The following is a 57,671-nucleotide window of genomic DNA, read 5'->3' as shown; positions in this document are numbered from 1 at the left end:
GAGGCTGGCGATAGAGATCGCCGATGCTGCTAGAACGTCTTTTCGCGCTCTTTTTGAAAATGGCGAACGTTACTATTACTGTACCCTTTACACTACTGGCGAGGGACATGCGCCAAGTATCTCCGCCTGGTCGTGGGAAGCTTTGGAGGTAGAAGCAGCCAGGCAAGGCGTCGAAAGTGACACACCGGCATCGACGATTGCGGAACTTATCAAATGGTCTTATGCGGATTCGCCCTATTGTTGTTTCGGCGATGAGAACTTTGATAATGTTAAACAACGATTTACCGAGCGTTCTTTCATTGCTGATCTTGAGAATGACGAAGTGAATCGCGAGTTTGATTTGAGGCTGAAGGCCATGGAGCTGGCGATGAAAATACTCGATGATGAAGGTGTGTTTGCCTTGAATCAACTGCGAGAGTCAGTATGCGTCCTTGTCGAAGCCATGCCGCCGGATGAGATCAATACTGAAATCGCCCTCCGTTTGAATCGGGCAGAATCTCCAGCTATGCAAGTATGGTTGGCGGAAGCGGCGGAGTAGAAGCCTCCGCTTTCGGAAATCGTCTACTATATTCGGATTTAAAATGAGAGGAAAATAATTTATGAGCAATCTTTTCAGATTCATTCCTATTAGCCAACTAGCAGATAAATTTCCCGAAGGATCTTGGTGGGCGAAGTTTTACCAAGATTTTAGTGACGAGCAACTTGCCGCTTACTATGAAGGGGATTTGACGCTGCCTTCTCTTAATCTAGATTGGGAGCAACCTTTCCCGCAACAAAAAGAGGTAATCATCATTTTTATAGAAGGAAATTTTACTGTAGACAATCTTTATAATAAAGAAACGGATGGTGCCATAGGGCTTTTGGTGACCGGTAATATGAGTGCGAAAAATATAGCTGTAGGCGGTCAGGAAATTTATGTTTCGGGCAACCTGATGATTGAGGAAATATTATGCGGCTCCTACAATCATGGGGAAACGATTGTTAAAGGTGATCTCAGCGCTGCGGTTTTGGTTCAGGATGACGAGTACAGTTTCAAAGTGGACGGACATAAATCGATCGCCTGCTTAGTAAATGTGTGGGAGGGGGACGGCGTATTTCAGGAGCTTCCGGTAGACATTCATGAAGTGTTGATTGATGAAGTTTTTTTGGATATGGAAGAGGATGAGGAGGACTTTTCCTTTGGCACACTGGTGAACGTAATCAAAGAAGGCCGTTCTGCTCTAAAAAAAATAAAGGAATCCCCCGCTAGCAAGAAAGCTGTTCATTTATATTTCACCCATAACACAATCGATGAAGAAAATATATTGAAGTTGACGCAGTGTATTTTAATGCCAAGTGACAAGCCTTCTTTTAATTTTCGCGAGCAAGACGTTTTTTTCAAAGTTCAACTGGAGCATATTGATGCTGACGGGGATGAGCGGGATCTTAGCGTTTATATGAATGATAACCGGCATCACTATTATATTTGGCTGGAGCAAGATCATTCTGTCGGTTTGTTGAAGAGAACCATAGAAGAAGGGTCTGAGTGGGAGGACATTACAGAAGAGTCTCAGGAACAACTAGCAGAGATTAGCGATTGCTGGACGATGTTGCTGACCTGCGTTAATATGGCTGAGCTTTATTTACGAAACATTGAGGTACAGTATGTGCAAGACATTTTGCAACACACTGCAATTCAGGGATTATATTCGGAAGTGGAGGAGAATGGCGGGTTCTGGGACGGCTCCAAATGTTACAGCTTCCGTCAAACGCATACGGACGAGGACGGAGACCTCCTACATGGTCGGGTTGAAATCAGGACTCCAGATGAAGCGTATTATTTTTATACACTGGACAATGGAACTTATGTTTCCCGGCATTATCAGCCGCCCGATCAATATGGCAAGCAGGACATGTCCTATTTGGATCTTAGGCGCTGGGAAGCATCAGAGCGGTATTTTACAAGATTCAAACAATTTATTACAGAGAAGATAGAGTCAGGTGTGAATAGTTAGATCTTGATATGCATTAGAGGAAAGGATGATAGAAATGCCAAATGATAGCCAAGCTGGTCCTTCAGCTGGTTCTGTTAGAGAAGTTGGTAGTTATCCTATCAACCTGACAGGTCCACGTAGTCATACTCTTGTCCTTAAGCCCGGTGTGGGCAGTCTATCCATGGGTCCGTCGCAATTGGGGAAAAAGGTTGACCTTCATGTCGCGTCTGATGCGCCTATCGATTGGACCGTATTCGATGTCTTTGCCACACCGGCTGGCTCTCCCTGGCCGCGATTTCTGCATTATACAGGCAGTGATTCAGGCTTCTTTGACTGGGCACAGAAACGTCCCATTGAAGAGATGACATGGACTCCGATCCTGTCTGCAGACACGGTGGCGGACGCCAGTCAGTCCAATTTGCATGGCTTACATGTCGAGTTGGAACCATCCGGGAGGTCCCTTAGCCTAATACTTCCGAAGCAGCCTTTCCGCCTGAGTGTGTCCGGCGATCTATCACGCTTCTCGGCCACAGGCGAAATGCCATCTTCTCTTACACTAGCACCGCGCACCGGCCGACGTAAGAATGATCCCCCTTTTTTGCTGCCCGATATGGGGGAGCTGCACCAGGTAACGAGCTTGACGCTACATAACGCACCGCTGGGACAGCCCATCTCGCTAGAGTGTCTAAACCGGTACCCAAACCTTAAATCACTGAGTTTGTGGGGAAACTTCTGCCACCTGAATTTATTAGCTCATCATACCCAGTTAACGAATCTGGAGCTGCGCTTCATGCCTGATCTGGGGGACTTGCCGACCTTGAACGCGTGGCCGTTGCTTGACAGATTCATCGCCTACAATGTCGAAGAAAGCGCTGGCAAGCGTCTAAAAAAGCAAATGAAAACTCGCGCTGAAACCCGTTCTTGGACCGACCATGCTTCAGTGAGCCAATTACGAAAGCCAGAGTGGTGGACGACCGAGTTTGGCCGCCCATTCTCCTCCTGGGCTAAACGTCTAGCCAAGCTGGCTAAAGAAGCTTACAACGTTGCACAGGTAACCTTGTCCGAAGCCCGTAGCTTTGCTGAAGCCGAGGCCGCCATTACCGCTTTCACCGTACGCTTCAACAATCTTAAGGGCATCGAAACCACCGAACGAGAAGACCTTGGTGAAGCGGTATGGCAACTTAGCCAGTCTGAGCACCTAATTGGCCAGCCTATCACAGAGGAGATGGCTCAACACTGGTTCGATGCAGCACGTGATTACTAAATGAATTGAAATTCACACCCCTAGAATAGAAATCGGAATGACCCAGAGGTTTGTCCAATTTCTATTCTAAGGGGTGCACTTCACTATACTGGTGGGGTTTTGTTATACGATCATCCCCATTTCTCGGAGTCTATCTTTAATTTTCTTTAAACGAGCTTCTTTTTCGGTGTCTTCAGTTAATACCTCTACAGATATTTCGTTATACTTCTTAATGATCCTCTTTAAAGTTAATTCTTTCATTTCCTTTTTACTGTGGATGGTAACATGAGGGACAGCTGTATAGGTTTCTATAGTCTTGGGATCTGCAGAAATTCGTTCTAGTAAACTAAGTAGAAGCACCAGTCTTTGCTGGCCCAACCTCGGAACTTGGTATAGCTTTTTCCATGTGGAATTTAATAGATGTTCAAGATCTGTATATCCCTTCGAGTATAGAGCATTTATGAGGCCTGTTAAATTTGGACCCCGTTCTTCTGCATGCGCCACAGCAACAATACAAGCAATATTCTTAGAATAAAGATGCAACGGAAGTGGAAAAAAATGTATTAATGCCGCATTTCCGTCAATGATGTCAATCATGATGATATACCTCCATTAAAATATGTGTTCACTATACATGTTTAGTATTCTGGCAAGGTTTGAGTCAGCAGGGTGAATTTTCCTGACTTGTACAATCGATTGATACACTCTGCATTATTAAACCCCAAGCTACTGATCATTTTCTGAACACCAGCAAAACCCGTTACATAAGATCGTAGAATATGTAGCAGATATGATTCGCTTTGCTTCATAATCATTGCTAAGTAATGATATGATATAGGTATCAATTTTGTGGGGTGCACTGATATGGATTTCCGAATCAAAGAACTAGTTAATGCTACACAGCAAACCTATGGACTGGACAACTACTACTTACATACAAAAGAAATTTATCGCGAAGTTACGATGCTGGGAGAAACCGGCTATTTGCTTAGTATGGAATGGTTTCCTTTTCACATTAAGGAATGGAAGGAAGATTATAATCCGGAAGGAACTGCAGTCATTACACTTGACTTGCTATCCTGTAACTATAAAAGTGTTATTTTTGTTGGAGGGAAATCTTATGCAAATCGAACACCATTCCATAACATTGAATTAAATGGCGTTATTCAGTGGATGGAAGCTGAAGTAGGGCTTGAATATGGTAAACAATTCTACCTATTGAAGGAAGAAAGAGGAGAATATTATTTTGCCGAATGTATAGACGGTATACCTATCTCTCCCGGCGGGCGAATGGAGTTACGCTTCGATGTGGAAGGTAGGATTATTTTTTATAGTGTCTATCGCCAGTTTCCTTCCAGTTCCCTTGTGCAAAAAGAGGATTATTCTCTCACGCTTCAAGCGGTAGAGGCACTGGCGAAAAACCAACTACAGCTTATAGAATATCCAGTGTACGAGATGAAGCATCTCCTGCCGATCTATGGGATAGAAGAAATCTACATTACAAATGATGGAACAACCACAATTCCATTTGAGATGATATCAGGAACGAGAGCACGACTGAATATTGATCAAGTAATGCAGTGGGAGCAAGCGGACACGAAACAGTTCGCAAGGATGGAGATCCGTCTGCAAGAAGTGGTTACAATCGAACAGGCAATAGCACGTGAGCCGCATCCAGATTCATTTTCAATCACAGACATAGAACAAGCCCAATGTATAACCGCAGTCGAAATTGGTTTAAGCCAGCTCTATCCGGAAGAATCCGGACAATGGATATTGAAGACTTTACATCGGGAAAGAGGACATATTCAAGCGACATTGAGGAAGAATGTATCAAGTAATCGTATTTTTCAGCGTAAGCTCCTTCTGTTCATCGATACGAACAATTATAAGGTTATAAATTATATGGATAACAAGCTAATGCTCGATACGTTTGATGAATTCAAGAGTGAAGGGAAAATTGCTGTGAGCCATGACGAAGCTTATGACAAGCTCAAGGGATGGTTCGAATTAACACCCGTCTATGTATATGATCCTGGGCAGAAGAGGTATGTGCTGTGCGGAAAGCTGGATTGTGATTATGCCGTGAAGGCCACCAGCGGAGATGTGGTAGAGTTGGGTAGTTTGGAATGATAGTGAAACCAGATTGATTTAGTCTAAAGATAACATCCGAAACTCATGTCCAAGAGACATGGGTTTTTCTTTATATAGTTGGATTTTCTTGCAGATTGTGACTAATTTAAGACTTACTAAATTTTGTCCTTTTTTTAGGTCAGGTAGTTTTTTTAACTAGATGCCAAAAATTTAGATTTAATGAAAATAATTGTATAAAAAATCTGATTTACACGCAGAGAAATTCGGGTGAATAGCGTCAAATAGAAGTAGACGTTAGGAAAAAAGAAAGTTTCGTTAGGTACAATGGATGAAATGAGAGACAATAACCGTTTTAAGGATGGTGAAAAAGTTGGGTTTCAAAATACGTAAAAACACGGTGCAGTCTGTCTGGATGATGTGGGAAAAAGCTTTTGCGTTGCTTTCACATTTTCGAGGATCGCATAAGTCACGCTTTGGTATATGTACCGTGATGCTAAAAAAGCACCGGGGACAGCCTATTGTATGCCAAGACGCCACGGTCATCAATCAGGGAGAGTGGGTGGGAGAACTCCACCTCGACAATGAAAGAATCCTGAAGTTGATCCGGTCCGAAGGATCGGATCGTGCCGCACTGCAAACGGCTCGCATGCTGCGCAAATCAATGCAGCAAATCAACGAAGCCTTCGAATCGCAGTCCGAGTTCAGGCAGGTCAAGGCTTTATTGGGGATTACACTGCTCCATCGGGGATTAACGCACGGACTTGGCTTTGAACAACAAAATATAAAGTCCGGCGTTTTCGAACGCATCACCACCATCTATCTTCGATTGCTGCTGTCTGCCATGCATCCTGAAGGGAGACAAAGAATCAATCGGCGAACAGAGCAACTGGTCCCGATGTTACTGATCCATTCACGCGCCTCACTGAAAAATCGATTTTCACCCGGACAGAACTACTCTGGATAGGTCTTATGCTTGTTATAAGGAGGTGTAATCATACTTACATATCTGATAGGAGGAATACTATGTGCCGCTACTCTTTACATGTTTATTCCAAGTTTGATTACGCGAGTGAGCGGCTTTGGTGTTTTTCGCAAAGGAACGGTAGAAAAACAGGTGGCATTCACTTTTGATGATGGGCCACATCCGAAATATACGCCGGAATTGCTGGATTTATTGAAGTTACATCAAGTGAAGGCTACTTTTTTCGTGCTTGGATCGCGAGCGGAGCAGTATCCAGATCTGATCAGAAGGATGGATCGGGAAGGCCATCAGATTGGCATCCATAATTACTGCCATACCTCTAATTGGCTGATGCTGCCCAGTACAATTAGGCGAGAACATCTGGAACGCTCCGCTGATATTATAGAGTCTATTGTCGGAATCAGACCCAATCATTACCGTCCACCCTGGGGATTAATCAATCTATTTGATTTCTTTCGGCACAAGCAGTATCGAATTGTTCTATGGTCGCTGAAGGCGAGTGACTGGAACATCCGGGCCTGTCAAACCCGGATGCAGGCCATTTTATTAGGTGGAATCACCGATGGCTCCGTTGTTTTACTTCACGACAGCGGAGAGACTGCGGGCGCGGACCGGCATGCTCCTTATTTTATGCTGCAAGCTTTAGAAGAAGTGCTAAACCAACTACAGGCAAGAAACTTGCAATTTGTTAGGCTTGATGAAATGTCTTGACGTATTCCAGTGATTTGTTATTAAGACTTAAATTGTTTGCGGAAGCAGAGCGGCGAGATGCCCATTATTAATTTGAAGGTTCGTCCAAAGTGGGAGGTGTTATCGAACCCAACCATTCCCGCAATTTCAGTAACATTAAAAGAAGAGCCAACCAGCAAATCACGCGCTTTTTTAATGCGGATGTTATTGATATATTCAATGAAGCTGAACCCGGTGGATTCTTTAAAAGTACGGCAAAGGTAGGAAGAGCTTATTTCGAATTGCCGTGAAATCTCACAGAGCTTAAGCGGTTCCATATAATGTTGATTTACATAATTAACGATGTCCAGGACTTTCTTATGTGTACGATTGGATTCTACAAATGAAGCTACGCGGCTGTCAAATAGTTTACGATTAAGATAGAGAAGCAGCTCCACCAATAATATTTGTTGGTACTGTTCATATCCGCGGGCTTGCTTCTTCCCCTCCTGGATCATTTTCTGAAAAAGCTGTTCGATGAAATATTGATCCATCCCGGTCATCTTCAAAGCGCGGTAATCACTTTTGAACAATTCGAGCAGTTCCTCACATTGACTGCCGGTGCAGAAATGCTGCAGGAATTCTTTTTTAAACAGGAGTGTAACCCGTTCATACATATTGCAGCCGGAATTGACCAGTTTGTGCATTTCGTGAATATCCATAAATAGCAGTGTTCCGCCCGCAACCTGGTAAGTTCTGTCCCCTATAAAATAATAAAAATCCCCGGATATTAAATACAGAATCTCATATGCATCATGATAGTGTCTTGAAGGCATGCTGGTGTATACCTGTTTCTTGCGGCTGATGTCAAAAAGAGTAGACTCATAAAATACCGGTTTCATTCAGCACCTCCTAAGAGGATTGTAGACTTAATCTATGGTTTGTAGCAACATATGTATAAAAATTAATATTTACAAGAAAATACGTGCTGTTTGGACAAAGTATTTGAGATAAGCTTAAATTGAATTACCAAGTGTTGGAAAAAGGAGGGCTGTCATGCTCAGATAGGTTAGGGATAAGGTTCACTGCCACTAAAAGTTAAAGCGCTTAAACTATTCAATTAAAGGAGAGATTGCTGTGCTAAATTCAACGAAGAGTAAGGTTTCCAAGAAGATGAAATTTTCATTGATGATTCTGCTCAGTTTTTCAATGATTTTTTCTTATGGCTGTCTGTCCAAAACATCTCAACAGAAAAGTTATGCGGCAGGGAACCCTGATTCTAATTTCTCACCGGCAACACTTCAATTCTTGCGTGACAACACAGGTCTGGATGGTGAGCAGTGGAACAATATTATGATGCTTGTCAACAAACCGGAGCAGGACGATCTGAACTGGATCAATTTTTACGGATATTGTGAAGATATTGATGATGACCGCGGGTATACGATTGGAATATTCGGTGCGACTACAGGCGGCTCAAATGATACCGGTCCCGACGGTCCGGATCTGTTCAAGGCATATGACGCTGCCAAAGGCGCGAGTAATCCTTCGGTTAAAGGCGCATTGGTCCGGATCGGTGTTAAGGGTTCGATGAAAGGGAAGATCCTCGAGATCAATGAAAGCGAAGAGAGCTTCTGCAGAAAAATCGGCAATTTGCAAAATGATCCCGAGTGGAGAGAGGCTATGTGGAAAACGTTCTACAATATCTATATTAAATACAGTGTGGAGCAGGCCCGCAAACGCGGCTTTAACTCGGCATTAACTATTGGTTCCTTCGTGGATGCAGCGCTGAACCATGGAGCTACCGGCGGCTCCGAGACCCTTCAAGGGCTTTTGGGTAAATCCGGAAGCAGCACGGATGAGAAGACTTTTATGACCAAATTTTATAAAGAACGGACCAAGATTGTGGATACTAATGAGTATAACTCTCCGCCTAACGGCAAGAACCGTGTGAAGCAGTGGAGCAATTTGCTGAACATGGGAGAGACAGACCTGAAGGGTGCAGATTCAGCAATCCTTCAAGTCACCGACTGGGAACTCCAATAACAGGAAGGTAAGGGTAGCAGAACCGCCGTTCTTCTCGGAGACGGCGGTTCGATGATAAGTGAGATTAAGGAAGAGGGAGATGGGCTGAATGGATAACAACCAATCTTATCTCAAAAATAGATTTTACAAGGTAATCAGTCTAATGGTTATAGGTTTGCTGTTTGCCATGGAGTTGACTGGTTTTGTCTCAGCAGGAAGGGAAGAAATTGAGGAAGACCTTGTAAATGAAGCAACTGCAGTTCAGGAAACGATTGCCCAGTGGATTTTTAAAGACAAAGGCGAAAACGGTGTATTTCCGGCTACAGGCGGGGTATATCAGACGTCTTCATCCATTCGTGATGTAGGAACTAATACGGATGCGTACACCTATGAGTCAAGTGAGAACAGCGTACGCAACCAGGGCTGGCATGAAGGAACGGGCCTAAAATACTGGCTTGCCACGCTTTCTACCCAAGGCTTCGAAGGGATCTTCCTCTCTTCACAGCAAACCTCTTCAAGTACAGGACCTAGGGATTTCAAGGTGCAATACAGTAAAGATCAACAGGAATGGATAGATGTTACGGGCGGCAACCTTGTTCTAGCCCAGAACAATTTTAATTGTTCCAATAATTCCTGCAAATTAACTAACCTCGCTTTACCTGCCGGAACAAACAATCAAGATGTACTCTATATCCGCTGGGTGGTAAACTCTGCGAAAAGCGTAAGCGGGGGAACGGTGTCCAGCTCAGGCTCAAGCAGAATCAAAGATGTGATAATTAAAGGAACACGCAGCAGCGGCGAACCTGGGAACACTCCCACACTTGAGGTAAGCAAAACTCCCGCTTCAGGGGCTGCAGATGTTCCCCTTAACGCAGAGATCACCGTGAAGTTTAACAAAGCCATCAGTCTCGACAGTAGTTATCAAGTTGTAATCACAGAAAACAATCTTCCTCTTACCAACATTTCTGCTTCACTCCTCGGTCAAGACACAGTCAAAGTCAGCCACCCTACTTTCACTGCCGGCAAAACTTACAACGTGACCGTCCCTAAAGAGCTTGTTAAGGGGACTACGGATGGCCGGACACCTGAGAACGATATTACCTGGAGCTTTAAGACGAAGTCTCCGGATACCGGCATCAAAACACCAACGCTTCTGAACATGACTTTTAATGGAGACCCGAAGACAAGTATTGCCTTTGACTGGTATACAGCCGAAACCGTCAGAGGTACAGTAGTGCAAGTAGTGGAGGCCGCCAATGCGGGAGGAAGCGAGTTCCCGGAACAACTGGCAGCTTCTTATGAGGGCAGCGTAACAGTTATTGAAACCTTAATGACATCAGGAGACAGAAGCTCCAAAAAGTATAAAAAGTTCGCTAGCCACAAGGTTATTGCAAGCGTTCTTAAGCCTGGAACTAAGTATATCTACCGGGCCGGTAACGGTGATGCGGACGGCTGGAGCGAGGCGGGTTCTTTTACCACGGACAAGGCGGATAATCAGGATTTCCATTTCCTCTATGTAACCGACACCCAAGGCTCAAGTAAATCGAATTTCGATCTGTGGCAGGATACTTTTAAGAGAGCTATTGAGAAAACGGTAGATCCCAAGTTTGTTCTTCTTACAGGGGATCTAACGGATGACGGTGATCTGGAGCAGTTGTGGCAGTGGTTCTTAGGTGTGCCGAAAAAAGAATTTGCCAATGTGCCATTTGCACCGATTATCGGCAACCATGAGATAGAGGATTATCCGAATAACAACTTCTATAACCATTTTAATCTTCCAAAAGATGTCGGGACGGGCGCTCATGACGGGTCGGTATATGCTTTCGAATACGGCGATGCCCTGTTTATGCAGATCAATTCCCAGTACGAAGGGGAGGTTAAGCCGTATAAAGCGGATATTCAGTTCACGAAGCAATTGGAATGGATGCGGAATCAAGTGGCAAAGACCGACAAGAAGTGGAAATTCGTCTCGATGCATAAGGGAGCGTATTCTTCAGGGGATAATGCTTCGGCAGAAAGCGACCGGGTAGAATTTTACCGGAAATATCTAATTCCTGTATTTGATGAGCTGGGTGTGGATATGGTGTTTGAGGGACATGACCATATGTATATGAGGTCTTTTCAAATGCTGAACAACGTTCCGATTAAGAATGTTATTACCGATGAGCAAGGAAATGTGCTGAATCCCAAAGGGACCGTGTATCTGATGGGCAACTCGGCCGCTTCGAAATTTTATGCCATTAATCCAGATGCAGACACTTTTTTTGCAGCAAAAAACGACCAGCCCAATAAGAAAATGTTCGTGGATGTTTCCATTACAAGCGACGTGCTGAAATTCACATCCTACACAGCTGTTAAAGATAAACCTCTTGCCGTCTATGATGCTTACAGTATTAAACGGACTGACGTCAAACCCGGCATTGTAGAAAATCCAAGTGCAGTAAGACAGTCAGGGAACCGTGCAGTTCTTTCGTGGAAAGCGCCAGCAAATAGCTCTGAGCCTGTGCGAGGTTACCGGATTTACGAGAAAAATGATAAAGTCAGCACAAATTGGAGCGTGTATGTGCCGACGGTAAGCGGTCAGACGAGTTACAGTTATACATTAAACGGCATAGATTCTGCTAAAGCCTACAATTTCGTGATTAAAGCAGTGGGGACAAGAAATAATTCGCTTCCAGCAGAGGCAGGAATGCAATGAATGGATAGAGGAGGCGTTGACGGGGCTTAGGCATCCGTTAACGCCTTTTTTTCATAGTTGTTGAAGCTGTCCATTCCTCCTAGGGTAACTCCTCGGAAAGATAGCTTCACTTTTTACCAGATCATGAGCAGAATCGGCAAGAGGGTTTGGGGTGGGTCCTACGAAACCTAGAATTGGGATGATAAATTTAAGTGCCATCCATATATAGACCCCAGGTAAGCCGTGAATCAAAAATACGCAGATCCATGACAGTAAAGCTGCAGCCAACATTGTACTACCTAAATACCCGAATGTTTGAGTTATTTTTTTCATATTCGCTCCTAACGTATAAGAAAGTGTCTAATAGTTAGATGAATATAACTGGAAAATCACTTCGGCTGCTAACCTATCCGAGGCTCGACCCGGTGATTTGGATAATACCACCGTAGGGAAATCTGAAAAACAATCATTTGTACAACTGTATTTGTCTTGTACCGTTCTTTGAAGTTAGTAATAGACTATATCAATCTCAGAGAAGGAGTTGATTTAGTTGGCTAACAGTGATATACGTCTTACTCTTTGGTCGGGTACTAATTTTACCAATCGCCGGATTCGATTCAGACGTGGAGGAGTTGCGGTTCGTGATCTTGGAGCGTTTCGGTTTAACAACGTTCTCTCGAGTTTCCGTCTCAGAAATGTTGTGCAGAGCTCTCAAGTAACGCTTGTACTATTTTCGCGAATTAACTTTCAGGGATCGTTCCGTGTATTCCGTGGCAGCCAAAACGTAGCGAACTTGAATAATTTTAACTTTAACAATGTCACATCTTCGTTGATATTGGTAGACCGTATCCTTACAAGCTCCGAAATTTCCCAAATTCAAAGCACGGGTAGAGCGCCTCGAGATGTCCTCGTAATAAGACAATAATAATGCAAAGGGTGCCCCTAGGGCGCCCTTTTTTTACAAATATCAGTAGCACAGGTCAAGACAAAATATGCATAGAATTTAATATAAAATAAGAGAATAGGTGCTGCTCCCGCATACAATCCTCCTTTAAACTAGTAACGTACTTAACAAAATCTGCTAGAGGAGGATTCAAATGCGCAAAAAGGTTATCGGGACAATTTGCAGTACAGTTATGGTTTGCAGTCTGCTTGCAGCAGGCAACGGAACATCCTACGCCGATGGCGCCAATAACTCTGATGCTCCTACCAACAAATCTGTCAAAAACGTAATCCTGTTTATTACGGATGGGATGAGCTTATCCGATGTGAACTTGGCCAGATGGTATCAGGGAAGTCAGGCGCTTGCGATGGATAAGTATTTCAGCGGGCTGGTGAGAACCTATTCTACGGATTCACTGACCACAGATTCCGCTGCGGGAGCTACGGCTTATGCCACAGGCCATAAGGTTAAGAGTGAGACGGTATCCATACTTCCAGACCGAATAACGATGCCTTTCGTAAGCGCAGTTAAACCAGAGGACATGAACAAACCTCTGCCTACCCTTATGGATGCAGCGAGAATGGCAGGGAAAAGTACAGGAACGGTATTCACTTGTGAATTAACGGATGCGACACCGGCTACATTTTTAAGTCATGCATACACGCGTGACAATGCGCAGTCTATTGCAGAACAGATGGTCTATAGTGGTGTAGATGTTCTACTTGGGGGCGGTTCCGGGTATTTGGTACCCGGCAAAGAAGACATTAACCGCAAGGACGGAGAAGATTTAACCAAAATCCTGAAATCAAATGGGTATGAATACGTAACGGATAAAGCAGGTTTAATGAATTCTAAAACGAATAAAATCTGGGGACTATTCAACCCCGAAGCACTGGATGCTGATTTTGACCTGAACCCGCAAAAGCAACCGAGCCTTGCCGAAATGACCAATGTAGCGATAGAGAAGTTGTCACAGAACGAGAATGGTTTTATTCTGATGGTCGAAGCAAGCCAGATTGACTGGTATGGTCATGATAACGATCCAGTGGGGATTATGAGTGAGACCTTAGCGTTTGATAAAGCCTTCAAAGCCGCTGTTGATTTTGCAGAAAAGGACGGGAATACAGCAGTCTTATCGGTTTCGGATCATGCTACCGGCGGGCTCAATATGACGAACTATGATTCTACCAAAGACCTAATCTCCGTGCTGAAGAAAGCGAAGCACACCAGTTATTACATTGAAGGCAGTATTAATGAGAGCAATTTTAAAAAGGTCCTTGCGGATAATTATGGACTTAGTGATCTAACCAAAGAAGAAGCGGATCAAGTCAGATTGGGAATGCAGGACAACCTTTCGCCAGTCATCGGTAAAATTTTGGGGGATAAAATAGGTGTAACCTTCTCTACGGATGATCACACATCGGAAGAAGTTGGATTGTTCGCCTACCATCCGGCTAATTTTAAACCGACCGATTTCATGAACAGCGGTGTAATCCAGAATACGGATGTGAATAAGTATATTCAAGAAGTGACCGGACTCAATCTGGCGCAGCTTCAGGATACACTGTACGTATCCAGTGATAAATTCAAGGCCAAAGGAGCTACGATTACCCTAGATAAGACCGATAAGACTAATCCGGTGGTTGTAGTGAAAAAAGCAGGCCAAGTTCTCAAGCTGCCTATAGATAAAAATATCGCCATTCAGGATGGCAAAACAACGAAACTAAATGTGCTGACAGTAATGATTAAAGATAAAGTGTGGATTTCGCAGGATGCTTTGGACTTAATTCTCTAATTCTTAAAGTTCATGTTGTGATCTGTCGCCTAAAAGTTAAAGCGCTTAAACCCAAAAACCCCTTTTTAAAAGGGGTTTTTGGGTTTAGATAAGAAATTCCGACTTGAATTGAGGCGAGGAAAGCGAAGCTTTTATCGTTTTATTGCAGGCCTTGTTCCATAGGTCATCAAGCGCCAAACCTTTTCTAAAGGGCCCATGGAAAAAAACTTGAACCAAATGGTGCTAAAAATGATTTGAATCATATAAATCAGAACTGCGATGTAGAGAATATCTTTTGGTGAAACGACTTCGAGACCTATCATTGAAATGATTGCCGTCCCTATAATGCTTTGTGCTACATAATTTGTAAACGCCATTTGACCCACCCGTGATATGGGTTTCAGGAATTTCACCATTTGTTTATTTTCTAATAGTAGAAATAATGTTGTTAAGTAGAACAAAGTGGTTGGGAGAGATCCTAAGCCCGTAACTGAATCTACATTGCTGTTCCCATTTTGAGAAGCGTTCCAAATCCATAGTGAAAAACCAATGAACAACAGAAATGATACCATTTGAATCCATCTAATGGGTCTTGTTAATCCTTGTATGTGTGTCAGCCAACCTGACTTTGCGGTTAAAAAACCAGCTAAAAACATAATAAAGATTTGTATAGCGTCATTAGAAAAAATATCAAGAATAGATGAGATTGCCCCTTGAGAAGGTAGGAATATTTTTACCACTAAGGAAATGATGTAAATGGATGTCATACCCATAAGCCACTTTTTAAGTGTAGAAACCGTTGTGTGATAAAAAGGGATCAGAAACAATCCGATAATGGCATATGCGGGCAGAATGGTTCCCCAAAAGATAAATACATGAATGATTCCCAGCAGCAAAAGGATTAGTAAACGTCTAGCCATACGCCATCTGGGTTTATCTCCCCGGCTTTCGGCTCTTGAGGCGAAAATGTATAGACCTACACCAAATAGGAATGAAAAAATAGAAAAGAACTTTTTTTGTACGAAGATGATTATCAAGCTATGGATGATTCCATTAATGCCACTATAGTCTGGTAAGGGATCTCCTTCCATAATAACTTTAAAGGCTCCAACATTTATAAGCAGAATGCCAAAAAGAGCAAGTCCGCGAATGATGTCGAGTGAAATGATTCTTTCTTTTTGCGAAATGGAGGGATTCATTAATAGTGCTCCTTTGAAAATATTTTTATTTGCCTAGGAGTCAGTATAAGTTGCGAACCTTACATTAAATTGATGCCAACATTACAGGATCCTTAAATTTGATAAAATGTTCCAACTCCAGTTGAATTAGAATCAGTTTTATGGTTAATATGAATACTAAATCATTTTGGGGTGTGAACTAGAAATGTCAGCATATACTCAACCGATCTTTGTGGCAGCGATCTTTTTTGTGGTTTTAGCATTTGCCTTATTTATCCCATGGCTCATTTATACCTATAGAAAATATAATTACCTTCCCTTTTCTACCACGTTAATTTCGTTTTCGTTTATCTTTTACTTTCTAGCAGCGTTATTTTTAGTATTGTTGCCGTTGCCGGAAATGCGTAACACTTGTTCTCTTCAAAAACCGGGTACACAACATTATTCACTTATGCCATTTCAATTTATAGTGGGCACCTTTGGGAATAGTGGCATCGTGTTATCACAGCCTGCAACTTATAGGCTATTATTTAGCCAACCCTCATTCTATCAAGCGTTTTTTAATTTCTTGCTATTATTACCTTTTGGTGTTTATCTGCGATACTTTTTTCAAGATAAGAAATATTGGAAGAAAGCTCTAGGCTTCACGTTCTTATTAACTTTATTTTATGAGATAACACAGGTAACCGGCATTTACGGGATTTATAATTGCCCTTATCGTATTTTTGATGTGGATGATTTATTGTTAAATACTACTGGCGGTGTACTGGGGTTCTTTATTGCTCCAGCTGTGTTGGCGTTATTCCCGTCAAAAAAGAAAATTAAGGAGAAAGCGGAAAGATTATTAGCACTTGATGAAGTAAGAGGGATGTCTGTGTTACTGGCTGTTATTATTGATCTATTTATCAGCAACCTAGTAGTTAAAGTTGTGTTGAGTATGACCAACGTTAATATTGTTAGTGAATTTATTGCGAGCACCATTACACTTTCTGTAACCTTTTTTATTATTCCGATGATTTGGAATGGATCGACAATCGGTACGAAAATAATGCGTTATCGCTATGACAGTAAAATAAGTCGAGTGGAAACGAACAAGCGATTATTTAAACGCTTTGGTGCCATTTACGCGATGTACTTCATAACAGTCATTGCGAAAACGTTGAATAATGTGGAAATATCAATGGATTCTCCATTTTATAAGGCATCTATATTCTTAACGCTAGGTGCTGGATTGACCTCTCTCATTTTAACGATCGTATTGTTCGTTCATGTTATATTAGTCGTGTTTGGCAAACAAAAACGCCGCTTTTACTTTGATGAAGCTTCTGATTTATATACAACCAGAAAAAAATGAATGCTATTCAATAGCAAAGGGATACTCCGTAGTCTTAAATGGCTACAGGGTATCTTTTTTTTGTAGATTTAAGCTTGTTGTAAGGTTGGCATGAATTTGCTGTAAGGTTCGGTGCCTATAGTATAAGTATCAGCAAATTATGAGGTGAAATGAATGGAACCATTATTAAAAGTAGAAAACGTAAAAAAAGTGTACGGGAAGTTAAGTGCTGCTTACACAGCGTTGGAAAACGTGTCTTTTGACATTCATGAAGGTGAGTTTGTAGGGATTATGGGACCTTCCGGAGCGGGAAAATCAACCTTGCTAAATTTGTTAGCAACCATAGATTCTCCAACAGAAGGAAAGATATATATGAAGAACAAGAGTATTCATGATCTGAAGGAAGCAGCTTTGTCAGACTTCCGGCGTGAACATCTCGGGTTCATCTTTCAAGATTACAATTTACTCGATTCCTTGACGGTAAAGGAGAACATATTGCTTCCCCTGGCGATTGCTAAAATTCCAGCGAAGAAAATTAATCACCTTGTGACTCAGATCTCTAAAGTATTTGGGATTGAAGATTTACTGGGGAAATATCCTTACCAAATCTCTGGGGGTCAAAAGCAAAGAACCGCTGCGGCTAGAGCGCTCGTGACAGAGCCAGCACTGATTTTGGCTGATGAACCAACAGGTGCACTTGACTCTAAATCAGCAACAGATTTATTGGAAAGCTTAAGTACTTTAAATGAAAATAACAATTCGACCATTATGATGGTGACCCATGATGCCTTTGCCGCAAGCTTCTGCCGCCGGATCATTTTCATCAAGGATGGTTCATTTTCAACAGAAATCTATCGTCGTGATCAGACACGCAAAGCCTTCTTCCAAGAGATCTTAGATGTTCATGCGGCCATTGGGGGTGAGGTAGATGACGTTATTTAGTCTAGCAAGAAAAAATATAGCCAGAAACTTCTCGCAATATTTTTTATACATCGCATCGATGGTGTTTAGTATCATCATTTACTTTACATTTGTGACCTTAAAATATAGTGATACGATAGCAGAACAGACGGCTTCATCCCAAAAACTGGGTTCCCTAATGAGTGGAGCGGCAGTCATTCTTATCTTTTTCGTGTTCATATTTATAGCTTATTCCAATTCATTTTTTATGAAAAAACGTAAAAAAGAAGTCGCACTGTATGCGTTGCTGGGGGTACGTAATCGTCAAATCGGTTTTATGCTCTTTTTTGAAAATTTATTATTAGGATTATTCTCTTTAATAGTAGGGATTGTATTTGGCTTCCTTTGTTCAAAAGGATTTATGACGATTTTGATTCATTTAATGGGTTATGACGTTGTAGCACCCTTTACTTTTTCAATGGCGGCAGCGATGAACACGGCTATCGTATTTCTGGTTATTTTCTTAGTGACATCGTTTCAAGGCTACCGTTTGATCTATCAATTTAAGCTGATTGATTTATTTCATGCTTCCAAAAAGGGAGAAGTGGCGCCTAAACCATCTATGATAGTAGCTGTTCTTGGAGTGTTACTTATTGTCTTGGGCTATTGGCTTGCAATGCAGGACCTTTTCACTTCTAAGGTATGGGAAAAAATTGGATTCCCCTTGACTGTATTAATTATTTTAACAACGGTTATTTTGGGTACATTTTTATTGTTCCACAGTGTGACTGGCTTTGTGTTAGCAATGATTAAGAAAAATGAAAGGTGGCTTTGGAAAGGCCTTCATGTCATTACTATTTCGCAGCTGCTCTATCGTATTCGTGGGAACGCACGTACATTAACTGTGATTGCCGTGTTGAGTGCTACGACAGTAACTGCCGGTGGAGCGGTCTATGGCCTTTATTACAATACGAATGACTCGGCGAAAACGATTAATCCGAATACCTTTATGTATCAATCCACAGATGCAGAAATGGACAAGCAAGTGAGTGCTGTAGTATCAGATACAAAATACGATAAAAATATTGAAGCACTATCCATTACGTTTCATACGAAAGAGTTAAACTCGCCATCAACATTCGATAGCTCTGATAAAAGAGGATATACAGTTATCGATGAAAAAACATACAACCAATTAGCAAGTTTACAACATAAAGAAAAATTAGATGTAAAGGACGGCTACGCGGTTATTTTAGATATCGGATATGACAAAAGGTTCTCACCTATATATACAGGAAAAACTATAACAACAGGAAACGGCCATCCTCTCACATTCCAAAGCTTTAAAACGCAAAGCGTATTGAATGTAGGTACAGCAGGTATAACCGTGGTAGTCTCGGATGAACAGTATAAAGTATTACGGAATGATGGAGAAGTGCTACGCTATCGTGTTCTTGGTGTAGAGGATGCCTCTGTGGATTTATCTGCAAAAATTGCAAACCAATTACCTGAAGAAGCGCTATTTTCAAGCAGGCCTCAAGATTACCAAACAAGCTTGGAAAGTGTGGGTTCTCTACTTTTTATAGGAAGTTTCCTTGGACTCGTATTTCTGGCTGCAACAGGCAGTATCATTTACTTTAAAGTTTTAACTGAGGCAGAAGAAGATAAAGCACAGTACAATATGCTGCATAAAATGGGTGTCAGTGCAAAAGAAATGCGGAAATCCATTGCGTCACAGGTATTCGTTATCTTTGTTGTACCGCTTATAGTAGGGTTATTGCATAGTGTAGTGGCTTTAAAAGCATTCTCTAGTCTACTGATGATAGATTTAGCAAAGCCAGTGTTGCTCTGGATGATTGCTTATACCATAATTTATGGGTTGTATTATTTCTTAACCGTAGCTTCATACAATCGTATTATCACACTAAATAATAGAACAGAAGGATGATTGAGATGAAAAAATTTCTAATTACTATGGGGATTTTGTTTGTTATTGGGGTTGTAGGTGTCTTTGCTCTAGCAAAGATTGATTTCAATCGCATGAATGCCCAAAATTACTATTTACAAATTACAGAGGATGGGAAACCCCATGAATATAAACTGAGTGATGGTACAGTGATGACTTCCTATTCCTATACACTAGAAGCTACAAATGCCAAAGGTAATACGATTCCACTGGAATTTAATGCACAAAAAAATCTTCGTAAAGGCGCCTACTTAAAAATGTATGTAAAAAAAGGTGATCAAGTCTCCTCATATGATGAAGTGAAGGTAGAGGATATTCCGCTAAAAGCAATAAAAAACTAATAAATTGAAGAAGGGCTGTCTCCAATATGGAGCACAGCCCTTTTCTCTGCCTAATGAGTAAGTAAGGCATTTGTATTATAAAAGTATAGTAATGGTTGTTCCGGTATTCTCAATGCTCGTCATATCGAGTTTCCCCTCATGAGCCCAAATAATGTCTCTTGCGATGGCCATTCCTAAACCAGTACCATGCTTACTCGTTGTGTTTGTACCCCGATAGTAGCGTTCGAAAATCTGTTCCAGATCTTTAGCTGGAATTCCATGACCATTATCAGAAATCGAAATTCGGGTATGAGATTCTGGACCTGTATCCACTCGAATCTTCACCACGACATTTTCATCGTTATGCACCAGCGCGTTGTAGATCAAGTTAAGGATCGCTCGTTTTAGTAATTTTTTATCTACTTTATGCACTGCTTTAACTACATTTGCCTCAAACTCTATCTGCCGTTCACCAAAGGTCGGGTCATTTAAAAGTTCAATCGTCATTTCTCGTAGAAACTGAACGAGATTCACCTCTTCAAATTGCAGGGATAGCTGGTGATTACGCAAACGTGTCGTTAAATTGAGGTCATCTAACAGATCTTTCATATACATCGATTTACTCTTGATAATTGACGTGTATTCCTGTAATTCTTGGGCTGTTAAATCTGTGGCACTGTCGTTAATAAATTCTGCATAACCTTGAATAGAAGCAAGTGGTGTCTTCATGTCATGTGAAACATTGCTAATCCATTCCTCACGCATTTGATCGAGACGTTTACGTTCCTCTTCATGTCGATCGAGCTTTTCAGATAGTTCATTCATATTACGAAAAACATCTTCATAAACACCTTTGGGAGTAGGCATTTTCTTAAAACGTCGTTCCCTGAGCTGTTGAATACCCTCTATTAATGTATGAAGGGGTGCAGTTAACTTTTTCCCAAATAGAAATCCAATGAGGATTACAATAAGCACATCAACGATTAAAAAAATGAAAAGAAAAACATTAACATCTTTGAAAATTTTAGCGTAGTCATAGGTCATTACGTAGCGGCCTATTTTAGGATTATTAATCCCTAAAAAGTAACTGAAATGTTGGGCTTCGCTGACAAAAACCGTCGTGCGTGCATCTAATTCTTTATATTTATACATTTGTACAATTTCAATAGGAGAATACTCTGTTTTCAATTCTTCAGGGGTATAAAATGCTGCTGCTTGCTCCCCTTGGTCATTCAAGAATTGTACCCAGGCGCTCATTTCTTGTAGTTTTTTGAGACCTTCTTCATTCACAACAGGTTTGCCAGCCTGTAATTCTACGTATTGTGAAAAGGTTCGGCTAAAGGTTTCTGCAGATGCTTCTTCAGTGCCAAAGTTATTATTATTTACCTTTATAACGAATAAGGAAAGGAACAAAATCGCGTTTACAATACCAACGATCACAACAATAGTCATAACCGATCTTAAAAAGCGGAGTGTCAATTTCCATTTCAACTAGTCTCACTCCTTGGTATTTAATTTATAACCTAACCCTTTAACCGTCAAAATAAAGGAAGGATTTGAAGGGTCTGCCTCAATTTTTTCGCGTAAGCGCCGAATATGTACCATCACTGTATTATCGGAACCAAAAAAGTCCTCACCCCACGCCTGTCCAAACAAGGTTTCTTTGCTTAGAATCTGATTGGGATGATGCATAAAACAGCTCATTAAACCGACTTCTTTGGCGGTTAGCACGAGGACCTCGCCATTCTTTTTTAATTCTGTCTCATTGGCACTAAGCTCAAAGGGGCCAGCTTGTAAGCTTTTCGGAGCTTTTTTTTCTTCTGTAAAGCCAGCTCTTCTCAGTTGTGCCTTTACCCGATAAGCGACTTCTTTCGGACTGAACGGTTTAGTAATATAATCATCGCCACCTATCGCCAGTCCTAACAGCTTATTAATTTCCTCGTCTTTTGCAGACATAAATAAGATGGGTGCATTTGATGTTTCCCGAATTTTTCTGCATAAGTCATATCCTTCTCCATCTGGGAGCATAATATCTAGCAATATAAGCTCAGGATTATACTCCTGGAACTTGTCCCAACCCTCTGCAACGGTCCCGGCAGTTACAACGTCTGGAACACCTTCTTTATGTAAAACAGCCTTCATCAGACGCGCTAAATCATCTTCATCGTCTATGATTAATACCCATTTACGACTTGCCATTTATTTCCCTCCAAATCCGTCTTTATGTACATTATTACATTATAAAGAACTCTTTATTTCTTGCGCAAAAAAATCGCAAAAGAAAGGCTTGCATGAAGATGGATATTAGTTAGACGAACATAGCAAAGCAATATTCGGTCATTTATTAAAATTCATTCTAGATATAGTCAAATCAGGTAAGGAGGAGAAATTGTTACGCCCCCTGCCTTCCATGGCATTGATCTGCACTGTATATGGCCCTTTGAAGATGTTCGCTAAAATGATGGAAGAAGGTGAGTTACTGTACTCGCTTGAGCTCGAAGAAGAACTTGCAGACAGCTTTTGGAATGCCATTAGATTGCAGCGACTTGCAAAGAGTGCAAGCAGCCTTAACAGGAACAACTGCAACCAATGCTGATTTGCAGAATATTTCACAGGATGACTTTGTACGTACAGCCGTGATTATGCTGGTCGGAATCATAATTGTGCTAATAGTCATTACGCGCTCTGTGTCCAGTTCTCTGCTCATTATTGCTTCTTTGGTGCTAGTTGTACTTACTTCTCTTGGAATCAGTGAAATCTTGAGCTGGATCGTTCCATTTTTCAGCTTCATTATGATTGCAGCCCTGGGCGTTGATTACAGCATATTCCTGATGATGCGGTATAACGAGCTTGAAGGGGATGTTGGATCACCTGCGCCGCGTTGATTCCTTCGGGCGTAACGACACTTATACAGGTAGCATTCGTATTAATCATTGCACTATTATTACTAAGTGTAGCGGCCATGCCGGTGTTCTTGACTGCATTAATGCAGCTTGCTAGCAAATTAAATGGTTCAAGTACGGTGCTACATCAAAGAATGTCGTTGACAAATCGAGTCGTATTTAGACGGCAGTAAAATTTAAAAATACATGTGTATTACGTATGCTGAGAACAACAGAAAGAATCTTCGGGGACCTTTGTGATCCCTTGTTTCACCATATCAGAAAGTATATAATTATCGACTATACCTTACAACTTTATTACGCTATAATCAACGTAAAGTCACCAGATGACCTAAGAGTAGGATGATTTTAATAGATTAATTAATATGCCGAAACGTATTTTGTTATTGAAATAGGTTGTTTATATTGTTTATGATATTATTAGAGGTGTTAATTAAATCTAGAGTAGGTAGATTATGAGTCTAAATGACAACGTATTAATTAAAATTCGTGATATGCGAGAGAGTTTTACACCAGTTGAACGATTGGTCGGAGATTACATTTTAGAAAATACGGAAGAGATCCCTCATTTGTCGATTAAGGAATTGGCTCAATCGAGTAAGACAAGCGATGCATCTGTCCTTCGTTTCTGTAAGACGATGGGTTACAGCGGATACCGCAATTTTATTGTGAGTATATCGGCATCTTTGGGTTCTCGTGATGAGGATTCAAAGGCTCAATATACAGATATTCAGCCAGGTGATGATCTCTCGACAATTATATCAAATATTTCATTGAATAATTGCAAGTCCATTGAGGATACGCTTAGTGTTATTGATCGAAAAGAAATTACAAGAGCTGTAGAATTACTATGTCATAGTAAGCGAATTGTTTTCTTTGGAATAGGTGCTTCGGGACTCGTTTGTATGGACGGGGAACAGAAGTTCTCGCGAATTAATAAGATGTGTCATGCCTATACAGATGGTCATAGTCAGCTCACGGCAGCAACTTTACTTGAGAAAGATGATGTTGCCATTTTCATTTCTAACTCTGGAGCAACTAGTGATATTATTGATGCACTGGAAATTGCCCAAAAGAATAGAGCGAAATGTATTGCGATTACGAAGTACAATAAAAGTGAGCTTGCGGAGCGGGCGGATATTGTACTGAGCATATCCACACCTGAAATAACAATCCGCAGTGGGGCTATGGGCTCACGTATTGCGATGCTTACGATCATCGACATATTATTTGCTGGTGTCGCAAGTGCAGAATATGAAGAAGTAAAAACCTACTTAACAAAAACGCATAATATATTAAAGAAAAAACTTAGAAATTAGGTTCTGATAGAATGAATGTGAAGGAAAGCATTGATCATGGATCAATGCTTTCCTTTTTTTGTATTTCATTCGCTTATTCGTGTACTAAAATGTACTACATATCAATCCATGTCAGATTATCTACATGATGAATACGTTGATCTAATGAATATAATAAGTAGTTTAATTCAATAATTAATAGCGTAGCACACAATAATGAGGAAGAAAATGAATGGAATCGAAGACGAAACATCATCCGGTTGAACGCGGATGATGTAACTTTATGTTTCGTTTGGAGCGATAATCAGCAAATAATACATTTTTTTTAAATCGCTTTAACCTTAGAGCCATAGCGATCAAAGCAATTGGTAAAAATTTAAATTGTATCTTGTAAGCGCTTTATAAATGTGGTATAACATAGTATGTAAGGAATGAAATAAAACATCAGAATATAATTTCTTTATGAAATTATATTTCAAAATCTATTGACGAAGCGATGGTGTTGTATTAGTATAAGAGCATAATAATTGTAAGTTAATATAACACGTTTTGTTAACTAGGTGACAGATTGAGACTGGGAAGAAGGAGGATGGCTATGAATGACTACCTTGCGGGATTGACAACAGAGGCTGTGAATCCAGACACATTAATGATTGATGAATGTACTACGGAAGAAATGATCCAGTTAATGAATCAACAAGATGCACTGGTCCCCAGAGCTATAACTGAGGAGATTCCGCAGATTGCAAAGGCGGTAGATATTCTACATCATAGGTTGTCTAATGGTGGAAGAATGTTTTACATAGGAGCTGGCTCATCAGGAAGATTAGGTGTTCTGGATGCTTCCGAATGTCCTCCTACCTTTGGTACAGATCCTTCCTTGGTGCAGGGCTATATCGCTGGTGGTGATATTGCTTTGCGTACTGCGGTTGAAGGCTGTGAAGACGATATGGATGAAGGGATCGCATTAATCGAAAGCATTGGTGTAACAAACAAAGATGTACTAATTGGGATTTCGGCAAGCGGTAGTGCAAACTACGTTATTGCAGCTTTAGCGAAAGCAAAGGAACTTGGAGCAGCCACTATCGGTGTTTGTAACAACAGAGGCTCAAAGTTCGAACCCATTGTAGATGTTTGTATAACACCTGTTGTAGGACCTGAGGTCATTAGCGGTTCGACTCGATTAAAGGCAGGAACTGCTCAGAAGTTGGTGCTTAATATGCTGACAACATGCACAATGGTCAAGTTAGGAAAAACGTACAACAACTTGATGGTTGATCTGAAGGCTAGTAATTTTAAGCTCGTAGATCGCTCGATTCGTATCATCATGAACACGACTGGTGTAGATACATCAACCGCCGCAGAAACACTTGAAAAAGCATCTATGAACTGTAAGTTGGCAATTATGATGATTAAATCGGGGTTAGATGCAAAAGAAGCAGAACAAGTACTTAACGCAAACGGAGGACGCTTGAAACAGGCAATCGCATCATTGGTTTAGGTGTGAAAAGTGGAATAACAGGATGGATGCTATTAATAATTGAGGGGGCTGTTTTCGATGAAAAAAAGATCACGTGGATTAACTCTGTTTTTGTCAGGAATCATGATGGTATCACTCTTATCGGCTTGCGGAGGAAACGGAAATAACGCTACAACTTCTACAGATTCCGGTAATACAGGAACTAGTAACGGTGGTTCTGAGCCTAAAAAGGATACGATTACAGCACTTTTACCTCCGATATCAGCGAACTATCAAACACGTTTTGCTGATATGGAAAAAGAATTTAATACACTACATCCTAACTTGACTTTGAAAATCGAACCAGCGAGCTGGGAAGATATGACGCAAAAACTTGATACTCAAGTAAATGCAGGTTCTCCTCCAGATATTGCTTTTATCGGTGCTTCAGGAATTTCGAAATATGCAGCACTTAATGTACTAATCGACCTTAACGGTGCCCTTTCTGATGAAGCCAAGGCCGATTATGACGAAGTTCCATTGAAATATTTCCAACTAGGTGACGCTCAATACGGCCTACCAGCATATATGGAAATCCACACTATCGGTGGTAACAAACAATTCCTTGAAGAAGCCGGAATTGATTGGAAAAGCATTCAACAAAACGGTTGGACTTATGAAGAGTTCCGTAATGCAATTTCTAAAGGCGTAGTGAAAAATGATAAAGGTGAAACTACTCGTTATGGTTTCGTGTTCGCAACATCTGGTGTAGCATCTAAAGACTATCTAGCTATTCTTGCTAAAACTGCAGGTTTACCAGATTACTTCGATAAAGATCTTAAATATACGTATACAAGCAAAAACTTCTTGGGGCTACTTACATCTATTCGCGAAATGATCAACGATGGTTCTATGCCTAAAGAGCTAAGCTCTATCGATGCTGGCAAACGGTGGAACATGTTCCTAACGGGCCAAACGATGATCACAGGTAAAGGTTTATCTGCATTTGAAAACTCTGCTCGTCTAAACAATGAGAAGATTAAAGCGAACGATGGTTCAGCTGTTGCAGATTCTATTGAAGTTGATTATATTTCACTTCCAGTCCCAACATTCAACGGTGCCGATTATGTCCCTACTTCAATCGTTGATGGTTATATCGCACTTCGTGGTAAAAAAGCTCCATCTGAAGAGCACATCAAAAATATTGCCCTAGCAACGAATTTCTTGTCTTCTGGTTCAATTGCTGCTAACTACAGTAATGAACTGTTCTTATCACCAATTACTGAATCTGCACGTAATGCAGAAGTACTTGAAAAATTCCCTCGTAACGAAGATAACGTTGCTGCAGGTAAAGCTATGATGGCAAAAGCGCTTCCGGCTCGTACAGATATTCCTACTGATCTGGCTGCTGAAGCATTAAAAATTGAAACAGAAGTTATTATTCCTAAACTACAAGCCTTACTTGCAAATGAGATTGCTCCACAAGAAATGTATGATGCAGTTAAAGCAGCTGCAATTAAATCTTTCGGTAAAGATGGTATTGTAGTTGACTAGTCTGTCGTAGGCTGACATGTGAAAGCTGTGCGTAGCTAGAACGTACAGCTTTCCTTCTAAATTAGCTAGAGCTTGTACTGTTTTTAGAAGAGAGGTGCGACCCAATGAATCAAACGTTGACTAAAAGAAAAAAATTGAAGCTCGAAAGTGACTCAGGTTGGGGATACGCGTTTATCGCAGTAGCACTTATTGCGTTTTCTTTATTTACCGCATATCCAGTCATCAATGCTTTTATTATCAGCTTACAAAAATATGGTCCATTAGGATCCACTTTTGTCGGCATGGATAACTTCGTTAACTCGTTTTCAGATGAACTTTTCTGGAAAGCGCTGAAAAACACGTTAGTATATACGCTATTAACTGTTCCGTTTAATATTCTTCTGTCATTTTTAATTTCAATTTTGATTATTCCTTTCAAGAAAAAAACACAAACGATCTTTAAAGCACTATATTACTTGCCAGCCGTAGCATCTGGTGTAGCGCTTTCTGTTGTGTGGCTGTGGATCTTCGATCCTTTAAAATCAGGTATTGCCAATAAGCTCGTGAGTTTTTTAGGTATTGAAAATCAAAACTGGCTTGGTTCCAGTGCAACTGCAATGTTCTCACTTGTGTTAATGTCATGGTTATCAAGTCATGGTACAGCAATTATTATTTATATAGCCGCATTACTCGCTATTGATAACAGCTATTATGAAGCAGCTGAAATTGATGGCGCGTCTTTCCTGCAAAAGCTTTGGTTTATCGTTGTCCCTTTCCTTAAGCCAACAACGCTATTCCTACTTGTTACGGGTGTTATCGGTTCCTTCCAAGTATTCCAAAACGCTTATCTTATGACAGGCGGTGGACCAGACCATGCAACAACAATGGTAGGTTTGTTAATCTTTAACAATGCGTTCACATATTTTGAGTTTGGTGAGGCAGCGGCACAATCATTAGTTCTAGCAGCGATTATCGGATTTATCTCATTCCTTCAATTCAAGTTTATAGGTAAAGATGTAGAATACTAGGGAAAGGAGCAGAATACTATGGGTTTGTACAACAATAGCTTAAGAAGCAAAGGGTATCTGTTTATACGTAATGGTGCAAACATTACGTTCCTTATCCTATTCGCCGCAGCTACCATATTCCCGATATACTTTATGGTCATTTCCTCGTTCGGTGATCCGGTAGAAGCTGGTGCAATGAGCTATTCTATCCTACCAAAGAAGATTTCATTTGAATCTTATAAATTCTTTTTTAACTTTAGCCCACATACATGGGACTGGTTATTGAACTCTTTTATAGTGGCAGCGTGTATCACGGTATCTAACGTATTTTTTGCTACTCTTGCTGGATATGCTTTTGCAAAAATGAAATTTAAAGGGAAAAACATTTTGTTCGCTATTTTGCTGGGATCTATGATGATTCCTGTTCAAGTTACTCAGGTTCCACTATATATTTTGATCGTAAATATTTTTGAATTACAAAATACGTACACTGCGTTGATTATGCCGAGCATAGTAACGGTATACAATATCTTCTTGGTTAAGCAGTTCATGTCCTCCATTCCAGGTGAAATTATTGAATCTGCTAAAATCGAAGGTTGTTCCCAGCCTAAAATCTTCTGGTATATCATTATGCCTCTATCTAAAACAATTATGGCAGTACTAGCAATCCTAACGTTCATGGCGGCATGGAATGACTTTTTCTGGCCGTTCCTAGTAACGAATACGATGGATATGCAAACCATTCAGGTCGGCTTGAAAAACTTTCGCTTTGCGAATACAACTTACTTTGCACCGATGATGGCGGGGGCAACCATTTCAGCAGTTCCAATGTTTATTTTGTTCTTCAGTTTACAAAAATACTTCCTTGAAGGGGTAACAGTTGGAGCGGTGAAAGGTTAATGGACAAACAATCAAAAGTGGATGCAACATACTTTGTTGGCTTGATGTCAGGTACATCAGTAGATGGTATTGATGCAGCAGTAGTTAAGCTTTTCCCATCAGCCGAAAAAGAGCATGGAGTAGAGATTGAATTACTGGCTTTTGAAAACACTCCTTTTGAGGTGCAAGTTAGAAACTCCATATTTGAGCTTTTTGATCCCGCTAGCGCTACGATTGATAAGGTTGGCGCAATGAATATGTGGCTTGGCGAATTATACGCCCAAGCCACATTATCCGTTATAGGGAAATGCGGCCTTTCGCCTTCGCAAATATTCGCAGTAGGATCGCATGGTCAAACAATCTATCATGCTCCGGAAGAGAATGTTATGGGCGGCTATAATCTGCATTGTACCGTTCAGATTGGGGATGGTGCAGTTATCGCCAATCGCACAGGAATTCCTTGCGTATCAGACTTTCGAGTTGCTGACATGGCAATGGGTGGACAAGGAGCTCCGTTAGTACCATTTACCGAATACTTATTGTTTAACAATCCAAAGAAAACACTTCTGATGCAAAATATTGGCGGAATAGGCAATGTGACTGTTTTGCCTGTAAATGCCTCACCGGATGAGGTATTTGCTTTTGATACGGGTCCTGGAAATATGATTATCGATGGCCTTGTATCGCAATTATTTATACCAATGACAATGGATGTTAATGGCGAAATTGGTGCGGGCGGTCAAGTGATTGATGAGCTATTGAAATGGATGCAGCAGGATAAATATTATACGATGCCGTTACCAAAATCGACAGGCAGAGAACGGTTTGGCCAACAATACGTGGCACAAATTATTGAAATGATGAAGGTTAATCACTGGAAAGCAGAAGATGTTGTTACAACAGCTACGTACTTAACTGCCTGGAGCATCGTCGATAGCTATGAACGGTATATTGCACCGCAGCACCAGGCTGAGCAATTGTTAATTGGCGGCGGTGGAAGCTATAACAAGACGCTTTTGCGTGATTTGCAGCACTTATTTGCACCGCATAACGTGCAGGTGCTGACGCAGGAGGATATCGGTGGTAATAGTGATGCTAAGGAAGCAATTGCTTTTGCTCTGCTAGCGTATTACACGATGGAGCGCTTACCAAACAATATCCCGCTAGTAACTGGAGCTTCACAGCCAGTAGTAATGGGCAAAATTTCCTGGCCCTATATTGGACGTTCACAGGAGGCTTAAATGATGCAAATCAGATCCTTTTCAATTGAAGATCACTCTGCAGTTGTAGAGCTTTGGAATCGTGAGGCTACAAAATATGATTATAAGCCATTTACAGAGCGAGAGTTTCAAGATACATTCATCGACCATCCTTATTTTGACGCTGACTGTATATGGGTAGGCTGTGACGAAAAAGGGATTGTTGGTTTTGCAGCTGGCTGCTGCGGTGACGATCTCCCTCTTGGAGATGTGGCCGGTTATATTACGAGTGTTATTATAGATACCCATGTGGCTTCTCTGGAGCTTTACGATGCTTTTCTATTGCGTTTAGAAAAAAGATTCCAAGAACTTGGGAAAAGACAAGCGGATGTATTGTTTTTCAACCCTGTTAAGCTGAAGTGGAGTATACCAAGTGCACCTCAGCATGAGCATAATAATGCCCCGGGCATCAGTAAGGACCAGCCATTATATGAAGCTTTAATGGCTAGAGGCTACGAAGATCGAGCGACGCAATGCGGCATGTATTTAAAACTCGGAAGCTTTATAGTTCCCGAAGATATTTTAGATAAGGAAACCAATGCAAATAGCAAGGACTATTACATTACGTCCTATGTCCCTGATTTACATACAGGGCTTGAAGCAACGCTTGCTGCCCTGCAAAATCCGCAGTGGAAGAAGGATATTGTTACTTACGTGAAGGTTGGCGCACCACTTGTAGTAGCTGTGTACGGCAACGAGGTTGTGGGCTTTGCAGGTCCAATTATTTCGCAGCCTGATGGAAGAGCATTTTTTTGCGGTATCGGAGTGCACCCAGAGCATGAGGGGCATGGCCTTGGCAGTGTATTATTTTTCCGAATGGTTGAAGCTTTTCAAAATGTGGGCTGTCAATATATCTCTCTATTCACTGGAAATAATAATCCGGCTCTTCGAATCTATCAAAAAGCGGGCTTTACTATTGAAAAACAATTTTCTATATTGCGGAGGGAACTTTAAAGATGAGCGAAAAATTCACAGTATTAGCAATTGGAGCGCATGTTGGTGATGTGGAGCTAGCTTCTGGTGGTGTACTCGCTAGTCATAGTTTAAAGGGAGATCGCATTGTGACATTAGCGTTAACTGCGGGTGAACGAGGGGTCCCGGCAGGACAGGATATGAAGGAATATCGTCAGCAAAAAGTGAAAGAGGCACAGGTTTTTGCGGATATGCTAGGTGGTGAAGCCATTGTATTCGATGATTATTGTGACGGAGAGTTGCCTGACAATCAAGAAATTCGTATGGAGGTTTGTGATGTAATTCGTCGCGTGAAGCCTAACATTATTATTACACACTGGAAAAACAGTATGCATAAGGACCATGCGCTAACGCATCATATCGTAAATGATGCCCGTTTCTTCGCAAGTCTATCATCCTTTGAACGAGCGCTCCCCGCGCATTTTGCAGCAAGATTATATTACTCCGAAAACTGGGAGGATGCGGTTGATTATGTCCCTTACGTATATGTGGATTTTGATCAAGCGGCATTTGATCTATGGATAGATGCTTTAAGCAAGCATTGGTTTGTGACGAATAGCAAATCTTTCAAATACATGGATTACTATAAAGCACTAGCAGTTGTTCGCGGCTGTGAAGCAAGAAAGACATATGCAGAAGCATTTATGGTGCCTGCTGAAACGGTGAAGGTTAGGCAGTCTAGTCTTTGGTAACTATTCAACTAGCTAAGAGGGAGTGTTTCTATGTATAGCAGGAAACATTCCCTTGTTCTATCCATTTATGCGAAAAAGCAGCTAGGAGGCAGCTTCATATGGTGTTAAATGGGATTGATTCTATAACGAATTATCGTTATTTGTTCGAAGGTAAGCGCGTAGGATTGATTACAGCGCCGACAGGTCTTACGAAGGATTTTGCATCAACGATTACTATATTACATGAAAATTTTAATCTTGCTGCGATGTTTTCACCTGAGCATGGCGTTCGCGGAGATTTGGATGCAGGGGCAGTAGTAGACACTTACATGGATCCTTTTACGAATGTTCCAGTCTATAGCTTGTACCGTAAAGACTCCAAGCGTTTAACAAAAGAAATGCTGAATGAAGTAGACATCATTGTATACGATATTCAAGATGTTGGTGTACGCTATTACACATTTATTTATACGATGCTGTATGCACTTGAAGATTGTGCAAATGCAGGTGTAGAATTTGTTGTTCTTGATCGTGTTAATCCGCTTAACGGGGTAACGGTAGAAGGAAATGTCTTGAAGCCTGGCTTCAAATCATTTGTTGGAAATTACGAGCTAGCCGTGCGATACGGCTTAACAGCAGGTGAGGTAGCAACGATGGCAAATGATCAAATGAATTGGAATGCATCGCTGCATGTCGTTCGTTTGGAAGGCTGGGAACGGAGCATGTCCTTCCCGGATACAGGATTAACTTGGGTTCATCCTTCACTTGGAATACCACGATATGAAACGGCGTTATTATATACAGGAACATGTTTATTTGAAGGCACAAACTGCTCCGAAGGACGTGGAACAACGTTCCCTTTTGAAATGATTGGTGCTCCGTTCATTCAAGCGCAGCAATTGGCAGATGAGATGAATGCAAAAGGTATCCCGGGTGTGCTTTTTCGTCCAGTTCATTTCAAGCCAACGTCATCTAAACATTGTGGCGAGCTATGCGGCGGGGTACAAATTTACATTACAGATCTCCAAGTGCTGAGGCCTTTAGAAGTTGGGGTAACCTTATTATTTACGATAAGAGATTTGTACGAGCAATTTTCATTCCTGCCTCCTGTGAAGGAGGGCTCTCGTCCATTTATCGATTTGCTGGGGGGAGACAACATGTATCGTACGGACAATATTCAAGCCAAGCAGCTGCTTGAACAGTTTGCAGCGGAAAGCAAGCAATTTGCAGAAATAACACAGCAGTATCATTTATATCGCTAGAGGAAGGTGAATAATTGATGAGAACAATAGAACATATGAGCTTGCGCGAAAAGATTGGACAAATGTTCGTAACAGGCTTCCCTTCAACCGAGATCACTCCTGAGCTGAAGGAAGTTATTGAGCATTATAAAGTCGGCAATATTATTTTATTCTCACATAATATCGACAATAAATATCAATTAGGCGAGCTTGTTACTGAGCTGCAGCAATGGTACACGACACATACTGGTATCCCGGGCTTTATTACGATCGACCAAGAAGGCGGTCGAGTCACTCGTATGCCTAAAGACGCGACCAATGTTGCTGGAGCCATGGCAATTGCTTCTTCAGGACGACCTGAAAATGCGTATGCAGCAGGCAGAATGACTGCCAGAGAATTGAAAGCATTAGGTATTAATTTTAATCTAGCTCCAGTTATGGACGTTAACAATAATGCATTGAATCCAGTCATAAATGTTCGTTCATATGGTGATTCTGTTGCAACAGTATCCCAGTATGGAATTCAAATGATGAAGGGATTGCTCGATGGAGGCGTCATGTCCTCACTTAAGCATTTTCCAGGTCATGGTGATACAAATGTCGATTCACATATTGGCTTGCCTACCATTGAAAAAACACTTGAGGAATTAGAGCAGCTTGAGCTGCTGCCGTTTAAGGCCGCAATTGAGCAAGGCGCTCAAGCGATTATGAGTGCACATATTTTATTTCCGAAAATTGAAAAATCCGGTGTGCCCGGAACTATGTCTCATACCATTATTACAGAGATATTAAAAGGAAAATTAGGATATAAAGGGTTAGTTGTATCAGATTGTTTAGAAATGGACGCGATCAAACGATACTATGGTACGGCAAAAGGAGCGTTAGGAGCTGTTAAAGCAGGTATTGATTTGGTATTCATTAGTCATACTCCTGAGACAGTGAAGGAAGCGATTCATTTGATCGAAGAAGCTGTAGCCACCGGTGATTTGGATGAAGCGCTGATTGATGCAGCTGTTACAAAAATTTTAGCTTATAAAGCACAATATGCGACGATTGAGGAGCTAGATTATGAACTAGTTGGCTGCGATGTACATCGCCGAGCAAATGAGCTAATGCGTACGGAAACGATCTGCCTCATGAAAGGTGAGCTCCAGCCCATTCATACCGGTGACGAGCAAGTGTTATTTATGGGTTCCTATTCATACCGCACCGATCTTGCGTCCAGCAGCTTGAATCAAGCTCTTAGCTTTCCGCAATATATGGGGGAGCATTTCAATACAGCTTATGAGATTATCGACATTGACCCGAGCGAGGAGCAAATCAACGCTGCGCTGCCAAAGGTACAAGGCTACAAGCATATTGTTATCGGCTTGTTCAATGCGCGTGAAAACAAAGGTCAGCTTGCGCTTGTTCAGAAGCTGCTGGCAGCAGGCTGCAAAGTAACGGCCATTACATTAGGTCGCCCGTATGACTTACCGTTAATCGAAGGCGAGTTCTGCGGAATTGCGGCATTTGAGTATACACTTGATGCATTCAAATCACTCCTTCCAATCCTAAATGGTGAGGTTGTACCCACCGCCAAGATTACGATTCAGATGTAGATAAAAAGTACAACAAGGGGACATAGGTATGGCATTTATCGTTGGAATTGATGGGGGTGGCACGAAAACAGCTGTCACCATTACGCATGACCAGGAAGACTCTTTATTCACCTTTACTGTAGGGCCTATTAATTATAACGGTGGTGATGCTGATGCTATTGCCGCCTCCTTTGAGGAAATTTTTAGTCAAACGAAGCTCTACTGCGGTAATTTACAAGAAGTTGCTCATATATGTATAGGTGCGGCAGGAATAAGTAATCCGCTGGTCATCAATTTTTTGGAGCAGCATGTGAGAAATAACGGTTATATCGGGCCATTAACGATTACAGGCGATCAAGAAACTGCATTATACGGGGCACAAAATGCGATGCAAGGCATCATTCTCATTGCCGGTACAGGATCGATTTGCTTCGGGGTCAATGAAAAAGGAGAGCAGCATCGCACAGGAGGCTTTGGTCATCTGATTGATGACGAGGGAAGCGGTTATAGCATTGGGCGGGATCTATTATCCGGATTAGTTCAAGTGGAGGACGGAAGAATAACCGATACGGTCATCCCAGCGATGGTATATGAGCAGCTTGGATTAAGCACTGTGAAAGAGATTATTGGCTTTGTTTATGATAAAAATACTACGAAAAAAGATATTGCGCAGCTCGCACCGATTATGACGACCGCATGCGAGAAGGGCGATGCACATGCAATAGCGTTAGCGGAGAAATGTGCAGCCAATCTATATGAACTTGTTGTGCCTGTTATTGAACGGCTTAAGCTATATGAAAGTCCGATTGCGATTGCAGGAAGTGTGCTGCAAAAGTCTCGCTTTGTGAAAGAAGCCTTGGAGCGAAAGCTCGCACAGAGCTACCCGCAAACAAAGCTGATTTTGCCGATTAAGGATGCAGCCTACGGTGCTGTCCTGTTAGGAAGATCAAAAATGAACAACGACTAGTTTTTGTCGCTATGGAAAAATAAGGGTGTGTCATAAGTCCGAGCAGTTGGACTTGCGACACACCCTTATTTTAAAATGGTAGGAATCAAAAATGGCTTAAAATTTATCGGTCAAATAAAACACGGCTAGTTGTTTCGGAAATAGAGCTTGAAGGATGTTAGCGTCCTCAGTACTGTCCTTTGCTGCGCCTGCTTCATTATAGCCGAACATGATATAAGTCATTAGCTCGCGTTCATCTACTTCTATTGAAGTATAGGGATTGGTATGATTACTAGCATCCGAAACAGAAAGCTGCTTTTGCTTATAATCCAAGTAGATACAGTCCTCATTGCTGCGAAGTGCAATATGCAGCTCCTGGCCTGCAATTATGTTGCTACGGTTTAGGCGATCTTCTAATTCAGGCTGAAGCTTATGGAAAGTTGAACTGAGATTGATCATTTTCCACATCGCCATATTGATTTGAATTGAATTTGCTTGATGCTGTTGGTAATAGGAATATAGCTTATGGTCCTCTGGGAGCATCGCTAATATTTGCTTTGCATTTTGGCGCAGCTGACATAAGGCATGAAACAAAGCTTCAACGCCGTTTTCGGCTTCGTTCAAATACAATAATTCATTAATGAATACTTGTTCAGTATCTTTCTTTTCAATGATGCCATAAGCGACGATTTTCCCATTTCTGCGAAGGAGCAAGCAGTCAACTTTCTTCCATTCCGGCCAGGTCAATAAATCATTCCAATACGTTTTACTTCGGATCACGGTGTAGGTACGATTCTTATTAAATTGTTCATAGATGAAACGGATATCATCGAGATAACAGGCTTCAAAAGGAATGATTTCATCACTGCTTTGCTGCTGCTCCAAACTTGCTGGTTTTTCAATTGCGAAAGCAGTCTCGGGAATAAGTCTCCAGCCAGCTTTTTCATAAAACGCATGCTTACTAGCCAAAAGCAAGCTTATATCATAATCGGTTTCTTTCATATAGTTGGTCTGCGCATGAAGAATTTTGTGTGCAAGCCCCAGCCCGCGGTAATTTAGATCTGTACCGACACTCCCCATTGCACCCGTTTTCAAGATCGCTTGACCGACTCTAATATGAAACGGAAAAATTTGTACATTAGATGCAATCTTATCGTCAACCATCGCAAACCATGTTGTATCTGGATCATATGTGGTGTCTAGGTCTAATCTTTCTTGGAAAAAGGCTCGGCCTACGGAAAAGCATTCATCTAAAATATCGTAAATATTTTCAAGCTGCTCTCTAGTTGGATGGTTCATTACGATGATGTTTGGTGTCGTCGTCATCTTCATTTCCTCCTGCGCCGTAATGTTGGGATAAATTTAATGAATGAAAAAAACGATTTTTTGGAATTTAATTTCTTATTTATAGTTTAATATTGAAAGAAAAATTCGTCAATAAAAGGAACGTGTAGAATCATAGAAGTGATACAAAATTTAGATTGCTCAATATAGTCAAATGAGTATTAGGAAAATAGCGACTTGGGCTGAGCAATTACAAGCACAAAGCGCACAAATGAAGGCGCAGCTTAAAAAGAAGAATGATAAACCGTTCAAGAACTTTTTGCGAAAAATCGGAAATATTTTCATACTAATGATTCCTGCATTTGTTGGAGCGGGTATAATTGCGGGGAAGTATGATTTCGCAAATTGAGCTAGACTTAAATGAATTGCCAGAATCAGAGAAAAAAGTAGCGGAGTACATTCTTGCAAATGCTAAAGAAGTGCTGCATATGACCATGCATGAGTTAATGGAACAAACCTGAGCAAGTACTATATTAAGCATGGACGGACTTATTTATACTCTGACGCAGTAATCCGCACCATTGCAGATAAGAGGCGAGTCCTTTACCAACACAGAATTTCAAACAGATGTAATTGCCATAATTGAGTTGTCAGATGAGTAGCTTTGCGCAGCAAAAAAACTGGATAAATTGTTAATTTCACCCCTATAGTCACTAAAATCGATTATAATAAAATTTATGTTCAAGTCGATCACCTATCCTAAGTTAATAGGATCATCATACGCAAAAAGGCATAGTGCTCAATTGCCTATGCTATAAGGGTTATAGAGTTTTCAAATACACACTTATGTATAAGAGGAGGCGAATGATATGACGATAATGCCTGTTATAGTAATGATCTTTGTATTTGTACCTGCCATTGTACTCATGGTATGCATGCCTTATTTAACAAAAGAGACGATTAGTTTTGGGGTCACCGTCAGCCCTGTACAATTCTATAGTGAGCCTCTGCGCCAGATGCGGAAGTCATATGCTAGGATTAGTGCAACCTTGCATACCATCCTATTCATTGTTTGTATCATCTGTCTAATATACGGTGATGAACATTCCAAGCAACAAAGTTGGATCATTGTCACTTATTCACTCGCCATGGTCGGAATCTCCCTAGTCATAAACATTAGCTATCATTTCAAAATGAAAAGTTTACTACCTATGCTGCCTATTGCTCTGGAACCATCGATCATGGCAGTGGACACTGGATTTCGGAAAAGAAACATTGGCTTGTCTAATAATTGGTTCCTCATTCATGTTTTAATTACTGTTGTTAGTATTGTAACTGTGCTGCGCAACTACGATCTGATTCCTGATCAGATTCCGATCCATTACAACAGCAGTTGGAACGTAGACCGCTATGCAGCTAAATCTTTTAGTTCTGTGTTTATGCCTACGATCATGCAAGTGTTCATAACACTTTTGTTCATATTTGAGAATTGGAGTATTCGCAGAGTAAAGCAGCAGGTTCAACCCAATGATCCTAACCGTTCCATCAGACAAGACGCAGCTTACCGCCGTACTTGGTCATATTTTATGCTTACAGCAAGCTTCTTAATAGTTATCCTGTTTTCCGTCGTGCAACTAAACATGATATCTCTGCTTAACATGAGTTTCGCTATCCCTATTATCCTAATCATAATAGCCCTTGTCATCCTATACGCCTTGGCCTTAACGTTCTGGGCTGGTCAGGGCGAAAGCCGCTTGGAGCGATCTGCCGATAGCTCCAATGTCAGACCTGTCCATGACGATGATAAATGGCGATTAGGTATGATTTATTTCAATCGCAAAGATCCAAACCTAATCGTCAAGAAAAGGCTCGGAGTCGGCTGGGGATTAAATTTCGGTCACCCAGTAAGCTGGCTGTTTTGGCTCGGAATTATTGTACTGTTAGTTGTGGTGCGGTAACAAGGCTTGGAGGTTAATACTCACCGGAGTATAGGCGAAGTTAGAGTTTCGAAACAGAATATGTACCGAAAAAAACGCCTAAAGGGCGTTTTTTATTATCTTTAAGGATCTCAGTAATATTTTTTTTGAATTAAACCGCATATTAAAGAGTATTTCTCGTATTAATAGCTCTTTGTTACAATCAGATTGTTATCTAAAGGAGGGTATAAAATGAACTATCGCAAATTAGGAACGAGTGGCTTACATCTAAGTGAAATTGCTTATGGTAATTGGATTACACATGGTGCTCAAGTGGACAATGATACTGCCCATGCTTGTGTTCACGCTGCATTGGATGTAGGGATCACAACATTTGATACTGCAGATGTATATTCCGATACGAAAGCTGAGATGGTGCTGGGCCAAGCATTAAAAGGAGTGCACAGAGCTGATATCGAATTGTGTACCAAGGTGTGCCATCCCACAGGGACGGGACGTAACGCAAGAGGTCTGTCCCGCAAGCATATTATGGAGGCGTGCCATGCTTCACTGAACAGATTACAGACCGATTATATTGATATCTATTATGCGCATCGCTTTGACGCAACAGTATCCCTTGAAGAGACCTTTTTGGCTTTTTCGGATCTGGTGCGTCAAGGTAAGGTTCTCTATGTCGGGATAAGTGAGTGGACGGCGGATCAGATAGCAGAAGGTGTTATTTTGGCGAGGGAATTGAAGGTGCCATTGGTGGCTAGTCAACCTCAATATTCGATGTTATGGCGTGTGATGGAGACGGAGATAGTTCAAGCTTGTGAGCGGGAAGGGATTGGACAGGTGGTCTGGTCACCGCTTGCTCAAGGGATTCTTTCAGGTAAATATATGCCAGGGCAACCATTGCCAGAGGGTTCTCGTGCTTCAACCGCTGCGGGCTCACCATTTATGAATAAATTGGCGGGTCAGTGGCTTCGGACTGAGGTGCTTGCGGCGGTCTCGAATCTCTCTTCCATCGCCAGTGAAGTTGGGTTGACGCTTCCGCAGTTGGCTATAGCATGGGTGTTGCAAAATACACAAGTCTCATCTGCAATTATTGGGGCATCCAAGCCTGAGCAGGTTATAGAAAATGCCAAAGCTGCGGGAGTTCGTCTGGATAGGGAAGTGATGTTGGAAATCGATAGGGTGCTAGAAGGACTCGTTGAACGTGATCCTAGAAAAACGGGCTGAATATTATATTATTCAAGATTAATAGCTTCTGAACTCATTTGTCCTATGATCTCTAGTAACGCGGATAAGGAGGCACGATCGCAATCGGTTCTCCAAGCGGCATAAAGGGGAATCGATGGTGTGCTTTCTTCAAAGGGACGAAATGCGACACCTTCACGCTGAAAAATAGCAACTGATGAGGGCACAATGGAAACTCCAAGATTAGCAGCTACCAAGTTTACAATGGTGTACATCTGAATGGCTTCCTGTACAACATTCGGATACATGTCGTGTTGGGCGCAGAAGCTCATAATGAGGTCATGAAAAGGAGCTCCTAAATGACGTGGGAACGATATAAATGGTTCTAAAGCTAAAGAGCGAATGGATAACACCGGTAAATGAGCTAGGTGATGCTGCTCTGGCAAAACGGCAATAAGCGATTCATTGACTAAGGGACGATGGTCGATATGTTTGCCCGACTCTGTATAACGTACAAATCCAATGTGAATCGTTCCTTCATGTAAAGCCTGCCACTGCTGAGCAGACGTCATCTCATGTAATGTGAGTTGTACTTGTGGATAACGTTCCCGAAACATTTTTAACATATCAACCAATACTCCACCAGCTGCAGAATCTATAAATCCAATGTTCAAATGTCCGATAATTCCTTGATCGACTAATTGTGTTGTTTTAATAGAGCGTTCCAGTTGAGATAGAATGGATTTAGCCTCCTCTAGAAATACCGCCCCCGCTGACGTGAGACGAACTTGTCTTTTATTCCGTTCTAATAGTTTCACACCAATCTCATTCTCCAGAGCTTGAATTTGCTGGCTTAAGGGAGGCTGCGTCATATTTAGCTTCTCTGCTGCACGGTTAAAATGCAGTTCCTCTGCTACTGCGATAAAGTATTGTAATTTTTTTATGTCCATACTTTTCATTCTCCCTTGAAATGCTTCTCCAAGCAAGTATAAGGATCTTTGAACGAAAATGAAAGGAATGACATGTCGTTTCCTTACTTAAACTCTACCTCCCATCTTACTTTTAGACAAAAAAACATTTTTGCAGTCAAAGACATGATGTCTAAAAACGCATACATTTAAATAGAAAGTTTGAGGATCATGGGAGGTAATGAGGATGAAAAATAGAAAGATAATGTTTATGAGCCCACACCATGTGGAAACGGTTGAAGAGGAGCTTGTACTTAAGGCTTTAGGTGACCATGAGGTACTCGTAAAATTGATTTATTCGCTGATTAGTCCGGGAACGGAGATGGCAATGTTATCTGGCAAAGAGGATTGGGCAAAACTCCCGCTGTGTCCAGGTTATGCAAGCGTCAGTCGTATCGTAGAATGTGGTAAAGGTGTTCAGGAATTTCAAACGGGCGATGTGGTTTTTCATTACGGAACTCATTGCGAATATCAAGTGGTTGAAGCTAGGGATGTTTTCATTCGAGTGCAGGATGCGCTAGACTTGAAATGGGTACCGTTTACCCGGATGGCTACGGTAGCTTTTACATCGATACGTGTGTCGGATATCGAACTTGGAGACAAAGTGAGTGTGACAGGTCTTGGATTGGTAGGCAATCTTGCAGCTCAATTGGCGCGTTTGCAGGGGGCTACGGTAATTGGTATGGATTTGTCCAAAGAACGGCTGCGGACCGCGCGTCAATGCGGTGTGGATTACACACTGGACAGTGGCGAAGGATTGGTAAAAGAGCAGATTATGACGTTAACTAAGGGCAAGGGTGTTTCCAGTCATATTGAGGCAACCGGTGTTTCCAAAGTTGGGGTTGATAGTCTTCAATACATCGGCTCACAGGGAGAAATCATCTTTTTGGGCAGCCCGCGTGGAGAATACAATACAGATATTACGGATGTGCTTAATTACTGTCATCTGTATAACCGGGGATGCATTACATTTAAAGGTGCTCACGAATGGCGTTATCCAACAGAGCCTAATTCGTTTGTGAAACATTCCTTGGTGCGTAATTCTGGCATTGTCTTCGAGCTTATGCAACAACAGAAGCTGCACATCGAACCTTTGATTAGCCATGTCATCAAGCCGGAGCAAGCTAGCGAAGCCTATGAGGGATTAAGAACCAACAAAGATCAGTATAATGGCGTACTGTTTGATTGGTTATAAAGGGGGAGAACGACGATGATAAGAGGATTAACAACAGCGGGTTTGGGAGAAATTGCTTCTAATGAAGAATATATCAGACTTGCGAGCCAATTCGGGTTTCAGGCCATAGACGTCAATCCATTAGAGTTGGTACAGCAGTATGGCAAGGATGGGGCCATCCAATTACTGGAAAGTCATGGCATCATGTCAGGATCATTTGGTTTAGAGGTAGATTGGCGCACGACAGAGGAAAGCTTTAGGGAAAGTCTGAAATCGCTTACGCTGATGGCTGAGGCCGCTGCTGCATTAAATTGCACCACATGCTGTACCTATATTTTGCCTTCGACAGATCTTCCGGTCGCACCGTTCATGATTGCAGCCACTAGACGTTTAAGACTATGTGCAGAAATATTAGACGCCTATGGTATTTCGCTAGCCTTAGAGTTCGTTGGTCCTCATCACTTACGTACACAATGGGCAAATCCGCTAATCTGGACGATGCAAGATACGTTGGACTGGATGGATTCAATTCAAGTGAGAAATATCGGTTTGTTACTGGATTCCTATCATTGGCATACGAATGGATTAACGAGGGAGGACCTGCTGAAATTACAACCGCATCAAATTGCGTATGTCCATATTAATGATGCTAAACCTCTGCTGATAGAGGAATTGCTTGATTCCGATCGATTGTATCCAGGGGAAGGATCCATTGATCTTACCGGATTCTTGGCAAGCTTGAAAAAGATCGGATACAAGGGCGTTATCGCTCAAGAAGTGCTAGCGCCAGCTTCATCACAAAGTTCATCTGAACTATTTTCTCGTTCCAAAGCAGGCTTCGATAAAGTATTCTCATCACTGGAAATCTAACCCCATCGAATCCCACATTGGAAGGAGCGTTAAGGATGAGTCTGTTCAAGGGTAGAATCGCTGCACACACCATCACTTGGGGGCAAGCGCATTTCAAAGCGTTGGAGGAAGTCTCCAGACTGGGTTTCACGGGGATTGAGCCGTGGGCGTCTTTTGCACTTCAATATGAAGAAAGTCCAGAACAATTACAAGAGCTCATGGCTGGGTACGGGCTGGAGATGACTGCGTTGTATGGAGGTACGGCTGGGGGACAGCAGCAAAAATTCGGCAATGCCGCGAACACTTCGGGTATCATTGACTACAATGTGCGACTTGCTAAAATCATAGCGAAGTGTGGAGCAGACATCCTTGTCCTAGGGCCAGGTGGCACCCGGGATCAACCCTCATCGCTGGAAGAATTGAAGGTTGCCGCAGCCACGATGAATGAAGTGGCGGAAAGAACCTATGCCTTAGGGGTAAAGACATGTGTTCATCCGCATTTGTGGACGGAATTGCAAGACGAGAAAGAAATTGAGATTGTGATGAGCCTGACAGATCCGCGGGTGGTATATCTTGCCCCGGATTCAGCACATCTGCTCGGAGCGGGGATGGACCCGGCATCCATCATCCGAACGTATCAGGACAGGGTAGCTTATGTTCATTTGAAGGACCTGACAGACAGGTCTGCCGCTACACTTGATACACAGCTTCCTCATTTTTGTGAGTTAGGCAAAGGATCTGTTGATCTACACGCAACTATTGAAGCGCTGAATGAAATTGATTATTCCGGTTGGATGACACTCGAAGTGGACGAATCGCTAAATAGCCCGTACAATACCATGGAAATCTGCCGAGATTATGTAGAAGATCACTTAAAGATTCCGGTTAGGATATAAAATAAGATCAATAAAATGTCAGAAGAAGGAGAAGATTCGAGGTGAATGAGTCGTGGATGAACAGCATTTCCCCTTATGTTCGAGTAGCCAAAGTCATGGAATCCTCCTTACTAGCAGGTGAATGGTTGGATCAAGATCACGTGTATACCTATATAGATCAGGGAGAGGCGGAGTTTTTCTTGAATGGGGTGAAGTTCCTGGTTCGAGAAGGGGATGTGCTGCTCATGCATCCATGCTTGCCCCATATAATTAGGTCCACCTCGGCTTTACCCTTAGTGCAGTATATCTTTCATTTTGATTTGTATGATAACGAGGATAAAAGCTCATCGGATCAAGCGGATGGACTTAGGCCCGGGATCCAGGATATCATGCCAAGTGAAATGCAGCTTGCTGATATTTATCCGCTATCTCATCTGCAGCTCCCAGATCGAATCGAATTGAAGAGAAGATTCATGCAACTGCAAAAAGAGCTGCTAGATCCAACGTACGGCGGGGTATTAATCAACAAGTCTATCTGTTTGGAATTGTTGTTTCTGTTCTTTAGAAATCAGAACCTGTCCAAAGGAACGGAAGGGAAGAGAACCAAAGGATGGCCTTTAATTGAAGGCGCCATTCATCACATGCACCAGTGTTATCAAGATCCGCAGTTAAGTAATGAATCTATCAGTAGGCATGTTGGTGTGACTGCCAATCATTTGTCGTATGTGTTCAAGACTCAGCTTGGGGTGACCATTCATAATTATTTGAAGCATGTTCGTATCGAGCAGGCTAAATTGAGAATCATTCAGGGAAAGCAAAATCTAACGGAGATTGCCGAAGATGTGGGGTTTTCTAGTATTCATCTGTTCAGTCGGACGTTCAAAACAAATGTGGGAGTAATGCCTAGTAAGTTCGCGGCGATGCGATCTGCTTTAATCAATAAATCACAATAAAGGAATCGACCATCTGCTCTTTGGGATGGTTGGTTTTTTTCCTCTGAACATAGGATTACATACGTCTATAGGCCTCTTAATATAGTATAATCATACTGTATTGCTCAAAGTTGGAGATAGGGATATAGCACTATTAAATACTATTGACGAATGAGGAGTCTATGAGAACTTCGGAGAATAAAATTAAGTTAAGTCATATGTTGTACATAGTAGTATTCATCTGCCTGCTGATTGCAATACGCTGGAGCTGGTACAATCATTTTACTCTGTCCAATCCTCCTGTAGTGGAGCAAGGTGTGCTCGATTTGCGGGGAGTAGACCTTGAATCACTAAGCTCCTTTCCATTGGATGGAGAATGGGAGTTTTATCCTGAACAATGGGTGAATGCCGCCAATGTGGATGGTGTTTTAAAAGGCCAGATGCTTCAGGTGCCGGGTAACTGGAATTCTGTATTCAATTCTGCTGAGCAAAAGAAGGCGTATGGATACGGAACTTATCATTTGCGGATTCTGCTAGATCGCCCCTTGTCTGAACCACTTAGCTTTTGGTTCCAATCCATCTATACTTCTTCTGAAGTGGAGATTAATGGAACAATTCTCTCACGGTTTGGAGTGTTATCTGACGAGAAGGAAGAGCATGTTTATGTGACGAAAGCATTCTTAATCAGTTATACACCTACAGATCAGAAGCATCTGGATCTGTTTGTTCGGACGTCAAATTATGAGTCTCCACTAAAAGGAGGCATAATTCGGTCCGTGGAGTTTGGCATTCAACATGAGGTAGACACTATATACTGGAATTCCATAGGCTTGCAGCTAGTCGTAGGAGTCATGCTTCTTCTACATGGGTTGTATTTATTGATTATCTATCTGATGGATGTACGAAAAACAGAGCTGATTATTTTTTTTCTAATGATGGTCGCTGCGGCTGTATCCATTGGGGTTGAACATAATGGACTGATGTTCCGGTTTCTTCATGTTGATTTTGCCTGGATGTTGAGGTTAAAGGTTCTTTCGTATATAGGGTTTTGTTTATTCCTTTTATTGATGGGAAGAGAACTATTGGGGAATCGACGGAAAGGCAAGGCGTTTTATAGTTACATCCTGTCAGTTCTCATTTTTACTTTATTTATTATTGTAGGTCCTGAAGAGGCAGTGTTATATATCATCGGAAAAGGGTATTACATGATCCTGTATTACGTTCCAGTGTGTTGGACGGTATATTATTTTTGGAAGATGGTATCCTTACGAGCTGAAGGTGCTCTATTTTTATTGTTTTCAGTGTTAGCAGTACTAAATAATATGTTGTGGGGGGCTGTCTACTATGCCGGAAGCTCACAATTTATGTTTTATCCCGTAGATTTAATTGCTGCCCTTGCCGCATTTTCCGCCTATTGGTTTAGGAGATATTTTCATCAATCCCATCAAAATGTGTTACTGAACGCTCAATTGGCGGAATCCAATAAATTAAAGGACCGTTTTCTAGCCAATACGTCACATGAGCTGCGCACTCCACTGCATGGGATTATGAATATTGCCCAAAGTGTGTTAACAAGAAAAAAACATGTGCTGGATGAAGAGAGCCAGCGTGACATGGAATTGCTAATTATGGTCAGTCGCCGGATGTCGCTTATGCTGAATGACTTGCTTGATGTTGTGCGATTGCAGGATAAGCGGATTGTGATGAATATAAAGGCGTTGCAAGTGAGGTCATTGGCTGAAGGTGTACTGGATATGTTACGTTTCTTAACCGGTGGGACGAAGGTGGAGCTTCGAATGTCTATAGATGAGAATCTGCCTCGTGTTTATGCTGATGAGGAGCGATTGGTGCAGATTCTGATTAATTTAGTTCATAACGCACTAAAGTACACCGAACAGGGAAGTGTTGAACTGGCCGCAGAACAAGTGGGTGGGGATGTATGGATACATGTTACGGATACAGGAGTAGGTATGGATGAAGCTTTGAAAAAGCGTGTTTTTATGCGCTATGAACAAGGGGCTTACGGTCAAGGCGGCATTGGGTTGGGGCTTAGTATCTGTAAGGAGCTGGTCGAACTGCATGGCAGTGAATTATTGCTGCAATCGCAGCCGGGTCAGGGAAGTAAGTTCAGCTTCAAATTACCTGTAGCTAAAGGGAGCCTGAAGTCATCTATTCCAGATGTTCATACAGAAAAAGATTCGGATCCATTGTCACCATTCAGTACGTGGATAACTGCGGAGAAATCAGCTATGGTGGCTGCCACCTATAACACAAAGGAAGTAGAGGCACTCTCGAAGCTCGATACAGACGCTGACATCATACATGTGCTAGCGGTTGATGATGATTCGGTCAATTTAAAAGTTCTGCAAAATATTTTATCAGATGGAGCCTATCGGATTGATACAACGACTTCAGCCCGTGAGGCGCTGGATATGTTGCATCATGAGCAGTTCGATTTGGTTATCGCTGATGTGATGATGCCGGGCATGTCTGGATATGAATTGACAAGATTGATACGCGAGCGGTTCACGATGTATGAACTTCCTATTATTCTATTGACCGCTCGCAGTGAGCAGGAGGATGTCTATGCAGGTTTCTTGGCTGGCGCTAATGACTATGTAACCAAGCCAGTAGATGCCATGGAATTGAAGTATCGTGCTTCGTCGCTCACTTCTATGAAGCAAGCAGTCAATGATCGTTTGAGAATGGAGGCTGCTTATTTACAAGCGCAGATCCATCCACATTTTCTCTTTAATACATTAAATTCGATTATGTCCTTGAGTGATTTTGACACTGTCAAAATGAAAGATCTTTCAGATGCATTCACTACTTATCTGCGGATCAGCTTTGACTTCTTAAATGCAGGCAAACTTGTTTCGCTGTCGCAAGAGCTGGAGCTGGTCGAGAATTATGTATATATCCAGCAGCAGCGTTTTGAGGAGAGGCTGCAGGTTGAATGGGAGGTAGACGCGAATCTACAGCTTCTAATTCCTCCGCTGACCATTCAGCCACTGGTCGAGAACGCCGTCCGGCATGGGATCTTAAGTCGGGCAAAAGGTGGAACCTTGCGTATTCACATCGAGACACATGCGGAGGCTGTTCATTTTATCATTGCTGATACGGGGATTGGAATGGATGAAGCTCAAGTCAGTAAGTTATTGCAACCAAAAAGTCTTAAGGATCAAGGAATTGGGCTCCTTAATACAGATCGGAGATTAACACAATTATATGGACAAGGCTTGAAGATTCAAAGTATTTCTGGGGTGGGAACTACGGTATCTTTCATTATTCCTGATTAGGAGGGTTATAAAACCATCCTTTTCTGTCCAGCTGTAATTGAGTGGATGTGATTTGGATGATCAATTCTTCCACAGCGGATAAGGTTGCAACTATACAGACAATGGTTGTCCAAATGGTGTGGTTACTATGGGAAAGCCATATAGGAGTTACAAATAAGAGAAGCCCGGTGAGTTTATTGCCGTAGGTATGGATACTTGCGTAAGTTTTGAATCTGCGGAGGGCAATCCCTGTCGATGTTATGCGGATGGCCGCGATCAAGAAGATCCATAGGATGAATTCGAGGGTAAGACCCAGATATGGATACAAAGTAAATAAGCAGATCCCGATTAGTATCGTGTCGGCAGCAGAATCCAGCTTTGCTCCGAGATTACTTGTTGTGCCTGATTTTCGGGCAATTGGACCATCTATCAGATCGGTGACTCCGCAAAGGATATAAATTGCAAGAAAGGCCGAACTTAGCGGCTCGAAGAATAACAGCATTATTGCCAAAATAATTCTGCCAAGTGTAATACAGTTAGGTATAACTTTCAACTTCAATCCCACCTTTGTTCATGACCTCATTTAATTCTATTGTACCAGAGGAAGAGTATATGCTATTTGGAAAAGGATTATAAGATAGTATTGAAGAAGTAGTGAAGTAGAAGTATAGATTAGGATTCTAGCGGTAAATTAGGAGGGATTTTATGAAGCAGAATACAAACTTAAAGGTACATACATTAGCTGATATCGAACATCTGAAAATTCACGGCAGAACATCAGGGTCACTTTCTCCACTAACGTTATTTTGGACAGGCAGTGCGGTCGAATTAAATGTTAAAAGTTCTGAGCTATGGCTTGAAGTAGAAGCAGATTATGATGTTTATGAACCCTGGATTAGCATCCTGATCAATTCCGTTCCTGTTAGCAGACAAATGTTAGTAGCAGGCAGGTATTGGATTTGTGTATTTAGAGGCATGAATGATCGTGTTGTCAACAATATTCGTATTGTAAAAGATGTGCAGGCAATGAGTGGAGACCCTGGCTGCTCTTTGCAGATACATGCGGTGAAGATGGATGGAAAATTCCTGCCTGTTGCGGACAAACCCCACAAGATAGAGTTCATAGGTGACAGCATCACATCCGGAGAAGGAAGTATAGGTGCCAAGGCTGAAGAAGATTGGATTCCAATGTGGTTTAGCGCCATCAACAACTATACCAGAATGACAGCAGATGCTTTAAATGCAGAATATAGAGTTATTTCTCAAAGTGGCTGGGGAGTCCTTACTAGCTGGGATAATAATCCGCACGGTAATATCCCTGATTGTTATGAGCAGGTTTGTGGTCTTCTAACTGGAGCAAAAAACGAAGCTTTAGGAGCTTTTCAAGAACATTCTTTTGAAACCTGGCAGCCAGATGTTGTGGTAGTTAATCTAGGAACAAATGATGGGGGCGCCTTTCAATCGCCAGAATGGAAAGATGAGGTAACAGGGGAGAGCCATAAACAACGCTTAAATGAAGACGGGACCTATCATGAGGATGATATACAAGCTTTTGTCGATGCCGCTGAGAAATTTCTGATGAAGCTTAGAAAAAATAATCAACATGCACATCTCGTATGGGCATATGGGATGCTTGGTATCCCGATGATGCCAGCGATCTACCGCGCGGTCGATGTTTATAGCAAGAAAACAGGGGACAAGCAGGTTTCTGTATTGCAGCTTCCAAATATGACGGATGAGACCATAGGGGCAAGAAGTCATCCGGGAGCATTAGCTCATGAACAAGCGGCAAAAGAGTTGACGGGGTATTTGAAAGGGATTCTAGCGAGCGAAAGTTAATGAGGAATTCATAAAAAAATAAGCCGGAGCGAAAGGATCACGCTCTGGCTTGTTTTTATTTACTTTAGTCTATTTGGTGGATACAGACTTGAACCATTCGTTAACTTCTTTGGTGATTTGATCACCACCATTTGCTTTCCAGTTGGAAACAAAGGAGTCAAAGGCATCTACAGGAAGCTTACCGTAAATGATTTTGTTGAAGGTTTCCATTTCGGATTGACGAAGCAGATTCCATTTGGATACCATCGTTGGTGTCGCAGCGCCAGTGAAATAGTTCTGTCTACGAATGTCTATTTGTGACATAACAACTTTTGCAGCGGCCCAGTTTTCCGGTTTACGGAACTCAGCCATTTGTTTTTCATAAGGAGTTACAGGGGTTTCACCATCAGCAAGTTTAACCAATGTTTTCATAAACAGATCAGGAATACGAGCCGGTCCAGTTAAGAAAGGAAACTCATTGGAGAAGTCTTTAATCTTCTCTTTATCACTAGTAGGCTTTCCATCAATCATGTCCCAATCGTAGCCTTTAGCAAAGCCGTATTCAAATTCACTACCAGCTGCTGGATTAGCTAGGTTATCAAGCAAGTAGTTGTAGTATAAGAAAATTGCTTCAGGGTGCTTAGCATCTTTGTTAATCATGATACTAGCGTTTACCCCAGAGTTCTGCCATTTGGTACCGATGAGTCCGTCTGGACCTGCTGGAACCGGATAAGCTTTGATCTTCGCTCCAGGTACATTTTTCATAAGATCGGGAGCCGGCCAGTCTGGAACCCAGTTTGCCCCTGGTAGAATACCTGCGGCGCCTTTTGTCCAGCTTTCAGCAGATTTACCTTCATCCCAAAGTGCAGAGTCTGTGTGAATATAACCTTTGTCCATCCACTCACTAAGCTTAGCAAGGGCTTGTTTAGCACCAGGGTTAATGGAACCGTATTCTAGATTGCCGTCGGCATCTTTATTCCATTGTTCCTCAATCGTACCGTAAGCACCGAATAACCAGTCGAGTTGGCCCATCCAGGTGTTTGTATTATTTTTCAAAGAAATCGCAAGTGGGAAAACATCTTTAGGTGCTAGACCGTCAGGGTTTTCGTTCTTAAATTTGTCCATGATATTCTCAAGATCGGCGATTGTTTTTGGAGCCTGAAGGTTCAGCTTTTCCATCCAATCTTCACGTAACCAGAGAAGAGTATCGTCATTATCAGTATATTCAAGGATCGGCATATTGTATTTCTTACCGTCTTTTGTGAATGGATACCAAAGTTCTGGGTGTGCTGCAGCATGATCTTTTAGAATTTTATTAGCATATTTGTCGAACAACTCATCGATAGCAATGAACTGACCGGAATCAATCAGTTGATTGGTCAATACTGCATTGGTTGGTACAGAAACGAAGTCAGGCAGCTTTTCGCCAGAAGCAATGGCAAGCTGAAGCTTTTGTCTGTATTGATCGTCATTGGCAGGATACCAAGTATCTTTATGCTTCATGCCCAGTGTTTCCAGCATCCAGCGATCGTGAACATTGTTTTCTTTGGTATCACCTTGAACATATTTCTTCGGCATCAATACCGAACTGAACTCGATGGGTGGATCGTATTTACCTTTTTCAAAAGCAGCATCTGCTTCAGATAAACTAGTCTCAGACGATGTGGTATTGTTTTGTTTGGCGTTTTCATTATTTCCGCCGCCACTGCCACAGGCTGTGAGTGTGATAAGTGCTGTGACCGTTAACAACGACCACATTTTTTTGAACTTGATCATTCTTTAATTCCCCCTACTGTGTATGATCTTTACAAGTGTAACTTTAACAACTAGTCGGGGATGGCATCTATATGAGATTTTTAGTTTCGATAGGACTCTATCATGCTATTTATTATTGTCTCGATATTCCTGCGGCGTTACTCCGAACTGTCGTTTGAACACTTTTATAAAATAAGCAGGGTCCATATAGCCAATCTCCATGCTGATTTCATAGACTTTTTTAGAGGTAGTCTTCAGCTTATGGCAGGCGCGATCCATGCGCAGGCGCGAGATATAATCGCTTATTCCTTCACCCGTTTCAATCTTATAAATTTTTGATAAATGAGTCGGATGGAGGTTTACATGGTCAGCCAGAACCCGTAATGAAACATCTAAATGCAGGTTTTTGTCTGTGAAATCTTGAATCTTTTTCACATATTCAGACCTGATGTCTTTAATTTCGTTAGACGTTCCCTCTTTCAATTTGCTCAGAATGCTCAGGGACCATTTTCTAAGTTTACCGATGGTCGAGAACGCTTCACCGCTTTGCAACCAACCGAGATCGTCTCCCGCTAAGTTAGCTAGAGTATGCCCATTTCGGTGTGCGAGATTCGTGAAGGATGCAGTGATTAAAAAACCGGCCTCCATGCAATGCTCCCACGATTCAGACCATTTCTCATCCAGCTCCGCGCAGACAGCGAGTAGTTTCTCTTGCGCAGCATCCCAATGCCCACTTTCAAGCAGGTGTATTAGTGTCGGCGGGGTGTAAAGGGCATCCAAAGGTCCTTGGGTAGTGGAAGGTTCAAATTCGCTGACCCGCATTACGAATTCGCGCTCGTCTCCCACGATCTGCCGGAAATAAGCTGTAGCCTGACGGAAACGGCTCGACACCTTCTCGGGAAACTGGAACCACTCGGTGATTACTATGGACAGGGAACCTTTCAGAAATTGCTTAACCTTATACTGAAGCTGTAAAGAAAGCTTTTCTAGGATGGTTTCTTTGCCGATGTCGGATCCTTTCTCTTTAAGCTGAAGCAGAAACACAAGATATCCATGTTCCTCTTTAACGCCCCAGACCTGCATAAACTCACCCATAATCTCTTCAGCCATATTGATGATGGCATATTCAATTAAGGTTTGATCATTATTGTTATAATGGCTAAATTCTTCTTCCATGCGTACAAGCATCAAAGCGCAATCGCCAGAATGGAAGGGCAAATCATAAGTTACGAGCTTCCGTTCCCATTCGCCAGCTTGAAATTGATGACCTTGCAAGGCATCAAGCAGCAGTTGACCACGTAAAAGCGGCAGATTCTCACGAAGGGTAAACTGGGTTCTTTTAAGCGAACTGATAAGTTCCCATTCTGTGTTCAATTGCTCGATGGCAGTTTTGACTGCACCGATAATTTCATCATCGGTAGGTGGCTTAAGCAAGTAATCGACGGCATTATGCTGAAGTGCTTTTTTGGCGTAATCGAACTCCGAATGGCCTGATAAAATAATACATTTAATCTTTTTATCACGTTTTCTTATCCGCTCTATTAATTCAATTCCCGTCATTTCGGGCATTTGGATATCCGAGATCACAATATCAATAGGGTTGGTATCGATAATTTGTAGCGCTTCACGTGCCGAATACGCTTTATGCACCTGTTCAATGCCTAGCGTATGCCAGGGTTTAGTCATGGCAAGATTATCTACCCAGTGTGCTTCATCGTCTACTATAATCATTTGCATGTTGTTATTCTCCTTGATGATTCTTAAATTTAGAATATTCATCCTCCGTAGGGATTTCCCAGATAATCTCTGTTCGGAAACCTCCAAGAGGGGATGGTTTAAAGGTTAGACAGGATTGATTGCCGAACAGGTGCATGATCCGCTGATTCGTATTCCAGAGCCCGCAGCCCATTTCTTCCTGCAATGGCTCCTGCATTTTACGATTCAAAGCTTCCAGCTGCTCCGGATTCAAGCCAGGTCCGTCGTCATCAATGTAGATCTTGCAGAAGCCGTTCGAAATCTCACCACTAATGCTGATCTCACCCGATGAATACGATTTGGCCACTCCGTGAATGACTGAATTCTCCACAATAGGTTGTAGCATTAGACGTGGCACAGACTGGCTTAACATGTTCTCAGGGATTTCGATATGATAATCAATTCTGGCATTGCGCAGCTTTTGAATATCCAAATAGTTGACGAGCAGCTTGATTTCTTCATCCAGTGACGCGGTTTCCCGTTCCATTCGGGTAGTATAACGGTAGTAAGCACTTAAATTATAAGCCATGGAGACGACAGCGTCCTCATCCTTCATTTGGGCCATATTGATAATATAACCAAGGCAGTTATAGAGAAAATGCGGATTGATTTGCGCCTGCAGTTGCTTAAGTGTAGCTTCGCGGGCACGGATTTTCTCATTGAACACATTCTCTATCAGGTCTTGAATTTGATGGGACATATCATTAAAGCGATGGAATAGAAACGAAAACTCGTTCCGGCCCTCGTTATGAAGACGTACAGAATAATCTCCACGCTGCACGCGCCGTAAGCCTTTAATTAGCTTTTTGATAGGATATTGAACATTTCTGTATAGTAATATGGAAGCGGAAATTCCCATAACAAACAGCAAAATCATCGAGATATAGAACAAATCCTGACTGAGCGAAATGGGTTTTAGGATTTGATATAGAGGGACAACATCTATTAAATTCCAATCCAAATAGGAGGACTTCACAGAGCTGACCAAGTAGTTCTTGCCATTGAGTTTGACTACATCCTGGGTAGTATTCTCAGGTGAGTGTTTATCCAGGTAACGAATGAGTTCTTCAGATAGCTGCTTGTCCGCACTGCGATTCAGAATTGGCGAGTTCCCTTTATGATAGAGAAAAGGATCACCTTGTCCACCTTCCTTGTACGTATCCAGCATGTTCTGAATATTCTCATAACTGAAGCTGGCCTCAATCACCAAGTTGCTTCCCGTCAACATCCCCGGCTGAGCTAAGGAATCTGTATAGAACCAGTAGAAGGATTTTAACTCGTCTTTAGATTCCAAGCTGTGATCGCCATACGTCCATTTTCCACTCATATTTCTTTTTAAGTAATCCTCATCATACCCAAATGCTCGATTGTAGTTGGAGATGACATCTTTATTTTGCTGTGAATGTACGGCATATCTGGCAGGCCAAATATCTGCAACCCCGGATTGAAGCACCATCTTTTCCTGAATGACATACCGGGTCTGCATCTGATCATATCGATCCGCCCAAATGTTTAATCCGTTGAAGGCTCTGACATTGGGATCTCTAGAAAGGATAAGGGTGAAGTCCATCATCTGATTAATACGCGAATCAATTTGACTAGACAGAAAAGTGAGCTGCTTCGTATTGGACACCTGCAGCTCTTTGCTTACAACATCGTATGTGACGTTATTTGAAAAGGTATACATGATAATAATGGGGATGAACAAGAGTATGATCAGGCAGTTTATTTTGGCAAACAAACTAAACCGGGATTGTGTTAATTCTCTCAGGGATGTAAAGCGCTTCCAAATATTCATAAATGTACCCTCCAGATGATGTCCTAATAAAACCATATCAAGCCTAACAATGTTATATAGTCAAACCTGAGAAACGCCTGATACTATTTATAGCAGAGATCCCCATCACACACAAAATATTTTTTTTGGGAACAGGAGAGAGCTATGGAGGCTAATTCAATACAGCAGGTAGGCCTGGAAAATAAACCAAGTATAAAAAGAAAAAGAAAAAAAGGCTATAAACAACCATGGGTGCTCCACTTCATGGTATTACCGGCGGCAATTATGGTTTTTATTTTTTCTTATATCCCCATGTCAGGAATACTCATGGCATTTCAGGATTATAAGCCTGCATTAGGATTTTTTGATTCCGAATGGGTCGGACTTAAGCATTTTAGGTACATGTGGGAGAACGATTACTTCCTGCAAATTACCTGGAACACACTGTTTTTTGCTTGCTCCAAAATTGTTTTGAACCTGATTATTCCTTTTATATTCGCCTTGTTGCTTAATGAGGTAAGGAATATGGGCCTTAAAAGATCTATTCAAACACTCGTCTATCTACCGCATTTCTTGTCATGGGTTACCCTTTCAGGAATTCTGATCGATATCCTAGCACAAACAGGGATCGTGAATCAGTTTATTTCGTCCGTTTTCGGCATAAAACCGATCTTTTTTCTAGGGGACGGCAACTGGTTCCGATTTACCATCATAGCCAGTGATGTTTGGAAAGAATTTGGTTTCAACACGATCATTTTCCTAGCTGCGCTATCCGGCATTAATCCATCACTTTATGAAGCTGCTGAAGTGGATGGGGCAGGTCGCTGGAAGCAAACGATGTATATTACCATACCAGCACTTATTCCAATTGCTATTGTAATTGCGACCTTGGCACTGGGCAATGTATTGAACGCCAACTTTGACCAGGTATTTAACCTATATAGTCCTTTGATCTATCAACAAGGGGATATCATTGATACCTTTGTATATAGAGAAGGTCTTCTCAGCGGACAATTCAGCTTTGCGACCGCAGTTAATCTTTTTAAATCAGCAATTAGTTTAATTCTAATCGTTATTTCATACCGACTTGCCTATAGATTTGCAGGGTACAGAATTTTCTAGAAAGGATGACAACAAATGTACCATAAAACCCTTCCATATCGAATATTTAGCATATTCAATAATGTGCTCCTAACTATCCTTTCGGTGCTCTGCTTGCTGCCATTGTATCACTTACTCATGGTATCTCTTAGTGCGTCCGCCCCAGCCAATGCTGGGTTGGTCACCTTTTGGCCAATTGGCTTCACTTTGGAGGCCTATGCAAAAACTTTTAACAACACTAATTTTCTTACATCCCTGTGGGTGTCGGTAGAGCGGACAATACTAGGAACAGCACTTGCACTGGTAGTAAATACGGTTGCAGCCTATGCTCTTTCTAAGGAAACTAGAGTTTTCCGGGCGCGTAATATCTATCTTTGGTATTTTGTCGTAACCATGCTGTTCAGTGGGGGTCTGATTCCGGGATATATCCTGATTCTAAAGCTCGGGCTGATGAATTCTTTGATGGCACTTATCCTACCTGGATTGGTAGCCGTATTTAACATCATTTTGCTGCTGAACTTCTTCCGTGGTGTACCTAAGGACCTTGAGGAAGCAGCCTTTATTGATGGAGCAGGACATTTTAAGACCTTTTTGAAAATATATTTACCAGTCTCCTTACCAGTCATTGCAACAGTTTCCCTATTCATGATGGTGGGCCATTGGAACTCTTACTTTGACGGTATAATCTATATCAGAGATTCGGATAAGCTGCCACTGGCGACGTTTATGCAGACCATTATCGTTCAGGCAGATATGTCCAAGCTTGATCCGTCAGCTGTAGCTAACTTGTCTCAACGAACCATACGGGCTTCACAGATTTTCATAAGTGCGCTACCAATATTGTTGGTTTATCCATTCCTGCAACGTTATTTTGTGACAGGGATTGTAGTCGGAGCAGTAAAAGAATAGTCAAAAAAGAGGGAGTTACTGGACTAGTCCATGTAGCTCCCTTTTTTTTGTAGGTATGGCATGCAAATAAGCATTCCCAGATGAATTGCGCCTTCTAAAATACGGTGCTATACTTTTGGCATGAAATATGCTCGGAGGTGGTACAGTGCTAATGTTGAAATGCCCATTAGCTAGAAGTTCCTCACGCAAAGCCTAATATAGGGCGATACTTTGCGTGAGGTGCGATGGATGGATATATCGCCCAACTTAATTTTA

General features: G+C 41.8%; 47 protein-coding genes and 2 pseudogenes (1 of these 49 only partly in view). 37 read left to right on the top strand and 12 right to left on the bottom strand.

Annotated elements, in window-relative coordinates; translation table 11 throughout:
- From MHI25_RS19820 to MHI25_RS19810, 3 genes are all read left to right on the top strand, one after another.
- Positions 1–538, top strand: the 3' portion of a protein-coding gene (locus tag MHI25_RS19820; RefSeq protein WP_340394045.1) for a DUF4303 domain-containing protein. Its footprint begins 14 nt before the window's first position; only the last 538 of its 552 coding nucleotides appear in the window; its start codon lies off the left edge, out of view; it ends in the stop codon at positions 536–538.
- 61 nt (positions 539–599) lie between these two features.
- A complete protein-coding gene (locus MHI25_RS19815) occupies positions 600–1,994 on the top strand; it encodes a hypothetical protein (RefSeq protein ID WP_340394044.1) in 1,395 nt (464 codons plus the stop codon).
- A 34-nt stretch (positions 1,995–2,028) separates the two neighbouring features.
- Positions 2,029–3,237, top strand: coding sequence for a hypothetical protein (locus MHI25_RS19810; RefSeq protein ID WP_340395695.1), 1,209 nt, complete (start codon positions 2,029–2,031; stop codon positions 3,235–3,237).
- A gap of 102 nt (positions 3,238–3,339) precedes the next feature.
- Here MHI25_RS19810 and MHI25_RS19805 read toward each other — a convergent pair whose 3' ends face one another.
- Both MHI25_RS19805 and MHI25_RS19800 read right to left on the bottom strand, forming a co-directional pair.
- Complete coding sequence (locus MHI25_RS19805; protein WP_340394043.1) at positions 3,340–3,813, bottom strand: hypothetical protein; 474 nt, start codon at positions 3,811–3,813, stop codon at positions 3,340–3,342.
- Between the two features lie 41 nt (positions 3,814–3,854).
- A complete protein-coding gene (locus MHI25_RS19800; RefSeq protein ID WP_340394042.1) occupies positions 3,855–4,031 on the bottom strand; it encodes a hypothetical protein in 177 nt (58 codons plus the stop codon).
- A gap of 49 nt (positions 4,032–4,080) precedes the next feature.
- Between MHI25_RS19800 and MHI25_RS19795 the strand changes: the two genes are divergently transcribed.
- The 3 genes from MHI25_RS19795 (at position 4,081) to MHI25_RS19785 (ending at position 7,003) form a co-directional block, all read left to right on the top strand.
- Positions 4,081–5,349 carry a hypothetical protein gene (locus tag MHI25_RS19795; RefSeq protein ID WP_340394041.1) on the top strand — a complete coding sequence of 423 codons (1,269 nt, stop codon included), beginning with the start codon at positions 4,081–4,083 and terminating at the stop codon, positions 5,347–5,349.
- Between the two features lie 373 nt (positions 5,350–5,722).
- Positions 5,723–6,274, top strand: a complete 552-nt coding sequence (locus MHI25_RS19790; RefSeq protein WP_060623267.1) for a hypothetical protein — start codon at positions 5,723–5,725, stop codon at positions 6,272–6,274.
- Between the two features lie 78 nt (positions 6,275–6,352).
- Complete coding sequence (locus tag MHI25_RS19785; RefSeq protein WP_175618995.1) at positions 6,353–7,003, top strand: polysaccharide deacetylase family protein; 651 nt, start codon at positions 6,353–6,355, stop codon at positions 7,001–7,003.
- A 20-nt stretch (positions 7,004–7,023) separates the two neighbouring features.
- Here MHI25_RS19785 and MHI25_RS19780 read toward each other — a convergent pair whose 3' ends face one another.
- Positions 7,024–7,863 carry an AraC family transcriptional regulator gene (locus tag MHI25_RS19780; protein ID WP_076190747.1) on the bottom strand — a complete coding sequence of 280 codons (840 nt, stop codon included), beginning with the start codon at positions 7,861–7,863 and terminating at the stop codon, positions 7,024–7,026.
- Between the two features lie 235 nt (positions 7,864–8,098).
- On the opposite strand from MHI25_RS19780, the gene MHI25_RS19775 reads away from it, so the two are divergent.
- From MHI25_RS19775 to MHI25_RS19765, 3 genes are all read left to right on the top strand, one after another.
- The gene (locus tag MHI25_RS19775; protein ID WP_340394040.1) at positions 8,099–9,007 is read left to right on the top strand and encodes a chitosanase; all 909 of its coding nucleotides are present in this window, start codon (positions 8,099–8,101) and stop codon (positions 9,005–9,007) included.
- Positions 9,008–9,095: 88 nt separating this feature from the next.
- Positions 9,096–11,684 (top strand): metallophosphoesterase, encoded by a 2,589-nt coding sequence (locus MHI25_RS19770; protein ID WP_340394039.1) that lies wholly within the window; start codon positions 9,096–9,098, stop codon positions 11,682–11,684.
- Between the two features lie 1,076 nt (positions 11,685–12,760).
- On the top strand, positions 12,761–14,401 hold the full coding sequence (locus MHI25_RS19765; protein ID WP_340394037.1) for an alkaline phosphatase: 1,641 nt from the start codon (positions 12,761–12,763) through the stop codon (positions 14,399–14,401).
- Between the two features lie 131 nt (positions 14,402–14,532).
- On the opposite strand, the gene MHI25_RS19760 is transcribed toward MHI25_RS19765, so the two are convergent.
- Positions 14,533–15,579 (bottom strand): DUF418 domain-containing protein, encoded by a 1,047-nt coding sequence (locus MHI25_RS19760; RefSeq protein ID WP_340394035.1) that lies wholly within the window; start codon positions 15,577–15,579, stop codon positions 14,533–14,535.
- Positions 15,580–15,763: 184 nt separating this feature from the next.
- On the opposite strand from MHI25_RS19760, the gene MHI25_RS19755 reads away from it, so the two are divergent.
- The 4 genes from MHI25_RS19755 (at position 15,764) to MHI25_RS19740 (ending at position 20,098) form a co-directional block, all read left to right on the top strand.
- A complete protein-coding gene (locus tag MHI25_RS19755) occupies positions 15,764–16,912 on the top strand; it encodes a VanZ family protein (RefSeq protein ID WP_340394033.1) in 1,149 nt (382 codons plus the stop codon).
- Positions 16,913–17,065: 153 nt separating this feature from the next.
- Positions 17,066–17,833, top strand: a complete 768-nt coding sequence (locus MHI25_RS19750) for an ABC transporter ATP-binding protein (RefSeq protein ID WP_038572078.1) — start codon at positions 17,066–17,068, stop codon at positions 17,831–17,833.
- A complete protein-coding gene (locus MHI25_RS19745; protein ID WP_340394030.1) occupies positions 17,820–19,739 on the top strand; it encodes an ABC transporter permease in 1,920 nt (639 codons plus the stop codon). Before MHI25_RS19750 ends, MHI25_RS19745 begins: the two co-directional genes overlap by 14 nt.
- A 5-nt stretch (positions 19,740–19,744) precedes the next feature.
- Positions 19,745–20,098, top strand: a complete 354-nt coding sequence (locus MHI25_RS19740) for a YxeA family protein (RefSeq protein WP_076301684.1) — start codon at positions 19,745–19,747, stop codon at positions 20,096–20,098.
- Positions 20,099–20,173: 75 nt separating this feature from the next.
- On the opposite strand, the gene MHI25_RS19735 is transcribed toward MHI25_RS19740, so the two are convergent.
- Entirely contained in the window at positions 20,174–21,568 is a 1,395-nt protein-coding gene (locus MHI25_RS19735) for a HAMP domain-containing sensor histidine kinase (RefSeq protein ID WP_076182840.1), read from the bottom strand.
- A 6-nt stretch (positions 21,569–21,574) separates the two neighbouring features.
- Positions 21,575–22,276, bottom strand: a complete 702-nt coding sequence (locus tag MHI25_RS19730; protein WP_076127196.1) for a response regulator transcription factor — start codon at positions 22,274–22,276, stop codon at positions 21,575–21,577.
- Between the two features lie 341 nt (positions 22,277–22,617).
- Here MHI25_RS19730 and MHI25_RS19725 point away from each other — a divergent pair.
- The 12 genes and pseudogenes from MHI25_RS19725 to MHI25_RS19670 form a co-directional block, all read left to right on the top strand.
- Positions 22,618–23,153 (top strand): annotated as a pseudogene (locus MHI25_RS19725) (MMPL family transporter); the annotation flags it as partial.
- Between the two features lie 282 nt (positions 23,154–23,435).
- On the top strand, positions 23,436–24,299 hold the full coding sequence (locus MHI25_RS19720) for a MurR/RpiR family transcriptional regulator (protein WP_042129113.1): 864 nt from the start codon (positions 23,436–23,438) through the stop codon (positions 24,297–24,299).
- Positions 24,300–24,873: 574 nt separating this feature from the next.
- The gene (gene murQ / locus MHI25_RS19715) at positions 24,874–25,779 is read left to right on the top strand and encodes an N-acetylmuramic acid 6-phosphate etherase (RefSeq protein WP_076182833.1); all 906 of its coding nucleotides are present in this window, start codon (positions 24,874–24,876) and stop codon (positions 25,777–25,779) included.
- 57 nt (positions 25,780–25,836) lie between these two features.
- Positions 25,837–27,291 (top strand): extracellular solute-binding protein, encoded by a 1,455-nt coding sequence (locus MHI25_RS19710; protein WP_076190768.1) that lies wholly within the window; start codon positions 25,837–25,839, stop codon positions 27,289–27,291.
- A 104-nt stretch (positions 27,292–27,395) separates the two neighbouring features.
- The gene (locus MHI25_RS19705; RefSeq protein WP_060622964.1) at positions 27,396–28,298 is read left to right on the top strand and encodes a sugar ABC transporter permease; all 903 of its coding nucleotides are present in this window, start codon (positions 27,396–27,398) and stop codon (positions 28,296–28,298) included.
- Between the two features lie 18 nt (positions 28,299–28,316).
- On the top strand, positions 28,317–29,177 hold the full coding sequence (locus tag MHI25_RS19700; RefSeq protein ID WP_076127188.1) for a carbohydrate ABC transporter permease: 861 nt from the start codon (positions 28,317–28,319) through the stop codon (positions 29,175–29,177).
- Positions 29,177–30,397 (top strand): anhydro-N-acetylmuramic acid kinase, encoded by a 1,221-nt coding sequence (locus MHI25_RS19695; RefSeq protein ID WP_340394028.1) that lies wholly within the window; start codon positions 29,177–29,179, stop codon positions 30,395–30,397. Before MHI25_RS19700 ends, MHI25_RS19695 begins: the two co-directional genes overlap by 1 nt.
- Positions 30,398–31,369 carry a GNAT family N-acetyltransferase gene (locus tag MHI25_RS19690; RefSeq protein ID WP_312148213.1) on the top strand — a complete coding sequence of 324 codons (972 nt, stop codon included), beginning with the start codon at positions 30,398–30,400 and terminating at the stop codon, positions 31,367–31,369.
- Positions 31,370–31,371: 2 nt separating this feature from the next.
- Positions 31,372–32,079 carry a PIG-L family deacetylase gene (locus MHI25_RS19685; protein WP_076106428.1) on the top strand — a complete coding sequence of 236 codons (708 nt, stop codon included), beginning with the start codon at positions 31,372–31,374 and terminating at the stop codon, positions 32,077–32,079.
- A gap of 98 nt (positions 32,080–32,177) precedes the next feature.
- Positions 32,178–33,320: a DUF1343 domain-containing protein gene (locus MHI25_RS19680; protein WP_036688711.1), complete on the top strand. Its 1,143-nt coding sequence runs from the start codon at positions 32,178–32,180 to the stop codon at positions 33,318–33,320.
- Positions 33,321–33,337: 17 nt separating this feature from the next.
- Entirely contained in the window at positions 33,338–34,900 is a 1,563-nt protein-coding gene (locus tag MHI25_RS19675) for a glycoside hydrolase family 3 protein (RefSeq protein ID WP_076190778.1), read from the top strand.
- Between the two features lie 28 nt (positions 34,901–34,928).
- A complete protein-coding gene (locus MHI25_RS19670; protein ID WP_248548596.1) occupies positions 34,929–35,846 on the top strand; it encodes a BadF/BadG/BcrA/BcrD ATPase family protein in 918 nt (305 codons plus the stop codon).
- Between the two features lie 96 nt (positions 35,847–35,942).
- Here MHI25_RS19670 and MHI25_RS19665 read toward each other — a convergent pair whose 3' ends face one another.
- Positions 35,943–37,151: a GNAT family N-acetyltransferase gene (locus tag MHI25_RS19665; RefSeq protein ID WP_248548597.1), complete on the bottom strand. Its 1,209-nt coding sequence runs from the start codon at positions 37,149–37,151 to the stop codon at positions 35,943–35,945.
- A 226-nt stretch (positions 37,152–37,377) separates the two neighbouring features.
- Here MHI25_RS19665 and MHI25_RS19660 point away from each other — a divergent pair.
- The 4 genes and pseudogenes from MHI25_RS19660 to MHI25_RS19645 form a co-directional block, all read left to right on the top strand.
- Positions 37,378–37,512, top strand: a pseudogene (locus MHI25_RS19660) (PTS sugar transporter subunit IIC); the annotation flags it as partial.
- Positions 37,502–37,630 carry a hypothetical protein gene (locus MHI25_RS19655; protein ID WP_081383209.1) on the top strand — a complete coding sequence of 43 codons (129 nt, stop codon included), beginning with the start codon at positions 37,502–37,504 and terminating at the stop codon, positions 37,628–37,630. The pseudogene MHI25_RS19660 and the gene MHI25_RS19655, both read left to right, overlap by 11 nt.
- 348 nt (positions 37,631–37,978) lie before the next feature.
- Positions 37,979–39,067, top strand: a complete 1,089-nt coding sequence (locus MHI25_RS19650; protein ID WP_340394024.1) for a DUF1648 domain-containing protein — start codon at positions 37,979–37,981, stop codon at positions 39,065–39,067.
- A 210-nt stretch (positions 39,068–39,277) separates the two neighbouring features.
- Entirely contained in the window at positions 39,278–40,267 is a 990-nt protein-coding gene (locus MHI25_RS19645) for an aldo/keto reductase family protein (RefSeq protein WP_339281147.1), read from the top strand.
- 8 nt (positions 40,268–40,275) lie between these two features.
- Here the strand turns inward: MHI25_RS19645 and MHI25_RS19640 are convergent, their stop codons facing one another.
- Positions 40,276–41,175 (bottom strand): LysR family transcriptional regulator, encoded by a 900-nt coding sequence (locus tag MHI25_RS19640; RefSeq protein WP_339281146.1) that lies wholly within the window; start codon positions 41,173–41,175, stop codon positions 40,276–40,278.
- A gap of 205 nt (positions 41,176–41,380) precedes the next feature.
- Between MHI25_RS19640 and MHI25_RS19635 the strand changes: the two genes are divergently transcribed.
- From MHI25_RS19635 to MHI25_RS19615, 5 genes are all read left to right on the top strand, one after another.
- Positions 41,381–42,388: a zinc-binding alcohol dehydrogenase gene (locus MHI25_RS19635; RefSeq protein ID WP_340394023.1), complete on the top strand. Its 1,008-nt coding sequence runs from the start codon at positions 41,381–41,383 to the stop codon at positions 42,386–42,388.
- Positions 42,389–42,403: 15 nt separating this feature from the next.
- Positions 42,404–43,237 (top strand): sugar phosphate isomerase/epimerase, encoded by an 834-nt coding sequence (locus tag MHI25_RS19630; protein WP_340394021.1) that lies wholly within the window; start codon positions 42,404–42,406, stop codon positions 43,235–43,237.
- A gap of 35 nt (positions 43,238–43,272) precedes the next feature.
- On the top strand, positions 43,273–44,112 hold the full coding sequence (locus MHI25_RS19625; protein WP_340394019.1) for a sugar phosphate isomerase/epimerase: 840 nt from the start codon (positions 43,273–43,275) through the stop codon (positions 44,110–44,112).
- Positions 44,113–44,153: 41 nt separating this feature from the next.
- Positions 44,154–45,044 carry an AraC family transcriptional regulator gene (locus MHI25_RS19620; RefSeq protein WP_248548601.1) on the top strand — a complete coding sequence of 297 codons (891 nt, stop codon included), beginning with the start codon at positions 44,154–44,156 and terminating at the stop codon, positions 45,042–45,044.
- Between the two features lie 161 nt (positions 45,045–45,205).
- Positions 45,206–48,322 (top strand): ATP-binding protein, encoded by a 3,117-nt coding sequence (locus MHI25_RS19615; RefSeq protein WP_340394017.1) that lies wholly within the window; start codon positions 45,206–45,208, stop codon positions 48,320–48,322.
- Here the strand turns inward: MHI25_RS19615 and MHI25_RS19610 are convergent.
- Positions 48,309–48,854 (bottom strand): CDP-alcohol phosphatidyltransferase family protein, encoded by a 546-nt coding sequence (locus MHI25_RS19610; protein WP_076304574.1) that lies wholly within the window; start codon positions 48,852–48,854, stop codon positions 48,309–48,311. The two genes, MHI25_RS19615 and MHI25_RS19610, sit on opposite strands and share 14 nt — an antisense overlap.
- A gap of 152 nt (positions 48,855–49,006) precedes the next feature.
- On the opposite strand from MHI25_RS19610, the gene MHI25_RS19605 reads away from it, so the two are divergent.
- Complete coding sequence (locus MHI25_RS19605; RefSeq protein WP_340394016.1) at positions 49,007–50,140, top strand: SGNH/GDSL hydrolase family protein; 1,134 nt, start codon at positions 49,007–49,009, stop codon at positions 50,138–50,140.
- Positions 50,141–50,209: 69 nt separating this feature from the next.
- Here MHI25_RS19605 and MHI25_RS19600 read toward each other — a convergent pair whose 3' ends face one another.
- From MHI25_RS19600 to MHI25_RS19590, 3 genes are all read right to left on the bottom strand, one after another.
- Positions 50,210–51,895, bottom strand: a complete 1,686-nt coding sequence (locus MHI25_RS19600; protein WP_076127158.1) for an ABC transporter substrate-binding protein — start codon at positions 51,893–51,895, stop codon at positions 50,210–50,212.
- 105 nt (positions 51,896–52,000) lie between these two features.
- Positions 52,001–53,611, bottom strand: a complete 1,611-nt coding sequence (locus MHI25_RS19595; RefSeq protein ID WP_076182774.1) for a response regulator — start codon at positions 53,609–53,611, stop codon at positions 52,001–52,003.
- A gap of 4 nt (positions 53,612–53,615) precedes the next feature.
- Positions 53,616–55,427 (bottom strand): sensor histidine kinase, encoded by a 1,812-nt coding sequence (locus tag MHI25_RS19590; protein WP_036688684.1) that lies wholly within the window; start codon positions 55,425–55,427, stop codon positions 53,616–53,618.
- A gap of 144 nt (positions 55,428–55,571) precedes the next feature.
- Here MHI25_RS19590 and MHI25_RS19585 point away from each other — a divergent pair, with 144 nt between their 5' ends.
- Together MHI25_RS19585 and MHI25_RS19580 are read left to right on the top strand one after the other, a co-directional pair.
- Positions 55,572–56,528: an ABC transporter permease subunit gene (locus MHI25_RS19585; protein ID WP_036688682.1), complete on the top strand. Its 957-nt coding sequence runs from the start codon at positions 55,572–55,574 to the stop codon at positions 56,526–56,528.
- Between the two features lie 15 nt (positions 56,529–56,543).
- A complete protein-coding gene (locus MHI25_RS19580) occupies positions 56,544–57,416 on the top strand; it encodes a carbohydrate ABC transporter permease (RefSeq protein WP_036688680.1) in 873 nt (290 codons plus the stop codon).
- Positions 57,417–57,671 lie beyond the last annotated feature (255 nt).

Source organism: Paenibacillus sp. FSL E2-0177 (assembly GCF_037992975.1).
Taxonomy (GTDB): Bacteria; Bacillota; Bacilli; order Paenibacillales; family Paenibacillaceae; genus Paenibacillus_AQ; species Paenibacillus_AQ odorifer.
Note: the sequence above shows the minus strand (reverse complement) of the source record. Positions and strands in the feature narration are given on the sequence as shown.

What these genes read in the sequence shown, in the direction of transcription:
- MHI25_RS19640 (WP_339281146.1), bottom strand. Translation starts at nt 41,175, where the DNA reads ATGGACATAAAAAAATTACAATACTTTATCGCAGTAGCAGAGGAACTG.
- MHI25_RS19810 (WP_340395695.1), top strand. Translation starts at nt 2,029, where the DNA reads ATGCCAAATGATAGCCAAGCTGGTCCTTCAGCTGGTTCTGTTAGAGAA.
- MHI25_RS19585 (WP_036688682.1), top strand. Translation starts at nt 55,572, where the DNA reads ATGGAGGCTAATTCAATACAGCAGGTAGGCCTGGAAAATAAACCAAGT.
- MHI25_RS19705 (WP_060622964.1), top strand. Translation starts at nt 27,396, where the DNA reads ATGAATCAAACGTTGACTAAAAGAAAAAAATTGAAGCTCGAAAGTGAC.
- MHI25_RS19625 (WP_340394019.1), top strand. Translation starts at nt 43,273, where the DNA reads ATGAGTCTGTTCAAGGGTAGAATCGCTGCACACACCATCACTTGGGGG.
- MHI25_RS19710 (WP_076190768.1), top strand. Translation starts at nt 25,837, where the DNA reads ATGAAAAAAAGATCACGTGGATTAACTCTGTTTTTGTCAGGAATCATG.
- MHI25_RS19580 (WP_036688680.1), top strand. Translation starts at nt 56,544, where the DNA reads ATGTACCATAAAACCCTTCCATATCGAATATTTAGCATATTCAATAAT.
- MHI25_RS19760 (WP_340394035.1), bottom strand. Translation starts at nt 15,579, where the DNA reads ATGAATCCCTCCATTTCGCAAAAAGAAAGAATCATTTCACTCGACATC.
- MHI25_RS19645 (WP_339281147.1), top strand. Translation starts at nt 39,278, where the DNA reads ATGAACTATCGCAAATTAGGAACGAGTGGCTTACATCTAAGTGAAATT.
- MHI25_RS19805 (WP_340394043.1), bottom strand. Translation starts at nt 3,813, where the DNA reads ATGATTGACATCATTGACGGAAATGCGGCATTAATACATTTTTTTCCA.
- MHI25_RS19685 (WP_076106428.1), top strand. Translation starts at nt 31,372, where the DNA reads ATGAGCGAAAAATTCACAGTATTAGCAATTGGAGCGCATGTTGGTGAT.
- MHI25_RS19600 (WP_076127158.1), bottom strand. Translation starts at nt 51,895, where the DNA reads ATGATCAAGTTCAAAAAAATGTGGTCGTTGTTAACGGTCACAGCACTT.
- MHI25_RS19615 (WP_340394017.1), top strand. Translation starts at nt 45,206, where the DNA reads ATGAGAACTTCGGAGAATAAAATTAAGTTAAGTCATATGTTGTACATA.
- MHI25_RS19800 (WP_340394042.1), bottom strand. Translation starts at nt 4,031, where the DNA reads ATGATTATGAAGCAAAGCGAATCATATCTGCTACATATTCTACGATCT.
- MHI25_RS19795 (WP_340394041.1), top strand. Translation starts at nt 4,081, where the DNA reads ATGGATTTCCGAATCAAAGAACTAGTTAATGCTACACAGCAAACCTAT.
- MHI25_RS19700 (WP_076127188.1), top strand. Translation starts at nt 28,317, where the DNA reads ATGGGTTTGTACAACAATAGCTTAAGAAGCAAAGGGTATCTGTTTATA.
- MHI25_RS19670 (WP_248548596.1), top strand. Translation starts at nt 34,929, where the DNA reads ATGGCATTTATCGTTGGAATTGATGGGGGTGGCACGAAAACAGCTGTC.
- MHI25_RS19765 (WP_340394037.1), top strand. Translation starts at nt 12,761, where the DNA reads ATGCGCAAAAAGGTTATCGGGACAATTTGCAGTACAGTTATGGTTTGC.
- MHI25_RS19695 (WP_340394028.1), top strand. Translation starts at nt 29,177, where the DNA reads ATGGACAAACAATCAAAAGTGGATGCAACATACTTTGTTGGCTTGATG.
- MHI25_RS19590 (WP_036688684.1), bottom strand. Translation starts at nt 55,427, where the DNA reads ATGAATATTTGGAAGCGCTTTACATCCCTGAGAGAATTAACACAATCC.
- MHI25_RS19680 (WP_036688711.1), top strand. Translation starts at nt 32,178, where the DNA reads ATGGTGTTAAATGGGATTGATTCTATAACGAATTATCGTTATTTGTTC.
- MHI25_RS19770 (WP_340394039.1), top strand. Translation starts at nt 9,096, where the DNA reads ATGGATAACAACCAATCTTATCTCAAAAATAGATTTTACAAGGTAATC.
- MHI25_RS19605 (WP_340394016.1), top strand. Translation starts at nt 49,007, where the DNA reads ATGAAGCAGAATACAAACTTAAAGGTACATACATTAGCTGATATCGAA.
- MHI25_RS19655 (WP_081383209.1), top strand. Translation starts at nt 37,502, where the DNA reads ATGATTTCGCAAATTGAGCTAGACTTAAATGAATTGCCAGAATCAGAG.
- MHI25_RS19780 (WP_076190747.1), bottom strand. Translation starts at nt 7,863, where the DNA reads ATGAAACCGGTATTTTATGAGTCTACTCTTTTTGACATCAGCCGCAAG.
- MHI25_RS19785 (WP_175618995.1), top strand. Translation starts at nt 6,353, where the DNA reads ATGTTTATTCCAAGTTTGATTACGCGAGTGAGCGGCTTTGGTGTTTTT.
- MHI25_RS19755 (WP_340394033.1), top strand. Translation starts at nt 15,764, where the DNA reads ATGTCAGCATATACTCAACCGATCTTTGTGGCAGCGATCTTTTTTGTG.
- murQ (WP_076182833.1), top strand. Translation starts at nt 24,874, where the DNA reads ATGAATGACTACCTTGCGGGATTGACAACAGAGGCTGTGAATCCAGAC.
- MHI25_RS19675 (WP_076190778.1), top strand. Translation starts at nt 33,338, where the DNA reads ATGAGAACAATAGAACATATGAGCTTGCGCGAAAAGATTGGACAAATG.
- MHI25_RS19635 (WP_340394023.1), top strand. Translation starts at nt 41,381, where the DNA reads ATGAAAAATAGAAAGATAATGTTTATGAGCCCACACCATGTGGAAACG.
- MHI25_RS19740 (WP_076301684.1), top strand. Translation starts at nt 19,745, where the DNA reads ATGAAAAAATTTCTAATTACTATGGGGATTTTGTTTGTTATTGGGGTT.
- MHI25_RS19690 (WP_312148213.1), top strand. Translation starts at nt 30,398, where the DNA reads ATGATGCAAATCAGATCCTTTTCAATTGAAGATCACTCTGCAGTTGTA.
- MHI25_RS19750 (WP_038572078.1), top strand. Translation starts at nt 17,066, where the DNA reads ATGGAACCATTATTAAAAGTAGAAAACGTAAAAAAAGTGTACGGGAAG.
- MHI25_RS19745 (WP_340394030.1), top strand. Translation starts at nt 17,820, where the DNA reads ATGACGTTATTTAGTCTAGCAAGAAAAAATATAGCCAGAAACTTCTCG.
- MHI25_RS19650 (WP_340394024.1), top strand. Translation starts at nt 37,979, where the DNA reads ATGACGATAATGCCTGTTATAGTAATGATCTTTGTATTTGTACCTGCC.
- MHI25_RS19630 (WP_340394021.1), top strand. Translation starts at nt 42,404, where the DNA reads ATGATAAGAGGATTAACAACAGCGGGTTTGGGAGAAATTGCTTCTAAT.
- MHI25_RS19790 (WP_060623267.1), top strand. Translation starts at nt 5,723, where the DNA reads ATGATGTGGGAAAAAGCTTTTGCGTTGCTTTCACATTTTCGAGGATCG.
- MHI25_RS19595 (WP_076182774.1), bottom strand. Translation starts at nt 53,611, where the DNA reads ATGCAAATGATTATAGTAGACGATGAAGCACACTGGGTAGATAATCTT.
- MHI25_RS19730 (WP_076127196.1), bottom strand. Translation starts at nt 22,276, where the DNA reads ATGGCAAGTCGTAAATGGGTATTAATCATAGACGATGAAGATGATTTA.
- MHI25_RS19665 (WP_248548597.1), bottom strand. Translation starts at nt 37,151, where the DNA reads ATGACGACGACACCAAACATCATCGTAATGAACCATCCAACTAGAGAG.
- MHI25_RS19815 (WP_340394044.1), top strand. Translation starts at nt 600, where the DNA reads ATGAGCAATCTTTTCAGATTCATTCCTATTAGCCAACTAGCAGATAAA.
- MHI25_RS19720 (WP_042129113.1), top strand. Translation starts at nt 23,436, where the DNA reads ATGAGTCTAAATGACAACGTATTAATTAAAATTCGTGATATGCGAGAG.